This window comes from Microbispora sp. NBRC 16548 (genome assembly GCF_030268985.1).
Lineage (GTDB): Bacteria > Actinomycetota > Actinomycetes > Streptosporangiales > Streptosporangiaceae > Microbispora > Microbispora catharanthi.
In genome coordinates this window covers 511541-569211 of record NZ_BSSF01000002.1, presented here as the reverse complement: position 1 = coordinate 569211, position 57671 = coordinate 511541, and the positions used below count along the sequence as shown (strand labels likewise).

Below are 57671 nucleotides of genomic sequence, written 5' to 3'. Positions count from 1 at the left end.
GGTCAGCGGACGGCCGTTGAGCACGTCGTCGAGCGTGCCGCCGACCACCCGGGTCGGCACCTCGTCGCCGTCCACCCGCAGGGTCGGGCCATAGCCGCAGGGCAGCCGCAGCGGGATGGCGCCGAGGCCGCCGAGGGGCTTCACCCCGGGGATGGCGATCTCGGCCACCTCGATCGCGCGGGAGGCGGGCGCGGTGAACTCGATGGTGAACTTCCGCGTCTTCAGCGCGGGGAACGTGAACACCCCGTCGCGGTCCACCCAGCCCTGCACCGCCCGTGTTTCCGTGAGCGCCGCCCCCGCGCGCAGCGTGAGCTTCACCGGCGGGATGCCCTGCGCCGAGTCGGGGAACAGCACCCGGATCCGGGAGAACGTCCGGGTCCTGCCCAGGTCGATCGACAGCGTCGGATGCCGGTCGAACGGCTGGGCGAACCACAGTGTCGAAGGGTCGCCGTCCATCGCCTGGCGGCCCAGCACGGCCCCGTGCTCGGTCGCCGTGGACGACGCGCTGACGTGCGGATACTGGTTCGGCAGCGTAGTGATCAGGTCCGCCGCCTTCGGATCGGCGAGCACGGCCTGCCCGCGCACCGTGCGCACGCCGTCGCGCGCCACCGGGATGAGCCGGTCGAACCCGTAGCCGTCCTCCCCGATGATCTGCAGCCGCGAGGAGCAGGTCCAGGTGACCGAGCCCCGCATGCACGCGTCGGCGTCTCCCCGCTTGGTGAGCAGCACGGTGCCCGGGTCGCCCGTGCCGGTGTCCGGCACCGAGATCGTCCGCACCGCCCGCACGCCCGGGATGCGCAGGTCGGTGATGCCGGCCCGGCTGCCGAGCGCGGTCCTCGGCTCGTACGCGAGCCTGGTCACCTTGATCCGCAGCCACGAGCTCTTCCCGGGCACCGGGCGCAGCGGCTGGAGCGCGTCGGTGCGCGCCACCGCCACTCGGCGGGCGCCGCGCTCGGTCTCCAGCGCGACCTCGGCCACCGGCGGGCCGATCGCCCCCTGCTCGAAGGCCGCCGCGATCTCGGTCAGGTCCACCCGGCCGGTGAAGCGGACCTCCAGCCACTCCCCGACCGCGCCGTGCCAGCCGTCCGACCGCCATCCCGTGCGGGGATCCTCGTCGAGCGCGGCGTACGGCTGCCGCCCCGGGTCGCGCTGGCCCACGGCGGCCGTGACGGCGGAGTCCGCCGACGAGGCGGTGACGTCCTTCACGTCGAGGTAGCGGGCGGTCGACGTGGCCGCCGACCAGGCCGGATCGGTGAGGTCGGTCGAGACCGGCGCCTGGTTGCCCGTCAGCGTCGCCGACGCGATGCGCCGTACGTCGCCGAACACGATGTCCCGTTTGCGCAGGGTGTCGGTGAGGATGGTGTCGCGGGCGGGGATCGCCGCCGCGCCCGGCTCGTCGCCCACGAGCACCGGGCGGTCGCCGGTGAGCAGTCCCTCCTCGGCCATGTCGAGCACGGCCTCGGGGGCGCCCTCCACGTGCAGCGTGCCCGCACGGGGCACCGTCGAGGCGAGCGGGGCCGTTCCGGCGATCTTGTAGACCTCCAGCGCCGGGTAGGGCTGGTCGAGCCAGCCCGAGGCGGTGCCGTTCGCCGTCAGGCCGACCAGCGGCCCGAACTCGGCGGTCCTGGACAGCCCGGAGTCCTGAAGGGTCTGGTGCACCCGGGCGGGCCAGGCGGTCCCGAGCGTCTCCCTGACCAGGTCGTTGCGGATGAGCAGGTAGGTCACCCCGGCCCGGCGCAGGGCCTCGGTCAGGCCGGGCGAGCCGTGCCCGGTGGCGAAGCGCTCGTCCACCGCCTGCACGAGCCGGGCCAGGCCGGGCGACCCCCACGGCACGTTGGCGTGGGTGGCCCAGCGGACGGTCAGCAGCGACTGCATGGGCTCGTCGAGCGGGCGGCCCCACAGATACTCGCCCCGCGCCGAGCCGGGCATGGCGAGCACCATGCCGTCGCCCGCGTTGCGGTTCAGCCAGGCCGCCGCCTCGCGCCAGTAGGTGGGAAGGTCCGCGAAGGACCCGCGGGCGGTCACCCCGGCCGTCGCGACCGGCACGATCGTGAGCGCGAGCAGCCCGGCCGCCAGCGCGGTGACCGGCCTGCGCAGGCGCACCGGCCCCGCGACGGGAAGCGCGGCCAGGCCGAGCGCGAGCGGCAGCCGGATCAGCGCGTCGAACTTGTGCAGGTTGCGGAAGGGCGCGAGCGGCCCGTCGAGCAGGTCCCTGACCTGGCCGGTCCAGGGGTGGGCGAGGTCGCCCGCGTGGCCCGCGGTGACGAGGAGCAGGCCGGCGATCACGCACAGGACCAGGAACGTCCGCTCGGGGGTCGCCCTGCGGACGACGCCGGTCAGCCCGAGCCCGGCCACCAGCGCCGTGGCGGCGACCAGCCACGGCACGGTGGCCTGGTCGTAGGCCGCAGGGAGCCACGGCTGCCCGTCCACCGGGAGGAACGAGATCCAGCTCGACGTGCCGCGCAGCGCGTTCACCAGTGAGGTGACGCTGGTGGTCGCCGACGCCGTCTCGATGAACGGCAGGAACGAGAAGATGTAGCGCCCGAGCAGCAGCAGCGGGACGAGCCACCACATCGACACGAGGCCGACGAACAGCAGCCACCAGCCGAGCAGGGCCCACGTGCGCCCGCCCTGGCGGCGGCTGAGCAGGTAGACGAGCGGGACGACGAGCACGGCCAGCTCCGCCGCCGCGTTGACGCCGCCCGCGAACAGGAACGCGGCGGCCGACAGCGCGGCGGCCCGGCGCGGGCTCGCGCCCTCCCGCGTCCCATGGACCAGCGGGAGCAGCACCCACGGCAGCACGGCGCTCGGCTGGAACTCCGAGGAGTTGATCCCGATCAGGGCCAGCGCGTGCGGGGCCAGGGCGTAGGCGAGCGCGCCGAGGATCCGGGTGCCGGGCGAGCCGATCCCCATGGCCCGGGCCAGCCGCTCGGTCCCGAGGAACGCCGCGCACAGCACGAGCGACATCCACAGGCGCTGGATGTCCCAGGCGGGCATGTCCATGGCCCGGAAGAGCACGTAGAACGGGCCCATCGGGAAGAGGTAGCCGTACGCCTGGTTCTGCAGGTGGCCGAAGTAGGCCGGATCCCACAGGTGCAGCGCGCGCGAGAGGAACCCCAGGGGGTTCACCGCCATGTCGAGCTTGGTCTCGGAGATCACCGCGCCGGGCGCGGTGTTGAAGGCGACGGCCGCGAGCAGCAGGCAGCCCGCCAGCAGCCGGAGCCGGTGCCGCAGCGCCCGGCCCGGCGGCCCGGGGCGGTCTGCGGGGGCCGGCTCGGAGGCCCCGGCCATCTCCTCCGGCGCGGGGGTCGCCTCCCGGGCGGGACCGGGCTCCTGCGGCTGGACCGAGACGTCAACGGACACGGGCGCGCTCAGGACTTCTCACGGAGGCTCTCGGCACACCTCTCCGACCGCGCGGGGAGCCGGCCGAGCTCGCCTGCGACCAGCCTGGTCATGGCCGCCCCCGTCTTCCCCCAGGTGAACTCGCCCGCCCAGCGACGGCACGCCCGGGCCATCCGCGCCCTCGTCAGGGGATCGTCCAGCTCCCGCAGCGCCTGGTCGACCACGTCGGCGAGCCGCTCGCCGTCGCGCACCAGCCACCCCGTCACGCCGTGCCGTACGGAGTCGCGCAGGCCGGCCACGTCGTAGGCGACGGTGGGCACGCCGAGCGCCGCCGCCTCGATCACGGTCAGCCCCCATCCCTCGAACTCCGAGGCCGTGACGTTGAGCCTGGCGCCGCTCAGCACCGCGTTCTTCTCCGCCTCCGGCAGGAATCCGTGCAGGTGGACGCGGCCGGCCACGTCGGGCCTGGCCGCCCGCTCGGCCAGCCGGTCGTGCTCGGGGCCCCGTCCGACGACGTGCACGTGCAGGCCGGGACGGCCGGGCGCCAGGTCGGCGGCGAGCTCGACCACCCGCTCGACGCGCTTGTGGCCGACCAGGCGGCCGAGGTAGACGACGGCCGGGTCGCCCGGCACCGGCTCCCTCGCGACGGGCCTGGCGGTCGGGCTGCCGTTGGGCACCACCTCGATCGGGGCCAGCCAGCGGAGGCGCTCACGCAGCTCGTCGCGGGAGGAGTCGGAGACCGTCACCGTCGTGCACCGCCGATACAGCAGCCGCGCCACCGGCCCCTCGATGAAACAGCCGATCCGCGCCAGCCACCGGGGGAAGAACGCGTAGAACTGCCGGTCGTGCACGTGGTGGACCACGCAGATCACCCGCGTACGGCGCCGTGCCACGACCGGCGAGAAGAACGGGATGCCGTTCATGCAGTCGACGACCACGTCGAACCGGCGGCGGTGCAGCAGCAGCCAGAACGGGACGAGGAGGTAGACCAGATACTTGTTGCCCATCCTGCGCAGTTCGATGCCGTCACGCGACTCGCCGCGGGTCTGGTAGCGCTCCCGGCTGGTGACGAAGTGGACGCGCGCCCCTTGGCCGACGAGGTAGGCGGAGACCCGCCAGGCGTACTCCTCCGCGCCGCCCGCGACGGTCTGGCCCGGTTCGCGGAAGTTCAGCACGGCCACGCGCACGCCTTCGAGCGGGGGAACGGCGGCCGGAGCCGCACCTGCGCCGGTGGCCGCCAGATGCGGCCTGTCGGGCGGCTCGGGAAGGGGGGCCGGGCGCCCCGAGGACTTCGCCTTCGCACCCTGTGCGACCACGACCACTCCTTCGGGTGACGCGTCTTCGCGGCGAGTTCGGGGCACCGCGGGACGCGGCCCCCGGTACAGGTGGTCCCGGGGCGCGGCGGGTGGGCGGTGCGGCGAATCGGGGCACGGACGCATGAGGGCATGGCGAAACCACGCCCCTGACGAACTGGGCCTTCGCGGGGAGTCCTTTTCGAGGGAGTCCTTATGGAACGGGTGTCAGGTCTGGTGCGCTCACCTGTCGCCGTAGTTGTAGAGCGGCTTGTTGGGCGGCTCAGCGGTGGGCGCGGCCACGTTGACGACCGCCACGGAGGCGACGCCGGCGAGCACGGCCCCGACCGCGAGAGCAGCCAGCACCTTCAACACGGATGCTTCCTCCTCGTCGAAACGCGCGGTGCGCCGAGATTAGAACGTGATACAGCTCCTACACCATAGCCTTGGTCAAACCGTGATAAAAAGACTTACCGTCCAGTATGCCGCGAGTCGCGGATCTTGGCTGATCACAGGCGCACCAGCAGTAGTTCCGGGCCCCTGTAGACGGGGGTCGCCCCCGGCAATCGGGACAAGAACGTGTTCTCGTCAACTCCTCCGGCGAGCACATACCGCACCCCCTCCCGCTTGAGCGCCCCAGTGAGGGGCACCGCCGCCGGCCCGGCCAGCAGCGCGCCGATCCGCCGCGCGCGGGGGCTCTCTGCGGCCACCCGGATCCGGCTCCCGCCGCCCGTGCCGACGACGAGCGCGTCGTTCCACACCACCGGCCGGGAGAACATCTTGGTGGCGGGGTCGAGGACCACCCGGCCGCCGTTCCAGGGGAACGCCCGGTAGGCGCTCCAGGGCAGCGACAGCAGCGCGCCGGGGGCGGGATCCCCGTTGACGACGGCCTGGACGCGGCGCCACTCCTCGGGATACTCGGCCGTCCCGAGCCTGCCGAACGCGCCCAGCGCGAACGTCGGCAGGGCCAGCACCGGCACCGCCACCGCGGCCGCCGCGACCGGCGCCGGCATGGCGGCGCGGAGGGCCGCCACCGCCACCGCGACCCCCACGGCCTGCGCCGGCGCGAACGGCGCGACGTACACCTGGCCGTCGCGCAGCGGGCCGAACCCGGCCCACCAGCCGATCAGGGCGCGCGGCACGCCCGGCGCGAACGCCCCGGCGCACGCGATCAGGACACCGGCGCACGCCGCCGCGGCGAGGCCGGGCCACCACGCGGGCCGCCGTGCGAACCCGAGCCGCACGAACCCGAGCCGTACGAACCCGGCGACCGCGACGAGGGTGAGGGCGAGGCGGACGGCGGCGAGCGCGGGCGTGTCCTGCCCGGGCACGGTGGCGTGGGAGTTCCAGATGCCGCCGAGGGTGAGCAGGCTGCCGAGCGTCCCGAACGGCCCGTCCGCCCGGGGCGCGAAGGCGGCCACCCCGGCGGGATCGGCCGCGGCGCCCGCCCCGAGCACCGAAACGAGCGCCGGGACGAGCCACGGCAGGCTGAGCACGGCGAGGACGCCCAGTGACGGCAACACCGACGACAGCACCGACGACAGCACCGCCCGCGTCCGTCCTCCCCCGCCGCCTCCCCCACCCCTACCGCGCGACGCGGCCACAGGGAGCACGGTCAGGGCGCTGACGAGCATGGCCTGGAACCCGCCCACGGCGGCGGGCAGGAGGGCCGCCGCGAGCCGCAGGGCCCCGCCGCGCGCCGCGGCGCGCACGGCCCAGGGCAGCCCGGCATATCCGAGCAGCAGCGCCCACTGCCCGATGAGCAGGCGCTGGGCCAGGTAGGCGTTCCAGGCGTAGAACGCCGCCGCGGCCAGCCGGGGCACGATCCCGCCTCCCGGCAGGGCGTCGCGCGCGAGAGCCGCGGCCCCCGAGGCGGCCAGCACGAACAGCCCGAGCAGGATCGCCTTCTGCACGATCTCGGCCGGGATCACGGCCGACAGCAGCGCCACGACCTGGTCGCTCGGCACCGCCCGGGGGAAGCCTTCGCCGAGGCGCAGCGGCGGGTCCGGGACGAACACCATGTCGTAGCGCAGGACGAACCCCGGCCCGAGGGCGGGCCCGAGCGCCAGCACCCCGAACGCCAGCCCCAGCACAGCCGGCCCGAACCGCGCGAGCACGGCACGCGGCCGGAGGGCGGGACCACCCCACACCAGGCCAAGCCGTACGAACCGGAAGGGCGGCGGCATGCCGTACAGGCTAGTGCCGGGACCGACAAGGTTTGCCCGGACGGAGCGGTGTCCGGAGTGGTGGATCGCAAGGCGGAGGAGGAGCTCGTAGCGGAGCTACGAGCGACAACGCAGCGAGGTGCCGCTCTGGGCGACGCGACGGGGCAAAGATCGGCGGGAGGGGCACAAGTGCGCCCTCGACGGGGGACGGGCAAGCGGAGATCAGGGCGACTGCAAGCGGCCGGGCGTATGACTTGGGTCACCGAAGCTCGGCACGACCCCTGGGAGAGCCAGATGCACCGCTCGATCCGCCACCTGCTCGGTCTCGCCGCCGCCTCCGCGATCGTCGCGTGCGGCCTGCCCGCCTTCACCTCGACGGCCCACGCGGCGGACGACCTGTCCGCCGACTGGGGGCCCGTCTACTCCGGCTACTACGGCAACGGCCGTGCGATGGCACGCGGCCGGGTGTGGGATAACGAGGACAACGACAGCTTCAACTTCGAGGCACGGCTGTACGACCGGAACTCCCCCGCCCGGCTGTGCGGCTACCTGCACATGAGGATCGACACCGACGGCGAGCTCTGGGAGCCCACGATCAAGAAGTGCGGCCCGGCCGGCTTCACCCCCTTCACGATCAAGGCGTGGGAGGAGGACATTCCCGACAGCATCCGGGTCAGGGTCTGCTACTGGGACACGGGCACCCGCACGGTCACCTCCTGCGGCAGCTGGAGGTACGCCTACCGGAAGGTCGGGTAACGACCTTCCGGTTCCAGGTGTCAGTGTGGGCGCCGCCGTACTCGGCGGGTCCTCACTGGTCCTCGTAAAGGCGGTAGGTGGCCAGGACGTTGAGCCGGTGCAGATCACGGCAGAGGGTGAGCATGCCCTGCTGGGCGAGTTCCCCTGGCACCGGATAAAGCGCGAGGGCGGCCGACAGCCGGGGATCGAGGCGCTCCGCCCAGGGATCGGTGCAGGCCGCGAACGTCTCCTCCAGACTGCGGCCCGCCTTCACACTCGCCTCAACCTCGGCATGGAGCCGTTCGAGGTAGCCGACGAGAGCGTCCACGGCCGCGGGCCCGTCTCCCATCGGGCCGTGCCCGGAGACGATGGTCTCCAGATCGGGCAGGGCCTCGCGCATCCTGCGCAGCGAGCCCAGATACGGTTCGGGGCCGCCCTGGAGCAGCATGTGGGCGATGCCGGCGTGGCACAGGAAGTTGCCGGTCCAGGCGGTGCGGGCGTCGGGGACGTACACGATCGTGTCTCCCGGGCCGTTGCCCGGGCCGAAGTGATGCAGCTGGACGACGCGTCCGCCCAGGTCGATCTCGGCGAAGGAGTCGAACGTCAGGTCCGGCGTGCGCCACACGGTGACCTCGTCGAGCAGTGCGACGTCGCCGTACATGTTGGCCGAGCGGGTCTGCTTCTCGTACGCCAGGTCGGTCATGTTCGCCTTGTTCGCCCCGGACGAGACGATCACGACCTCCCGGGGGAACGCGGCGTTGCCGAAGGTGTGGTCGCCGTGGTACGTCGTGTTGACCAGGTAGCGGAGCGGCCGGTCGGTGAGACGGGCGACGACGGCCTGGATCTTGTCCGAGACGCCGGGAGTGATCCCGGCGTCGACCACCAGTGCGGCGTCCCGCCCCGTGATCACGCCGTTGTTGTCCTTCGGCGGCAGGTTGGCCATGAGCGCCCACACGCCGGGCGTGAACTCGTGCGGCACCAGTTCGAGACCCACCGGCGACAGGTTCGGACCTCCGTAGCCCGTGGGCCGCTCGGCGATCTCGCGCTCCGGAATACGAGAGATGGACATGACGATTCCCTTCGGTTCAGGTTGCGGGTGAGGACGCCGCCGTCGAGAGGGCGGCGGCGTACCCGGCGATCAGACGGAGGCGGCGACCGGGCGGGCGCCGGGGGCGACGTCCGCGTGCGGGCGAGCGGAGGTCCACAGGCGGTACACGAGGATCGGGCCGATGACCCAGTAACCGAGCGAGGTGACGATGCCGGGGAAGGCGAGGTCACCGGAGACCAGGTCGTAGATGGGGTGGCCGATCGCGTTGCCCATCGCGCCCATGACGGCGAAGAACCAGGCGATGAGCATCGGCACCCGCCAGCCCCGGTAGATCGCGAGCGCGCCCAGCGCGAAGGCCGCGTAGGAGATCATGTTGATCCAGACGAACAGGGACAGGGACATGGCGTGCGCGCCGAAGACCTCGGTGGGCCAGCGCCAGTTGAACCCGTTCATGAACTCCTCCCCGAAGTGGAGGAACTGCCAGGCCAGGCCGATGAGGTAGATCGGCAGCACCCGGGAGGGGTCGGGGAGCCTGCGGTCGGTGGTCGCGAGGTGGCAGCCGTAGGCGATCACCATCGCCGGGATGAAGGTCAGCCAGAGCGCCAGCCCCGGTGACAGGTAGGCGAACAGGGCGATCAGGGCGACGGCCACGAGGCCGGCGGCGACGGTGGAACGGTGGCGGGTCATCCAGTGCTCCTCATGAGGTGGGTTGTGATGCTGTTGAGCTCGATCGGCCCGTCCTCGCCGACCACGACGGTGCCGCCGAGGCCGGCCGACCGGCGGCCGTAGGCGCAGGTGGGCGTGAGAGCGAAGGTCATTCCCGGAACGAGGGGCAGATCGGAGCCGATGGTGGGCTGCTCGGCGAGCAGCCCGTAGCGCGCGGTCTCCGGCAACACGCCGAGTCTGGCCCCGGACCCGCCGACCGCCGCGCGAGGATTGAGGGCGTGCACGAGGGGGTGCGGGTGCCGGCCGCCCGTCTCCTCCAGCGGCCGCGTCATCGCGGTCACGACCTCGCCGAACGTGCGCCCGGGGCGCAGGACCGCCAGCCCCGCCTCGTAGGAGGCGCGGGCGCTCCGCGCCGCCGCCTCCAGCTCGGGATGGATGCCGCCAACCGCGACGGCGACCCGTTGCCGGGTCTCGCGCATGCCGTACGAGCAGGAGATCTCGGCCAGGACCAGGTCACCGTCCTCGATCACGCGCGGCCTCTGCGGCCGGTAGGACCAGGCGGGCGGGCCGCAGGAGACGGGCTCCCTCCCCGAGGTGATCGACATGCCCGGAGCCGTGGCGCCCTGCCGCAGGCACTCGGCCACGCCCGCCGCGTACACCGACGCCTCGCTGACGCCGGGTCGCACCGCCCGCAGCATGGCTTGCGCCATGGCCTCTCCGACGGCGGCGGCATGGCCGACGACCGCGAGTTCCTCGGCGGACTGGGGCAGGGTTCGTGTGACGAAACCGCGCTCCACCGACCTGAAGGTCAGCTGGGGAAGCTGCTGGAGCACCGACGACCACAACGTGTACGGCATGGGCGGGTCGGTGTGGGAAGGCGCGCAGGCCTCCAGGCCGAGCACGCCGATCGGCGACCTGTCGAGCCCGTGTGCGCGCAGCACCTCCGCCACGCCGTACGCGTGCCCGGCGACCAGCATGTTCTCCGGCCTTATCCACACCGCGTCGCCGCGCGCGCTCGCCGCGAGGTGGTCACCGATGCGCGCGGGAGACCGGACAAGCGCGATGGGCTCGCCGACCCGGGGGAAGACGACGATCGCGCCGGGACAGTCGTTGGTGAAGAACACGTCGGGCGCCCACTCCGCCGGCCCGCCGCTCCCGCGCCCGCCGTAGACGACGAGCGCGTCGACGCCCTCGGCGTCCATGAGCTCGCGGGCGAGATCCCAGCGCCGGTCCCGTTCCGCCGGGGAGAACGTCGGGAGATCCATGCCGACGACGCTAGGGCGGCGGCGCCCGCCCGTAATCTGTCACGTGACCGGTCATGCCGAAGCGGACATACGTCACGTCCTCAATAGGATCGTCCCGTGCTGTACGGGCGTAGCGCCGAAACCGATCGCATCGATCACTTGCTGGCCGAGGCCAGGGACGGCCGAAGCGGCGCTCTGGTGGTTCGCGGACCGGCGGGGATCGGCAAGTCGGCGCTACTCGACCACGCGGCACGCAATGCCTCCGCCACACGGATGCGGACCTTGCGCGGGGTGGGCATCGAGAGCGAGACCGAGCTGGCGTTCGCCGCACTCCACCTGTTGCTGCGTTCCGGGCTCGACCGGCTCGACCGGCTGCCGGTCCCGCAGGCGGACGCCCTCAGAGGAGCCCTGGGGCTGGCCGCATCCACCGCGACCGACCGCTTCCTGGTCGGTCTCGGCGCGCTGACCCTGCTGTCCGAGCTCGCCGGCGACGGGCCCCTGCTGTGCCTGGTCGACGACGCCCAGTGGCTGGATCGATCCTCGGCCGACGCTCTGCTCTTCGCCGCGCGGCGGCTGGAGGCGGAAGGGGTGGCGCTGATCCTGTCCATCCGCGACGGCAGCCACGGATTCGGGCCGACCGGCCTGCCCGAGATGAGGCTCGGCGGCCTCGGCCCGGCGGACGCGGCCACGCTGCTGAGTGAGACCACCGGCACGCTGGCGCCGCACGTCAGGGACCGCATCCTCGCCGAGAGCGAGGGGAACCCGCTCGCGCTCATCGAGCTTCCCGCGGCGCTCACGCCCGAACAGCGGGCCGGCCACGTCGATCCGCTCGCCCACCACCTCGGCCCGCTCCCGCTCACCGGACGGATGCAGGAGGCCTTCCAGACGCAGATCCACGCCCTGCCCGAACCCGCCCGGACCCTGCTGCTCGTGGCGGCCGCGGAGAGCACCGGCGACCTCACCGTCATCCTCGCGGCCGCGCGGCGGCTGGGCGTCGGCGCCGACGCGGCCGAACCGGGTGAGCGTGCCGGGCTCATCCGCGTCGACGGGGAGCTCGCCTTCCGCCACCCGTTGATCAGGGCCGCCGCCTACCAGGGAGCGCCGTTCACCAGGCGCGTGGCCGCGCACCGGGCACTGGCCGCCGCGCTTGAGGGAGCCGCCGACGGCGGCCGGTACGCCGACGCGCGGGCCTGGCATCTCGCCGCCGCGTGCACCGAACCCGACGAAGCCGTCGCCGCCGAGCTGGAGCACGCGGCCGAGCGGGCCAGGCGCAGAAGCGGCCACGCCGCCACGACCGCGGCCTACCAGCGCGCGGCGCAGCTGTCCCCGAACCCGCGCGAGCGGGTGCGCCGGCTCATCAGCTCCGCCGAGGCGGCGATGGACGCCGGTCAGCTCCTGCGGTCCCGCGCGCTGGCCGACCGGGCGGCCCTGCTCACCGACGATCCGCGCGAGCAGGCCAAGCTCGCGGGAGTCCGCGCCGCCGTCGAGTTCGAGCAGGGCTCACCGCGGGTCGCGCACGGCATCCTCATGACGGCCGCCGCCCCCATCGCAGCCGCGGACCCGGCCATGGCCGCGTCCATGCTGGTGGAAGCCGTACGCGACGCCTGGTTCGCCGGCGCGCCCGAACTGGCCGGGCAGGCCGTCGACCGCCTCCACGCCCTGGAGCTGCCGGCCGGGCATCCCCTCCACCCGGTCATCGCCGCGATGACCGGCCTGGCCGCCCTGCTGGCGGGCGACCCCGCACGCGGGCTGGTGCCCATCCACGCGGCACTCGCCGACGCCAGGCGATCCCAGCCGGCAGGCCCCGGAGAACGGCTCATCATCGCGTCGATGGCCTTCATGGTGGGCGACGACGAGACGTCCCTGGACCTGTCCGCCGGCCTGGCCGACGACTGCCGGGCCCAGGCGATGATCGGCTGGCTGCCGCACGCGCTGCAGAACCTCGCCAGCAGCCAGCTCTACCTGGGCCGGTTCCAGGACGCGAAGGCGTCGGCCACCGAAGCCGTGCGCATCGCCGAGGACACCGGGCAGCACCACCGCGTCGACCACCTGCAGGGTGTGCTCGCGTGGCTCGCCGCGGTCTCCGGCGACGACCGGACCTGCGAACATCTCACGAGCCGCGTTCGCGCCCACGCCATCGGCCACGGCAACGTGTCGAGCCTGGCCTGGGCGGTCTGGGCGCAGAGCCTGCTCGCCCTCGGACAGGGCAGGGCGCAGGCCGCACTGGACCATCTGGAGACGGGTATCACCGGCACCGTCCGCCACCAGCTCACGACCACCTTGTTCGTGCCGGACCTGGTGGAGGCGGCGGTCCGGTGCGAGCAGCCCGAACGGGCCAGGGCACCGCTCGCGAGGTTCGACGAATGGGCCACCGCCACCGGGCAGCCCTGGGCGCGCGCCGTCGCCCTGCGCTGTAAAGCGCTGACCGCCGCGCGGGACGAGGAGACGGAGAGCGACTACGTCCAGGCCGTCAGCCTGCACCTCAACGGAGGGCGGCCGTTCGAGGAGGCCCGCACCAGACTCCTGTTCGGAGAATGGCTGCGCAGAAACCGGCGCAAGGCCGACGCCAGAATCCACCTCAGACAGGCGCTGGACATGTTCGAACGCGCCGGCGCCGGCCCTTGGGCCACGCGTGCCCGAGCCGAGCTGCGTGCCACAGGAGAGGTGTCCAGCGACGTCCGCGCGGTGGGCGTGGCCGGCCTGTTGACCCCGCAGGAGCTGCAGATCGTCCGCCTGGCCGCGCGGGGCGCCACGAACCGTGACATCGGCGCCCGGCTCTTCCTGAGCCCGCGTACGGTGGGCTATCACCTGCACAAGGCCTTTCCCAAGCTCGGCGTCGCCTCAAGAACCGAACTGGGCCGGCTCGACCTCGGCGATCCCGTCCCTGGGACGAGCCCGCGCCACGTCGGCGGCTGACCCCGGCCCGCGCCCACGGCTGTCGCGCCGCCCGCGCGTACGTCCGCGCCGGCGGCAGGTCGCGCGGGCGCCCGAGGGGCCCGCGCGACCTGCCGCGGCCGGAGCTACTTGCCCGGCTCCGGGTCGCGGGGCAGGCCGAGCATGCGCTCGGCGATGATGTTGAGCTGCACCTCCGTGGTGCCGCCGTAGATCGTCATCGCGCGGGTGGCGAGCACGGCGCGGTTCCAGTAGCCGGCGTCGCCGAGCTTCCAGTCGGCGGCGGTGACGGCGGCCGGGCCCAGCAGCGAGACCGCCACCTCGGAGACGTGCTGCGCGTGCGCGGTGGACAGCAGCTTGCGCACCGACGCGTCGGCGCCCGGCTCGCTGCCGGCGAGCTGCTTGAGGGTCACCCGCAGCGACAGCGCGTTGATCGAGTGCGCCTCGCAGACCACGCGGGCCAGGTCCTGCCGCTCGGCGGCGGTGAGCTCGCGGCCCAGCCGGCCGGTCAGGCCGAGCAGGTCGGGCGCCGAGGCGCCGGTGCCGCCCGAGCCGGACGACAGCGAGACCCGCTCGTTCGACAGCGTGTTCCTGGCGACCCGCCAGCCCTCGTCGACCTCGCCGACGACCAGCTCGTCCGGCACGAAGACGTCGTCGAGGAACACCTCGTTGAACAGGTTCTCCCCGGTCATCTCGGTCAGCGGCCGCACGGTGACGCCGGGCCCCTTCATGTCCACCAGGAAGTAGGTGATGCCGTCGTGCTTCGGCTTGGAGGTGTCGGACCGGGCGATGCAGATGGCCCACTCGGCGACGTGCGCCACCGACGTCCAGATCTTCTGGCCGTTGAGCTTCCAGCCGCCCTCGACCTTCTCCGCCTTCATCTGCAGCGACGCGAGGTCGGAGCCTGCCCCCGGCTCGGAGAAGAGCTGGCACCAGATCAGCTCGCCGCTCAGCGTCGGCGGCAGGAACCGCTCCTGCTGCTCCGGCGTGCCGTACGTGACCACCGACGGCACCACCCACGCACCGATGATCATCTGCGGCGGCTTGATCTTGGCCGCCCTGACCTCCTGGTGGATGAGCACCTGCTCCAGCGGGGAGGCCGCGCGGCCCCAGGGCTTGGGCAGGTGCGGCATGACGAAGCCCGCCTTGGCCAGGGCACGCTTCTGCTCGACGCCCTCCAGGGCGGCTATCTCGGCGAGCTCCGCCCGGATGGACTCGCGCAGCGGCTCCGACTCCTCCGGCAGGTCGATCTCCATCTCCCGGGCGACGCCCTGGAGCGCGAGCGCGGCCACCCGGTCTGACCACTCGGAGGAGGAGCCGAGCAGCGCGCGGACGGTCAGCGCCCGGCGGTAGTACAGGTGGGCGTCGTGCTCGAAGGTGTAACCGATGCCGCCGAACGTCTGGATCGCGTCCTTGGCGCACTGCACGGCCGCGTCGGGCGCCATGACGGCGGCGATCGCGGCGGCGTAGTCGCGCTCGGCGCCCTCCGCCCGGGTGGCGTCCCAGACCGTGGCCCGGGCCTGCTCCAGCGCCACGAGCATCCGCGAGATCTTGTGCTTGATGCCCTGGAACTGGCCGATCGGGCGGCCGAACTGCACCCGGACCTTCGCGTAGTCGGCGGCGGCGGACACGCACCAGGCGGCCACCCCGGCCGCGTCCGCGCCGAGGACGATCGCGGCGATGTTGCGCACCTCGGCGCCGGTCAGGCCGGTCAGCACCCGCTCGGCGGGCACCCCTACGCCGTCCAGCTCGACCTTGGCCACGCCGCGGGTGAGGTCGAGCGACTTGACCGCGGTGACCGTCGCCTGGGCGGCGTCGACGGCCACCCACTCCTCGCCGCCGTCCGTCGCCACCGGCAGGACCAGCACGTCGGCGACCGTCGCGCCGAGGACGAACCCGGCCGCGCCGCTGATCGTCAGGACGTCGCCGTCGCGGACACCGGTGATCTCGCCGCCGAGCGCCACCGCGCCGGTCAGCGATCCGTCCGCGAGCCCGGGCAGCAGCTCGGCCTGCGCCTTGCCCTCGGAGGCGAGGATCGCGGCGCTGGCGAGGACGGTCGGCACCATCGGACCGGGCGCCACCCGCTCCGACAGCGCCTCGATCGCCACGGCCGCCTCCAGGAGGCCGTAGCCGGAGCCGCCGAACTCCTCCGGGACGTGCAGCCCGAGCAGCCCCTGTCCGGCGAGAGCGGGCCAGAAGGCCGGGCGCTCCTCCGTTCCCGGATCGGCGAGGACACCCACCGTGCCTCGCACGACGTCGGCGGGCACGGCCCGCTCGGCCCATCCGGTCACCGACTCGCGAAGCGCCTCGTGCTCCTCGCTCAGCCCGATCGCCATTAGATCCTCCAGCACTAGGTCCTTGTAGAACCATATTCTAGAGGAATATTCGCTGGCTAGGCCGTGGCCGTGCGCTCGGATTACTCGGAGCGCGGGTACTCGGAGCGCCCGGGTATCGGCTGTCCCGGGCACCCGTCATGACCTGCGCCGGGTCCGGCGTGCCGCCTTGCGGCGACCGTTCCCGCAGGTAGACAGGGGGCTATGCAGCTCTCACGGAAGGTCCTCCGTACGGTCGCCGCCCCGGCCGTGGCCGCGCTGGTCGCGGGGGGATGCGCGCCGGGAACCGCCCCGGGCCAGACCTCCCCTCCGGCGACGCCCCCGAAGACGGGGACGGCCGCGCCCGTCCCGACCCGCCCTATCGAGCTCGAGACGGCCTACGAGCAGGTCATCAAGAGGGTCCTTCCGTCGATCGTGCAGATCACCACAGGACAGGCGCTGGGCTCGGGCATCGTCTACGACACCGACGGCCACATCCTGACGAACGCCCACGTCGTGGGCGCCGCCAAGGAGTTCCAGGTCACGCTGGCGACCGGCGGCAAGCCGAGGAAGGCCAGGCTGGTGAGCTCCTATCCCCCCGGCGACCTGGCGATCATCCAGGTCGAGAACAAGAACGGGCTGACCCCCGCGACCTTCGGCCGCTCGGCGAACCTCAAGGTCGGGCAGATCGTGCTCGCGATGGGCAACCCGCTCGGCTTCTCCGGCAGCGTGACCCAGGGCATCGTGTCGGCCCTGGGCCGCACCGTGACGGGCGAAAGGCACGCCGGCGGCGGGGCCGCGACCATCGCCAACGCCGTCCAAACCTCCGCGCCCATCAACCCCGGCAACAGCGGCGGCGCACTGGTGGACCTGTCCGGCCAGGTCATCGGCATCCCGACACTGGCCGCCGTCGACCCCAACCTGGGCGCCGCGCCCGGCCTCGGCTTCGCGATCCCGAGCGACACCGCGACCGACATCGCCCGGCAGATCATCCAGTACGGGCGGGTCGTCAACAGCCATCGGGCGGCCCTCGGCGTACGGGTCGGCACGGCGGTCGACGCGGACGGCAACCCGATCGGCGTGGCCGTCGGCTCGGTGTCCCCCGGCGGCGGCGCGGACAAGGCGGGCATCCGCCCCGGCGACGTGATCGTGAAGGTCAACGGCACGCCCACGCCCACCGCCAGCGCCCTGTCGCAGGTCCTGGTGACGCTGAAGCCGGGCGACAAGGCCCGGGTCGAGCTGAGGCAACCGGACGGCACCAGGAGCACGGTCACCGTCGTGCTCAGCGAGCTGCCAGCCGGGGGATGAGCCCGATCCTGACAAAGTGGTGTGAGATACCGCGAATTCTCTTGGAGGGGGCTCCTACCTGGTTGTTACGGTCGGTCCGTGATCTCCCCGGAACTCAGCCGGTTCATCGCCGGGCTGCCCAAGGCCGAACTGCACGTGCACCACGTGGGCGCGGCGTCTCCGCGCATCGTCGCCGAACTCGCCGCGCGGCACGAAGGATTCACGCCCGTGCCCGCCGATCCCGCGCTGGTCGAGGCGTTCTACGACTTCCGCGATTTCCCGCACTTCCTGCAGGTCTACCTGCAGGTCGTGGACCTGGTGAGGACGCCCGACGACCTGTGGACGCTGATCCACGGCGTGGGCCGCGACATGGCCGCCCAGCAGGTGCGGTACGCCGAGCTCACCATCACGCCGCAGCCCCATCTGGTGCGGGGCTTCGCCCCGCAGGAGTTCTGCGAGGTGATCGAGGACGCCCGTCACAGGGTCGAGGCGGACTACGGCACCGTCCTGCGCTGGTGCTTCGACATCCCCGGCGACTTCGGTGTCCCGGCCGCCGATCAGACGCTCTCCCTCGCGCTCGACCAGCGGCCGGACGGGCTCGTCAGCCTCGGGCTCGGCGGCGGGGAGCACGGGGTGCCCCGGTCGCTGTTCGCCCCGCACTTCGCCGCGGCCCGCGCCGCCGGGCTCCACTCGGTGCCGCACGCCGGCGAGGTGACCGGCGCGCAGTGCGTCTGGGACGCCGTACGCGAGCTCGGCGCGGAGCGGATCGCGCACGGCATCCACAGCGTGGAGGACCCGGCGCTGCTGGAGCACCTGGCCGAGCACGAGATCACGCTGGAGGTCTGCCCCACCTCGAACGTGTGCACGCGGGCCGTGCCCAGCCTGGCCGAGCACCCGCTGCCCGCGCTGGTCGCGGCCGGGGTGCCGATCACGGTGAACACCGACGACCCGCCGATGTTCGGCACCGACCTGAACCGGGAGTACGCCGTGGCGGCCGAACTGCTCTCCCTCGACGAGAAGGGCGTCGCCGACCTGGCCCGCGCCGCGGTGAAGGCGTCCTTCCTCGGCGCGGAGGGCACGTCGGCCCTGCTCGCGGAGATCGACGCCTACGTCGCTCAGAACTCGTCGGCGCCGCTCACCTGAACGATGTCGAAGACGTGCCGGGAGGCAACGCAGACCGTCTTCGCCCCTCAGGGGTGGGTCAGGCCGTCGCGCCCGGAGGCCGCGAGACGGCCACGACTTCCACCATGCCGTCGAGGCCGGCGAAGTCCTTCGGATTGGCGGTGTAGAGAGGCAGCTCGTTACTGGCGGCGATCGCGGCGATCATCAAGTCAGCCACCCTGCCGCGTGGCTGCCGACCGGAGATACGAACGGCAGCGCATATCTGGCCATATATCCGGGCTGCCTCTGCGTCGTAGGGCAGCGCGTCGAAAGTGGCCTCGACATGCTGCAGGACGGCTATCCTCCGAGCACGCTTGATCGGGTCAGCGGTGGCATGCGGCGCGTCCGACAACTCGCCAAGCGTCACAGCGGTGATCAGGGACGCTTCCGGGAGTTCGGCGGCATCGAACAGGGACAGCACGGCCACGATGTTGGTGTCGAGCACACCTTCCGCATGTCTCACAGGCCGGTCCCCTCGAGCGGATCGGCGGGCAACTCCTGATCGATCACGGCGTCCAGGTCGGCGCGGAGCTCGTCGGGATCGAGAACAGGCGCGGTAGCGAAAACGGCCAGCACCTCTGCGGTTGGAACGGCCCGGCGGCGCTTGATCGGGATGACCTCGGCAAGCGGTTCACCGTTGATCGTCAACACATACTGCTGTCCCTGCCGCAGCCCCCGGGTGATGCTGCCGGAGTCGCTGACGAACTGCCGCACACTGACATCGACAGGTCTGGGTCTGGCGCTCATCTTCCCATCCTAACGACCCGTACTACGCCGTACCACAGTACATGTCGGTCAGAACTCGTCGGCGCCGCTCACCTGAACGATGTCGAAGACGTGCCGGGAGGCGGCGCAGACCGTCTCCAGCACGTGAATCGGCAAATCGTCGGCCGAGTAGGAGGCCCGCACGATCTGGACCACCCACTCGCCGGGGTCTACTTCGAGCGTGGCCGCCTCGTCGCCCCCGGGCGGCCGGGCGACCAGGTGCTCCTCCGCCCGCCCGAACCGGTGGCCCAGCTCCTCGATGCGCGCCTGCAGGCTCGGCGCGAGGAAGCCCGGCTCGCACAGCGGCGTGTCCGCGAAGAGGTCGAGCCGCAGGAAGCTCGTGGCGACCCGCACCGGCACGTCACCGGCGAGCAGCAGCTTGCGCCGGGCCAGCACCGGCGTGCCCGGCTCGACCCGCAGCCCGGCGGCCACATGCTCGGACGCGGGCTCCGGGCCGACGTACAGCATCCTGCGCCCGGCCCGCACCCCCTGCCGCTCCGCCTCCGTCAGGAACAACGAGGCCGATCCCCGTACGGCAGGCTCCGACGGCAACGATCGCCGCACCATGATTCCCGGCTCCCCCACGGCAGACCCCTCCCTCGTACCGTCCCCGACAGTACTCGTCATACCTGAGAGCCACGCCGGAGCTGGGCTCCACGGGGTGACGGGGATCACGGACGCCGATCCATGGCTTCCTGCCCAGATGCATCGCCACGGCCTGTCGGACCGCGGTGACCTCGGAAAACAGCGGAAGGGCGGGGAGGAAGCGTTCGCTTCCTCCCCGCCCTTCCGCGGAGATGTGGAGGTGGCGGGAATCGAACCCGCGTCCTTCAACACCAAGACAGGGCTTCTCCGGGTGCAGCCTGTTACGCTTTTCTCGGCCCCGGCAATCTCACAGGCGAGTCGCCGACGGGCCCAGTCACTGTTTGGTTTCCCGTACGGTCCCGTGACCGGGCCGGACGGTTGAGCCTTCTAGCGATGTCAGTTCCGGGCCGAAGGCACTCCCGGGCTGACAGAGGTTTCTCGCTGCTTAGGCGGCGAGAGCCAGGGAAGCCTGGCTCACCTCAGTGCTCTTCTTATTGGCACTTATTTGTTTGCGGTCACAGTGTTGACGGGGTTATGTCCGCAGTCCCCGACCCGCTTCCCCTGACTTGCAATGCCGAAGTCGAAACCGGTCACCCCCTGTGCAGTTGTCAATCCAGACCCGAGGGCCTGGCATCACAAGCTTACTCATGACAACACCGGCGACGCGACTCGAATTCCTTCCCCCCGGTGGGCCGGTGGGCCGGTGAGACGCCGAAGCCCCCGGGAACGCGGCCTCTGGCGCGCGCCCCCGGGGGCCGACCGGCAGGGTCGAGCCGGTCCGGACGGGCAGGGCTCCCCCCGAGATGGAGCCCTGTCCTCATCACGGCGACTGGGCCCGCAACCCCCCAAGCGGGTCCCAGTCACCTAGAAAGACGCCGGTCGCCGCCCTGATGGTTGCTCGCCTCCGAGCATTTTTCAGGTCTGGGGCTGGGCGTCGCGGAAGAAGCTTCCGGCGATCGCCGAAGCGGCCGCCGTATCGCCGCTCTGCGCGAGCACGGCGACCGCGACGTCCCCCTGCCAGCCCACGAACCACGAGAGCTTGGTGCGCTCCTTCTTCTCCGTCTGCGTGACCTCGGCGGCCACGCCGTACACGGGGTCGCCGGGGGCGGAGGCGGCGGAGGCCGCGCCGGACGTCACACCGGCCCGCATGAGCGTGCGCAGCTTCGCGATGATCGCGGGATCGAGCGTCACGGGCTGCGCGGCGGCCTGCGTGACGCCGTCCCCGGCCGCCGGGTCGGGAGCGACGGGCGAGGTCACCAGCACCGGCGGCCGCCACGTGCCGGACTTGACGGCCGCGGCGACGAGGGCCATCGCCAGCGGGCTCACGCGGGCGCCCTGCCCGGCCATGATCTTCGCGATGGCGGCGTCGCCGTCGGGGGCGTCCATCGATCCGCTGAACGTCTTCAGCGGCAGCTTCCAGTCGCCGCCGATGCCGAACTGGCTCGCGCTGGCGGACAGCCGCTGCCCGCTGATCCGCCGCGCCAGCGACGCCAGGGCGGTCACGCAGCCCTGCGCGAAGTCGGTCTGGAAGGTGGGCGTCATCACGCCGTCGACGCCGGGCTGCTGGAATCGGGCTCCGCCCACGGTGCGATCGGCGCTGCACGGCACCTTCTGCTTCGGGTCGAGGCCCGACTGGAGCAGTCCTTCCGCGGCGACGACCGAGAAGGCGGTGCCGGCCGCGAACTTGCCGGCCAGTGCGTCCTTCTCCTGGTGCAACTGGTTGGTGGAGACGGCCAGCAACTGGCCGGTGGATGCCTGCACCGCGACGAGCGCGGCCGGGCGGGGCCCCGCCACCGCGGCGTCCCCCACGCTCTGCAGGCGGCTGTCGATCGTGGTCTGGACCGACGAGTTCTCCCGCCCCGGCCACGCCTTGAGCTCCTTGACCAGTCGCCCGGTGGCGTTGTCGAGGATGACGACCCGGGTCTCGGTCGAGCCGGTGAGCTGGTCCTGGTAGGCCTTCTGCAGGCCGTCCCGGCCGAGCGTGTCGCCGGCCCGCTGCGGCCCGCCGAGCCGCTGCTCCGCCTCCGGGGTGATGGCCGTGACCACCCCGACGATCTGGGTGGGCGACTTGGGGGCGACCGGCGGGTTGTCGATCTGGAACTCCAGACCTTGGATGGCCTCCAGCTTGGATCTGATCTGGGCGAACTTCGTCCGCCCGAACGTCGCGAGGGGGACGAAGTCCTGCGGGGGCGACGACAGGATGCGGCTCAGCAGGCGGTCCTGGGCGAAGCCGGTGACCTTCGACAGCTGGTCGCAGAGCCGGCCGGGGTCCTTGACCTTGGCGGGGTAGACCCCGGCGACGTGCAGGACGGTCTCGTCCTGCAACGGGCTGCCGTTCCGGTCGAGGACCGGCCTGCGGCCCTTGGGGACGGTGGCGACCGCGAGCCGCTGCCCGGGATGCAGGTCGGGGTGGACGACGCTCGGCGACCACCGCACCTTCCACTGGCTGCCGACCAGGTGCAGGGGCAGGTTCCCGTCGTACTGCCAGAGGGGGTTGTTCTCGCCGAGGTCCACCTCGGCGTGGTAGCCGGCCTGCGCGGCGTCGCCGTCCTGGCTGATGCCGCGCAGGGAGAAGCGGATCGAGGCGGCGTCCAGTTGCAGCCGGGCGTCCTCAAGCGCCTTGCGCACCGCCGCCTGATCGCCGTCGGCCCGCCGCGCGGCGGCCGCGTAGTCCCCCGTCTGCCAGCCGACGAGGAAGTCGCGCACCGCCTCGTGCGGCGACGGCTCCTCGAAGCAGCCGGTCAGCAGGGGCGCGGTCAGCCCCAGCGCAAGCGCGGCCCGTACGGCTCTCGCCCGGACGACCCCGAATGATCGGAAGGACACGGCCTAACGGCCCCCCCGGCGGCGGACCGCGTTCGACATGGCCCGCGCCATCTCCCGGCCGGCCTGCTTCTCCATGAGCGTCTGCCGCTTGTCGTAGTCCTTCTTGCCTCGGGCGATACCGATCTCGATCTTCGCCCGGCCGTCCTTGAAGTACATCGACAGCGGGATCAGCGTGAGGCCCTTCTCCTTCAGCGTCGCGTCGAGCTTGCCGATCTCCTTGCGGTTCAGCAGCAGCTTGCGCGTGCGCCGGGCGGCGTGGTTGGTCCAGGTGCCCTGGCTGTACTCAGGGATGTACACGTTGATCAGCCAGACCTCGCCGCCCTCGACCGAGGCGTAGCCGTCGGTCAGGTTGGCCTTTCCCGCCCGCAGGGACTTGACCTCGGTGCCGGTCAGGACGAGCCCGGCCTCGTAGGTGTCCTCGATGAAGAAGTCGTGCCTGGCACGCTTGTTCTGGGCGATCAGCTTGCGCCCGGTCTCACGTGGCATAAGGGGAGCCTACCGTCGCCGCGAAGGGCGGAAACGAGCTGCGCGGCCGGTGCGGGATCACACCCGCAGGTAGCGGCGCAGGGTGACGAACGAGGCGAGCACACAGATCAGCACGCCGACGGCCATGGTGCCGGTGATCACGCCGGCGACCGTGTCCCAGCCGAGGGGCGCGGCCATGTAGGTCTGGATCGACTCGAAGATGAAGACCTTGACGATGATCAGGATCACACCGGACAGGACGCCGCCGATGAGGCCGGCGATCAGGCCCTCCAGCACGAACGGAAGCTGGATGTAGATGTTGGAGGCGCCGACCAGCCGCATGATGCCGGTCTCCCTTCGGCGGTTGTACGCCGACAGCCGGACCGTGTTGCCGATCAGCAGGGTGGCCGCGATCACCATGAGGATCGCGATGCCGAGCGCCACGTTGCGCAGCGTGTCCATGAAGCCGAAGACCGACTGGAGCAGGTCGCGCTCGTTGACGACGTTGGAGACGCCGGGCTGCCCCTTGAGGCTGCTCGCGACGGCCGCCGCCTTCTCCGGGTCCTTCAACTTGACCCGGAACGACTCCGGCATGTCCTCGGGCTTGGTCACCGAAAGCAGCAGCGTGTTGCTCTCGGTGCTCTGGAAGTTCTTGAACGCCTGGGCCTGGTTCTCGAACTGCACCCGCTCGACGTCCGGGAGCGCCTTGATCGTCTGCTCCAGGGTGCCCTTCTCCTCCTGGGTGACCGCGCCCCGGTTCTTACAGGGTTCGAAGGGAGAGCCCTTGGTGCACAGGTAGACCGACAGCTCGACCTTGTCGCTCCAGAAGCCGGTCAGCTTCGAGACCTGGGAGTTGATCATCAGTCCGACGCCGAGCAGCGCCATGCCGACCGCCACTGTCACGATCACCGCGATGGTCATCGTGAGGTTGCGCCGAAGGCCGATCCAGACCTCGGAGAAGATGAAGTTGGCCCGCATGGTCCCAGTTACTCCTAATACGCCTGGCCGTACACGCCGCGCGACTGGTCGCGGACGATCTTGCCGTCCTCGAGCTCGACCACGCGCTTGCGCATGGAGTCGACGATCGCGGCGTCGTGTGTCGCCATGAGGACGGTCGTGCCGGTCCTGTTGATTCGGTCGAGCACCTTCATGATGCCGATGCTCGTGGCGGGGTCGATGTTTCCCGTGGGCTCGTCGGCGAGCAGAATCATCGGCCGGTTGACGAACGCGCGGGCCATGGCGACCCGCTGCTGCTCGCCACCGGACAGCTCCTCCGGCATGCGGTGCGCCTTGCCCTCGAGGCCGACGAGCTCGATGACCTCGGGCACGACCTTGCGGATGAAGCGGCGCGGCTTGCCGATGACCTCCAGGGCGAACGCCACGTTCTCGTAGACGTTCTTGTTCGGCAGCAGCCGGAAGTCCTGGAACACGCAGCCGATGCGGCGGCGCAGGTGCGGCACCTTGAAGTTGGACAGCTTCGACAGGTCCTTGCCGGCCACGTGGATGGAGCCGCTGTTGGGCCGCTCCTCCTTCAGGACTAACCGGAGGAAGGTGGACTTCCCCGACCCTGACGGACCGACCAGGAACACGAACTCGCCCTTGTCGACATCCACGCTCACGTGGTCGAGGGCGGGCCGGTTTTGGTTCGCGTAGACCTTGGTGACATTATCGAAATGGATCACGGGCGCATCACGGCTAGCCAGTCTAGGGGGTGGGACGGCCGGTACGGGGGTCGCCGGTCACTTTGCTCTGGATCGACGTTCCGTTTGGCCAGAGGCCAGTCTAGGGGTAACACTGGCATGGAACGTCCATAACGGAAACAAAACGATTAGCCCTTGGGCGATGGGGCGGTAAAGCTGCTATGAGCTGCGAACATCTGATCTGCGCCGCGTGCGCGGGCCCCGTGGTGGAGGGGCGCTGCCCCGTCTGCCGTGAGGGCCGCGCCAAGGTTCACCACCACGGATTCATGGGGCTGTCGCCCCTGGTCATCGCGCTTGTCGTGCTACTGGTCGTGGCGCTTGTCGCGCTCACGCACGTCAGCGGTTACTGACCGTCACCGGACTCCTGGCGGCGCGTCCAGCGGATCTCGCCCTCGATGAACTCGTCGAGGTCGCCGTCCAGCACGGCGGTGGGGTTGCCCGCCTCCACACCCGTACGCAGGTCCTTGACGATCTGGTAGGGGTGCAGCACGTAGTTGCGGATCTGCGTGCCCCATGACGTCGTCGTCTCGCCGCGCAGCTCGTTCATCGCCGCGGCCTCCTCCTGGCGCTTGCGCTCCAGCAGCTTGGCCTGGAGGACGGCCATCGCCGTCGCGCGGTTCTGCAGCTGCGACCGCTCGTTCTGGCAGGAGACCACGATCCCGGTCGGGAGGTGGGTGATCCGCACGGCCGAGTCGGTCGTGTTCACGCCCTGGCCGCCCGGCCCGGACGACCGGTAGACGTCGATGCGCAGGTCGTCCTCGTTGATGTCGATGTGGTCGGTCTGCTCGACCACGGGCACCACGTCCACGCCCGCGAACGAGGTCTGCCGGCGGCCCTGGTTGTCGAACGGGCTGATCCGTACCAGCCGGTGGGTGCCGTGCTCGCCCCTGAGCGTGCCGTACGCGTAGGGGGCCTTCACGGCGAAGGTGGCGGACTTGATGCCGGCCTCCTCGGCGTAGGAGGTCTCGTAGACCTCCGCCGGGTAGCCCTTGCGCTCGGCCCACCGCAGGTACATGCGCAGCAGCATCTGGGCCCAGTCGGCCGCGTCGACGCCGCCCGCCTGCGCGTTGATGGTCACCAGGGCCTCGCGGGCGTCGTACTCGCCCGACAGGAGCGTGCGGACCTCGAGCGCGCCGACCTCGGACCTGAGCGCGGCGAGCTCCCTTTCCGCCTCGGCCAGCGCGTCCTCGTCGCCCTCCTCGGACGCCAGCTCGAACAGGACCGGCAGGTCCTCCAGGCGACGGCCCAGGCCGTCCACCCGGTTGACCTCGGCCTGCAGGTGGGAGAGCCGGCTGGTGACGCGCTGCGCCTGATCGGGGTCGTTCCACAGGTCGGGCGCGGCAGCCTGGTCCTCCAACTCGGCGATCTGCTTGCGCAGGGCGTCGAGGTCGAGCACGTCCTGAATGCCCTTCAGCGTGCCGCTAAGCTCGTTGATCTCTTCGGCTGGATCGATGACTGCCACGTCTGTAAAGGGTACGCGAATCGGAGACCCGGTCAGGCAGCACACGTCGGTACCATGTGGATCGATTGCATGGGGAGGCTGGCGTGAACGGGGTCGTTCGGAGTGCGCTGGCTCTTGCCCTCGTCACCTGTACGGCCGTCGCCTGCTCCGGCGGGGAGCCCGCCCGGCCGACGGCCAGCCCGGCGGCCGCCACCTCCGCCCTGCCGAGTCCCGCCGACAGCCCGTCGCCGTCGCCCAGCCCCCCCGCGGTGACGCTTGAGGAGGCGTCCCGGGCGCTCGACGCGTTCCTCGACACCGACGACGTGCTGCGGCTGGCCGGGGCCGACCGGTGGGAGCTCCTGCTCACCCAGGACGGCCAGCGGCCCATCACGATCGCCGACATCCACTCGCAGGAGGGCAAGCCCGCCCGCTACACCTGGGATCGCCGTACGGTGCTCGTGCCCCGGCAGAGCGGCCGCTCGACCGTCTGGTTCGCGGCCACCGCCAGGCGGCGCGACGCGTCCGGCGAGGTCCGCACGGGCGTGTTCACGTTCGTACGGCAGGGCCGGGACGAGCGGTGGCTCAACAGCTTCGCGTCCCTGCTCTACCCCGGCGAGAAACCGCCCTCGGTCGCCCTCGACGCGGACGGGTACGCCACGGCGCTGGAGTCGCGCGACGCCTCGGTGGCCATCAGCCCCAATCTGATGGGCCCGCTGCACGCCACGGTCGCCGAGGAGGGCCCCAAGGGCTACGCCTCCGGGCTGATCGCCCCCGGCCCGCAGACGACGGGCTTCTACGACGAGATCAGCAAGACCAAGGAGACGGCGAAGGCCGACGACTGCATGAACTACGAGTCGATCTTCGCCTCGGCCCCCAACTACCCGATCTTCGCGCTGCGCACGCGTGACGGCGGCGCGATGATGCTGTACACGCTGATCCGCACGTCCTCGTGGACCCCCAATCCCCAGGGGCTCAAGTGCGGCGAGGGGCGCCCGGTGACGCTCCCCGCGGCGGCCCGCTGGCTGCTGAGCCACACCAAGGACCTGTTCATCCGGCAGAAGCGGCAGATCGTCGAGACCCAGCAGTACGTGAGCGCGGTGCCGCCCAAGGCGTCCACCGCGCCCGCGCACGTCGTCGGCTACGAGGGCATCGTCACCGGCGGCTCGAACCGCTGATCGCCGAGCACGGTCACGCCTCCGCGTGCGGGAGGTTGCTGGTGGAGACCAGCGTCCGCACCGCGCGCAGCGCGACCGACAGCGTCGCCAGGTCGAAGGTGTCGCTCTCCCAGATCTCGGACAGCGTCTGCCGCGACCGCGTCACCGCGGCCTGGTTGGCCTCCGTCCAGCTCGCCAGCCGCTCCTCCGGCGACAGGCCCGGCCGGCTGTGGATCAGCACGTCCCTGGTGAGCGTCGCGTGGGCGGCGTACAGGTCGTCGCGCAGCGCCGCCCTGGCCATCGAGTTCCACCGGCTGTCGCGCGGCAGCGCGATCACCCGCTCGCGCAGCCGGGCGAGCTGGAGCCGGTCGGCCAGGTCGAAGTAGACCTCGGCCACCTCGCTCACCGGCCGGCCGGTGTACGCCGCGATCTCCACGAGGTCGAAGGTGGAGTAGGCCGGCACCATCGCGGCGACCCGCTCGGCCAGCTCGCCGGGCACGCCCCTGGCCACGAAGGAGTCCCTGCGCTCCTCGTACGCCGCCAGGTCGGGGCCGGTCAGCAGCTTGGGCAGGTGGGGCAGCAGGCCCCCGGCGCCCTCGATGAAGTAGCGGGCCGTGGAGGCGAGGTCGAGCGGGGGGCGGCGGTTGCCGAGCAGCCAGCGGGTGCCGCGCTCGGACAGCTTGCGGCCCTCCAGCAGCATGGCGAGCTGGGTCGCGGTGTCCACCTCGTTGTCCAGCTCCTCGATCTGGCGCGTGAACGAGGGCAGGTCGAAGACCTCCCGCGTCACGAGGTAGGCCCGCACGATGTCGGGCGTCGAGGCGCCGGTCTCCTCGCCGAACCGGTAGACCAGGCTCGTCCCGCCGAAGTTCACCACGTCGTTGACGATCCGGGTCGTGATGATCTCCCGGCGCAGCGGGTGGGAGTCCATGTACGCCCGGAAGCGGTCGCGCAGGGCCGAGGGGAAGTACGACACCAGCCACGAGGCCAGCGACGGGTCGTCGGGGATTTCCGACTGCAGCAGCTCCGCGTCCACCACGAGCTTGGTGTAGGCGAGCAGCACCGCGAACTCGGGGTTGGTGAGCCCGAGCCCGGCCTGACGCCGCTCGGCGAGCACCTTGTCCGACGGCAGGAACTCCAGCTCCCGGTTGACCAGGCCCTCGCGCTCCAGCCTCCGCAGGTAGCGGGCGTGGATGTGCAGCATCTCCGGCGCCTGCGCCCGGGCCGCCGCGAGCACGACGTTCTGGGCGTAGTTGTCCTCCAGCACCAGCCTGCCCACCTCGTCGGTCATGTCGAGGAAGAGCTGGTTGCGCTGCTTGTCGGTCATATCGCCGTCACGGACGACCTGGTCGAGCAGGATCTTGATGTTCACCTCGTGGTCGGAGGTGTCCACACCGGCCGAGTTGTCGATGAAGTCGGTGTTGATCAGCCCGCCGTTCAGCGCGAACTCGATCCGGGCGCGCTGGGTGAAGCCGAGGTTGCCGCCCTCGCCGACGACCTTGCAGCGCAGGTCGGCCGCGTTGATCCGCAGCCCGTCGTTGGCCTTGTCCCCCACGTCGGCGTGGGTCTCCGACGACGCCTTGACGTACGTGCCGATGCCGCCGTTCCACAGCAGGTCGACGGGGCCCCGCAGGATCGCGCTGATCAGGTCGTTCGGCGCGAGCGCGGTGACGTTGTGCGGCAGGCCGAGCGCGGCGCGCGTCTGCGGCGAGACCGGGATCGACTTCGCGGTGCGCGGCCACACGCCGCCGCCCGCCGAGATGAGCGACCTGTCGTAGTCGTCCCAGGAGCTTCTGGGCAGCTCGAACAGCCGTCGCCGCTCGGCGAAGCTCCGCGCGGCGTCCGGGTCGGGGTCGACGAACACGTGCCGGTGGTCGAAGGCCGCCACGAGCCGGATGTGCTCCGACAGGAGCATGCCGTTGCCGAACACGTCGCCCGACATGTCGCCGACGCCGGCCACGGTGAAGTCGGTGCTCTGCACGTCCACCCCGAGCGTGCGGAAGTGGTACTTGACCGACTCCCAGGCGCCCCTGGCGGTGATGCCCATGGCCTTGTGGTCGTAGCCCACCGACCCGCCGGAGGCGAAGGCGTCGCCGAGCCAGTAGCCGTACTCCTTGGCCACCTCGTTGGCGATGTCGGAGAAGGTCGCGGTGCCCTTGTCGGCGGCCACCACGAGGTAGGTGTCGTCGCCGTCGTGCCGCACGACGTCGGGCGGCGGCACGACCTCCCCCGCGACCAGGTTGTCGGTCAGGTCGAGCAGGCCGGAGATGAACTGGCGGTAGCAGGCCACGCCCTCGGCCAGGAACTCGTCGCGCCCTCCCGCGCCGTTTTTGAGCTGGGGTGGCCGCTTGACGACGAAGCCGCCCTTGGAACCGGTCGGCACGATGACGGTGTTCTTGACCATCTGCGCCTTGACCAGGCCGAGGATCTCCGTGCGGAAGTCCTCCATGCGATCCGACCAGCGCAGGCCGCCGCGGGCGACCTTGCCGAAGCGCAGGTGCACGCCCTCGACCCGCGGCGAGTACACGAAGATCTCGTACTTCGGCCGGGGCAGCGGCAGCACGCTGATCGACTGGGGATCGACCTTCAGCGAGATGTACGGCTTGCGCCTGCCGGTGACGAACTGGCTGCCCGCGTCCCCGGCGTCGCGCCCGTCGTCGCGCGCGGCCTGGAAGACGTTGGTGCGCAACGTCGCCTGGATCATCTCCAGGTAGGCCCGCAGGATGCGGTCCTCGTCGAGCGAGGCCACCTCGTCCAGCGAGGCGAGGATCTCCTCGGTCAGCGCGTCGCAGACCTCCGGCCTGCCGTCGTCCGGCCGCCGCGGGTCGAGCCTGGCCTCGAACAGCCGCACCAGCAGCCGGGCCAGCCGCACGTTGCCGCGCAGCACCCTCTCGATGTACGACTGGCTGAACGTGGTCCCGGCCTGCCGCAGATACTTGGCGTACGCCCGGAGGATCTCGGCCTGCTCCCAGGTGAGCCCGCCGGCCAGAACGAGCGCGTTGAAGCCGTCGTTCTCCACCTCGCCGCGCCACAGCACGGCGAACGCGTCCTGGAAGAGCCGCTTGAACTCGTCGCGGTGCACCTCCTCCGAGGGGGTGTACCGCAGGCCGAAGTCGTAGATCCAGGCGTCCCTGGTGTCGGGGTCGTGGTCGCGGTCGATCTCGTACGGCCGCTCGTCCACCACCTCGACGCCCATCCGCTGCAGCAGCGGGAGCACCCGCGACAGAGAGATCGGCGCGCCCAGCCGGTAGAGCTTGAAGCGCCGCTCCCCCTCCGCCGCGCCGTACGGCTCGTAGAGGTTCATGCCGATGGCGTTCGGGTCCTCGCCGAGCGATTCCAGCCGCTTGAGGTCGGCGACGGCCGTACGCGCGGGGAAGTCGGCCTTGTAGCCCTCGGGGAAGGCGGTGCCGTAGCGGCGCAGCAGCCGGGGCGCGTCCTCCTCCGGGCACAGCTCGCCGATCGCGGCGGCGAGGTCGTCCTCCCAGGTGCGGGTGGTGGCGGCCAGCCGCGCCTCCAGCTCCTCGACGTCGACCGGCGTCTCGCCGAGCGGTTTTCCGCGCTCGCCGCGGATCACGACGTACAGCCGGGCCAGCGCCGACTCGCCGATCATCGTGCTGTAGTCGAGCGAGGAGCCGCCGAGCGCCTTCATCAGGATCCGCTGCATGTGCAGGCGGACCTTGGTGGTGTAGCGGTCGCGCGGCAGGAAGATCAGGCAGGAGATGTAGCGGCCGTAGTCGTCGCGGCGCAGGAACAGCTTGACCTGTTTGCGCTCGCGCAGCCGCAGCACGCCGAGCGCGATGGGCAGCAGCTCGCCAACGGAGATCTGGAAGAGCTCGGTGCGCGGGTAGGTCTCCAGGATCTCCATCAGATCCTTGCCGTCGTGGCTGTCGGGCGACAGCCCGGCACGCTCCAGCACCTCGGCGAGCTTGCGCCGCAGGACCGGGATCCGGGAGATCGACTCGTTGTACGCCACGTGGGTGAACAGCCCGAGGAACCGCCGCTCGCCGATCACCTCGCCCTCCGGCGAGAAGACCTTGATCCCGACGTAGTCGAGGTAGTGGGGCTTGTAGACGGTGGCCCGGCTGTTGGCCTTGGTGACGATCAGCAGCTGCTTCTCCCGCGCCTTCGCCCGCACCTTCGGCGGCAGGGCGGCGAAGCTGGCCGATCCGGCCTTGTCGGCCCGCAGGATGCCGAGCCCGGTGCCGGGCAGGCCGCGCAGCGCGGCGCCGCCGTCGGTGTCCTCGAGCCGGTATTCGCGGTAGCCGAGGAACGTGAAGTGGCCGTCGGCCAGCCAGCGCAGCAGCTCCATGCCGTCCTCGACCTGCGCGGGGTCGAGCGGCGGCGGGTTGACCGCCAGGTCCTCGGCGGTCTGCACGGCCAGCGCCCGCATCTTGGCGAAGTCCTCGACCGCGCAGCGCACGTCGAGCAGCACCCGCTGCAGGTCGCTCTCCAGCTCCTTGAGCACGCCGTGATCGGCCTGCCGGTCGATCTCGATGTGCATCCACGACTCGCGGACGACCTGCCCGGTCACGTTCTCCCTGTCGGGGCCGAGCAGCTCACCCGTCATGTCCCTGCGCACCCGCATCTGGGGGTGGACGATCAGGTGGGTGCCGATCTCGTGCCGGTCCAGCTCGGTCGTCACCGAGTCGACGAGGAACGGCATGTCGTCGGTGACGATCTGGACCACCGTGCGGCCCGGGTCCCAGCCGCACTCCTCAAGCGTGGGGGTGTAGACGCGGACCAGCGCGCGTCCCTGCGGCCGGTGCTGGGCCAGGTGGCGGTGGGCCATCGCGGGGCCGTACACGTTCACCGGGTCGCGGTCGGCCAGGTCCTCGACCGGGACGTTGCGGTAGTACCGCCTCAGGAAGGCCAGGGGGTCCTCGCCCTCCACGTGCAGCGCTCCCGGCGCGTGCGCGCACCTCTCGGCGGCGATGCGGAGAAGCTCGTCCAGCGCTTCATCCGATTCCTGCCGATTCAGCGCCATTTCGAGCGGCATGTCGCTACTCACTCCCTTGTGAGGATTCAAAGCCAGGCCCGGAGTTCCCAGAGCAGGGGAAAGAAGTGCAAACGCGTCCTTCCCCTCAAGTACGGTGCCCCGGAGGAGCCTCCCGTACCGGATTTCGTGCCGATCTGGCGCTCCACCATCTGCATGTGCCTCATCCGCCAGAGCGCGGTCGTCTCGTCGTGGGTGAGGAGATCTTCGGCCAGGTCCCACAGATCGTCGTACGACCCCCGGTCACGGGCCACGGCCAGCAGGGATTCCATGATCTCCTCGTCGGAGACCGGCAGGCCGCGCTGGGAGAGGGCGGTGAGGAAAGCATCCCACAGCGTCGGCTCGGCGAGCCGCCGCCGGAGCCTGGCGAGTTCCGCCTCGCTCGCGTCCCTCAGCCGGCCGAGGTACGCCGGATCCTTGGCGCCCGAGAGGAACTCGAGCTCGCGGAACTGCACCGACTGGAAACCGCTCGCGGGGGCGAGCACCGACCGGAACTCCAGGAAGTCCTGCGGCGTCATGGTCTCCAGCACCTGGACCTGGTCGACCATGACCTTCTCCACCGCGTGGACCCGGCGGAACAGATGCCGGGCGCGCCACAGCGCGCCCTCGACCATCGCGTCCCTGATCCGCTCCAGCTCGTGCAGGAGGAGCTTGAACCACAGCTCGTAGACCTGGTGGACGGTGATGAACAGCAGTTCGTCGCTGGCACCCGAGCGCTGCTCCTGCTGGCCGAGCAGCTCGGACAGGCGGAGATAGCCGCCATAGGACAGGCGCCCGCCCTCCTCACCGAAGCTGCGGGGCGGGGGAAGCACGTCCCCGGACCCGGCCCGGCCGTACGGCGTCGCAGGCATGCGCCACTCCTCCACGATGGGCGCGTCCCTTCCGGTCCCCATTGACCGAAAGCCCGGCACCACCGCCCCCGATACCACCCCATAACGGCACAAACGTCAACTTCGTCGCGCGCTCGCAATCAGGGGATTGACCTTGCCCCATTTAACCAGCCGCACCTCCGCCGAGGGGTCTCATGCGCATACAGCCGCCGGAGATGACCGCCCGCCGACGGGAGGCCCTCGCACCGGGCATCGGGAAATCGCGAATGCCTGATCACAAAACGGCTTGAACTTATCGAAGCTGCTTTCGATTCACGTACGATCATGCGCTGTGAAAGATCATCGTCCGGAGCGTGCGGCCGTCTTCGTGGACCAGAGCGGGCGCCGGGCCAAGATCTTGACAGCCGCCGCGGTCGGCGGGGCGATCGTCGTCCTCGCGCTGACTCTCACTCTGGTGAGCGGAGCACTCGCCGGCCCCGAGCTGCCCCCGATGGGATGGCTCGGCACGCAGGGGCAGCAGGTCGTGGAACGCTCCCCCACGGGTTCCCCCACCCCGTCCCAGGGGGCCGAGCACAGGCGTGTCCCCCGGGCGAGCGGCACGCCGCGCGCGACGGCGGCTCCCGCGCCGCGGACTCCCTCCGCGCGCAGGCCGCCGAGCAGGGTGCCCTCCGCCGCTCCTTCCAACCGGAGGAGCCCGAGGCCGAGCACGACGCCTTCTGCGAGTCCGGGGCCGGATGTGGAGATCTCCGCGTCCGCTGAGTCCACGCCCGCGCCGTCGGCTCCCGAGGTCGAGCAGACCACGGCGCCGGCGGAGGAGGCGACGCGGACCCCGGCAGCGGAGCCCAGCACCGTCCAGACACCTCCCCAGCAGCCGGGGGCCTCCCAGTGATGCGTCGATGAGACGACAGCGCAGACCGGCCGAGCGGAGACCCGCCGAGCCGCGCGGCCACTGGTTCCTCGCCGCGATCGCCGCGCTGCTCATGGCCGGAGCGCTGCTGCTCAACGCGTACGCGCACAACGTGGTCGGCGAGACCCAGCCGCCCCCGGCGGACTTCGGCGACTCCGCCGAGCTGGAACGGATTCGCTCCGGCGGCCCCCTGGTCAACGTCTCGGGATCCCGGCCGCTCAGCGCGCGGCCCAAGCCTCGCCGGGTGGCGCTCACCTTCGACGACGGACCCGATCCGCGGTGGACGCCCCGGCTGCTCGACCTGCTCCGCGAGCACCACGCGAAGGCGACCTTCTTCGTCCTGGGAGCCCACGTCGCCGACCACCCCGAGCTCACCCGCCGCGTGGTCGCCGAAGGGCACGAGATCGGCAACCACACCTACACCCATGCCGACCTGGGCGCGGTGCCGGCCTGGCGGGTCCGCGTGGAGATGTCCCTGACGCAGAAGACGCTGGCCGCGGCGGCCGGGATCCACACCCGCCTCGCCCGCATCCCGTACTCCTCGGCCCCGGGAGCGGTCGGGTACCGGCAGCTCGCCACCATGCGGCTGCTCGGCGACGAGGGATACCTCGTGACGTTCACCGACGTGGACACCCAGGACTGGAGCCGCCCGCCCGCGGACGAGATGGTCCTCGCGTCACTCGCGCGCACGGTCGAGGGCGAGGGCGCAGTGATCATGTTCCACGACTCGGGCGGCGACCGCGCCCGGACGCTGGCCGCCGTCGACCGGCTGCTCACCCGGCTGGAGAAGAAGGGATACACCGCCACCACCCTCACGGACGCCGTCGGGCTCCCCACGGCGCACACCGCCGCCTCCCCCGACGAGCGCGTCCTCGGCACGGTCCTGGGGTTCGCCCAGCGCGCCTCCTTCACCTTCGTCGAGGCGCTCGGCTGGTTCCTCGCCGCTGCCGGCGTGCTCACGCTGCTCCGGCTGGCCCTCTTCGTCGCGCTGGCGTGGGCGCACGCCCGCAGGACGCGCGGGAGATCCGCGAACGCCGGCGTTCCCCACTGGGCGGCCACGCCGCCGGTCTCGGTGATCGTGCCCGCCTACAACGAGGCGGCGGGGATCGAGGCGACGGTCCGGTCCCTGGTCAGGACCGACTATCCCGGCCCGGTCGAGGTCGTCGTCGTGGACGACGGCTCGGCCGACGAGACCGGGCGGATCGCCGCCTCGCTCGGCCTGCCCGGAGTCCGGGTGATCCGGCAGCCGAACGCCGGGAAGCCCGCCGCGCTCACCACCGGCATCGCCCACGCCGCCCACGACATCCTGGTCATGGTGGACGGCGACACCGTCTTCGAACCCTCGACCATCGGGACCCTCGTACGGCCGCTCGCCGACCGAACCGTCGGCGCGGTCAGCGGCAACACCAAGGTCGGCAACCGGCGCGGGATGATCGGCCGCTGGCAGCACATCGAGTACGTCGTCGGGTTCAACCTGGACCGCCGCGCGTTCGACCTGCTCGGCTGCATGGCGACGGTGCCGGGGGCGATCGGCGCGTTCCGCCGCGAGGCGATCGCGTCGGCCGGCGGCGTCAGCGCGGACACGCTCGCCGAGGACACCGACCTGACCATGGCGATCAGCCGCAGGGGCTGGCGGGTGGTCTACGAGGAGCGGGCGCGCGCGTGGACCGAGGCGCCCGCCTCGCTCGGCCAGCTGTGGCGGCAGCGGTACCGGTGGTGCTACGGCACGCTGCAGGCGATCTGGAAGCATCGCGGCGCGGTGACGGAGCGCCGTCCCTTCGGCCGGCGATGCCTCGGTTATCTCACGCTGTTCCAGGTGATCCTGCCGTTGCTGGCCCCCGTCGTCGACGTCATGGCCCTCTACGGACTGTTCGTCGGCGATCCCCTGCCCGTGGTCGCGGTGTGGGCCGGCTTCGTCGCGGTGCAGGCGCTCACCGGCTGGTACGCGCTGCGCCTGGACGGCGAACGGGCCTCGGTGCTGTGGGTGCTGCCGCTGCAGCAGTTCGTCTACCGGCAGCTGATGTATCTGGTCGTCATCCAGTCGGTGGCCACCGCGGTCCTGGGGGCCCGGCTGCGCTGGCACACGGTCCGCAGGGAGGGCACGTTCACCCTGGCGGGGCCCTCCGTCCCGAGACCGTCCGTCCCGAGACCGTCCGTCGCGGGCCGCCGGCGCGGGCCGGTCAGGGGTGGGAACGCTCCGAGGAGGAGACGGAGCCGTCCTTGACGGCGTCGAGCATGCCGGGCAGCTCCTGGGCCTCCAGCAGTTCCGCCCGGCATGGCGCGCATTCGTCGAGGTGCCGCTCGAATGCCTCGGCGTCGTCGTCGTCCAGCACTCCCAGGGCGTACGCTGCCACGTCGAAGTGCGGCGACGACGCGGACATCAGCTGGCCACCCCCCTCTCCTTCAGGGCCGTGCGAAGCGCGCGCAGGGCGTAAAAGAGCCTCGATTTCACGGTACCCGGTGGGATGCCCAGAACCTCGGCCGCTTGGCTTACCGTCCGGTCGCGTAAGTATGTCTCTTCGATAACTTCCCGGTGCTGACTCGACAGGTGCCGCAGCGCGTCCGCGACCACGATGGCCGCCAGCGTCCGGTCCGAGCCGTCCGGTACGGCGATGCTGTCCTCTTCGGGAGCCTCCACCTCCCTCGGCCGTACGCCGCGCCTGCGGCGCCCGTCGATCACGATGCGGCGGGCGACGGTGAGGAGCCACGCCCACAGCAGGGGCGGCTCCCACGTCAGCTTCGCCGAGTTACGCCAGGCACGCACGAGCGTCTCCTGGACGACGTCCTCAGCCCATTGCAGGTCGTTGCCGGTCGTCTTGCGCACGTGACGCAGCAGCGGACCGCCGAACTCGCGGTACAGCTCCCGGATCAGGCGTTCGTCCCGATCGGGGTCGTCGTTGTCAGCGTCGTAGTCAGGGGGGTCAAGACGCACGAACCGGCTGTCGAGTTGTCGACGCACGGCCACATATTTGCACCAGGGTTACTGGTTCGTACACCACATCCGTAACTCCAGTCATTTCTGACTATTTCCTGAACCGCGCCTGAGGGGACCGCGTACCTCCGACCGAAGGTCACGAAAGGAGGCACGATGCGGTTCCGGTTTGGGGAACTCCTGGTGCTCGGCGTCTTCCTCTTCGCGGCGGCCGTCACGGTCGTCGTGGTCGTCCCCCGGAGCGCCTCGTCCCAGTCGGATTGGACGCGGTCGGGCTGGACGCAGACCCCCTACGGCCCGCTGGGCCCGGCCGACCGCGACCTGCTGGTCCGGGTGCGCTGGGCGGGGCTCTGGGAGATCCCCGCCGGCCGCTGGGCCCAGGACCGGGCCGGCAGCGACAAGGTCAAGGACGTCGGCAGGCACCTCGTGGAGGACCACACCAAGCTCGACGCGGCGGTCAGGGAACTCGCCGCCAAGCTCGCCGTCCCGCTGCCTGACCAGCCGAACCCGGACCAGCGCGGGTGGCTGGACGAGATGGCCGCCGCGCGCGGCGCCGCCTTCGACCGCGTCTTCGCCGCCCGCCTGCGCGACGCGCACGGCAAGGTGTTCACCTTCGTCTCCGCCGTACGCGCGGGCACCCGCAACAGCCTGATCCGCGACTTCGCCGGGCAGGCGGTCGACGTCGTGATGAAGCACATGACGCTGCTCGAAGGCACGGGTCTCGTCGACTACTCCACGCTGCCCACTCCCACGGTTTAGAAGACACGGTCTAGAAGGCACTGTCTAAGGAGCATCCATGCGAAAACGGCTCGTGCTCGCGATGGCGGGCGTACTGCTCGCAGGCTCGCTGACCGGTGTGGGCCGGCCCGCGTTCGCCGACCACTGCGACCCCTCCGTCCAGGGCGCGGAGTGCGAGGACGTCGGCCCGGCCCTGGAGGACTTCGTCGACATCCGGCAGGTCCCGCCGGGCGACACCGGCGTACGGGCCGGGCGCGGCTCGTTCACCTCGCGCTGCGGACGCAACGAGAACGGCCACCGCAACTCCGACAACCACATCGTCACTCCCGGGGTGTCGAACGGCGCGCACCACGTGCACGACTACGTCGGCAACCTCACCACCAACGGCTTCTCCACCGACGAGAGCCTCGCCGCGGGCGGCACCACCTGCCGGTTCGGCGACCGGTCGGCGTACTTCTGGCCCGTGCTGCGCGGCCGGACCGGCGTCGGCGCCCAGACGGCCGCCTCTCCTTCCCCCTCACCGGACGAGCCCGGCGGCGCGTCCGAGGGCAACGTCGGCAGGATCCTCCTGGCCCGGTCGGTCACGCTGCAGTTCCGCGGCAACCCGGTCAGCAGGGTCGTCGCGATGCCCCGCTTCCTTCGAATGATCACCGGCGACGCGAAGGCGGCCACCAACGGCGGCGCCAACGCCCGGGCGCAGTGGACCTGCACCGGCTTCACCAACCGGCTGACGAGCAGATATCCGCTCTGCCCCCGGGGCGGCCTGGTCCTGCGCGTGCTCGACTTCCCCAGCTGCTGGGACGGCCAGAACACCGACAGCGCCACCCACAGGACCCACGTCGTGTTCCCCGGCGCGAACGGCGCCTGCCCCGCGGGCACTCGGGCGATCCCGCAGCTGCGCATGACCCTGGCCTATTCGGTGCCGAGCGGGCCGTCGTTCGCGGTGGACAGCTTCCCCGAGCAGCAGCACAACCCGGTCACCGACCACGCCGACTTCGAGAACGTCATGCCCGACCGGCTGATGAGCACGGTCGTCTCCTGCGTGAACCGCGGCCTGCGCTGCTGAGCCCTGCACCACTGAACCCGCCCCGCTCGTGCCGTTCCCCGTCCGGTCCTTCGCAGACCACCCCCGCCTGAGGACGGGAACGGCGCCCCCCACTTCGAGCCCGCATTGATCAGACGGAGGAATCATTGCCCAACAGACGGGCTCCCCGGCACACCCGGCCGGATCCCGGCCTCGACCTCGAAAGGCGCGGCGTACGGATCGGCCTCGGCGCCGTGGTCACCCTGGCCCTCACCGGGGGGCTCGCCGCCACCCGGACCAGCGGCGGCGCGGCGTTCCTGGCCGACGCCCAGGCGTTCCTCACGTTCTACGCCGGGGTCTTCTCGCTCGTCGGCCTCACGACGACGGTCGCCCTCGGCCTGGCGGCGACCGACCGCGTCGTCCTGCCCATCTCCCAGCGGGTGCGCGTCCAGCTCGTGCACCGCGCCATGGCGCTGCTCGGCATCGGCTTCCTGATCGTCCACATCGGCATGAAGATCGCCGCCGGGCTGGTGCCGCCGTACGGGTCGGTGATCCCCTCCACCGACGTCTACGTGTCGCTGGGGGCCGTGGCCTCGGACCTGTTCGTCGTCATCGTCGCGACCGGCGTGATGCGCGGCAGGTTCGCCCAGGCGGAGCGGCCCTGGCTGTGGCGCGGACTGCACGACCTGGCCTACCTCGCCTGGCCGGTGGCGATCCTGCACGGCCTGACCGCCGGCCGGGCCGCCGCGCCCTGGGTGACCTTCAGCTACGTGGCCTGCCTGGCGGCGGTCGGCGCCGCCCTGCTGATCCGGCTCGCCGCCGCCACCCGGCCCGCCCGGCAGGCGGCGACCGGCGACTGGAACGCCGAGTGGAGCGCCGGCCGTGCGTCCCGGGAGGACCTCGCGGCGCCCGCTGCCGCCGTACGGCGGCAGCGGGCGCCGCGTGAGGCCGCCGTCCTCGGGCGCACCGGCACCGATCCCCTCGACGTCCTCGACACACCTCCCACCCCCCAGGAACCCCGCCTCCGGAGGATCGTTTGATTCCCTACCGTGTCTCCCACGTCCGGCGGCTCGGCCCGGCCCGGCTCACCGCCGGATTGGACGACCACCGCAGGCTCGACCTGAACGCGCACTACAAGTTCCACGACCGGCTCCCGAGCCACACCGTGGACGCGCTGATCTCCATGGCCGAGGAGGTGGACCTGCGGGGCAGGGGCGGCGCCGCGTTCCCGTTCGCGCGCAAGCTGCGCGCCGTGGCCTCCCGCGCCCGCGACAGCGAGACGGTCGTGCTGGTGAACGCCGCCGAGGGTGAGCCCGCCAGCCTCAAGGACAAGACCCTGCTCACCCGGGCGCCCCACCTCGTTCTGGAAGGCGCCCTGCTCGCGGCCAGCGCGCTCGGCTCCCGGGAGGTGGTGATCGCGGTCGGCGCCGGCGAGCTGGCCGAGGCCTCGGTCACCGCCGCCGTGGCCGAGCGCGGCCTGACCGGCCTGGTCCGGGTCGCGGGCATCCAGGAGCGGTTCATCGCGGGCGAGGGCGGCGCGCTCGTCCGTGCGGTCAACGGCGAGGCGGGCCTGCCCCCGGGCCGGAAGGTCCGCTCCAGCGACAACGGGGTGCGCGGGCTGCCCACGCTGCTGTCGAACGCCGAGACCTTCGCGCAGCTCGCCGTGCTCGCCGAGCTGGGGCCGGAGGAGTACGCCTCGGTGGGCACCGTCCAGGAGCCGGGGACGATCCTGCTGACGGTCGGCGGCTCGGTGACCACCCCCGCGGTCGTGGAGGTCGCGCCGGGCGTGCCGCTGGCCGACGTGCTCAACCTGTGCGAGGCGAAGATCGGCGATGGGCTGCTGCTCGGCGGCTACCACGGCACGTGGATGTCGGCCGAGGACGCGTACGGCGCGATCCTGTCCCGCCGCGGCGCGAAGGAGGCGGGCGGCGAGCTGGGCGCGGGCATCGTGGTGGTGCTGGGCGAGGACACCTGCCCGCTCGGCGAGACGGCGCGGGTGGCGAACTACCTGACGGCGCAGTCGGCCGGGCAGTGCGGGCCGTGCCGCCTCGGCCTGCCGGACCTCGCGCGTGCCTGCCGCCGGCTCCAGGACGGCGACCCGGACGGCCCCGACCTCGTCCGCCGGGCCGCCGCCGCCGTGAAGGGCCGGGGCGCCTGCTTCCACCCGGACGGCTCGGCCAGGTTCGTGCTGTCGGCGCTGGACGCGTTCGCCGACGACGTGGAGGAGCACCGCTTCCACGGCGGTTGCGGGCGGGCGACGAAGGGCGTGCTGCCACTGCCGATCGAGGACGCGCAGGACGCCAGGCTCGTCGTCGACTGGACCCGCTGCCAGGGCCACGGCCTGTGCGCGCACCTCGTGCCCGAGCTGGTCAAGCTCGACCGCCACGGCTTTCCGGTGTTCATGGACACCGGGGTGCCCTCCTGGCTGCTGGGCGAGGCGCAGAAGGCCGTGGAGATGTGCCCCGCGCTGGCCCTCCGCATAGGGATGAAGTGATGGGCTTGTAACCAACCGGACCGGTTCCATGAGCGTCTCAACGAGGTAGATCACCACCTCGGGAGTACGACCATGATCGACAGACGGAGTTTCCTTCGCGTCTCGGCCCTGGCCGGGGCCGCCGCCTTTTCCGGCACGGCTTTCGCCGCCGCGGGTCCCCGTCCCGCCGACTGGTCCGCGCTCGGGCGGGGGCTGGACGGCAAACTGATCCGTCCCGGCGACGCGTCGTACGACAACGCGCGCCGCGTCTTCAACTCGGCCTTCGACTCCGTACGCCCGGCCGGGGTGGCCTACTGCACGACGGCGGCGGACGTGTCGGAGTGCCTGGCGTTCGCCCGGCGATACGCCGTGCCGGTGACCTCCCGGTCCGGCGGGCACAGCTACGCGGGCTGGTCCACGGGCAGCGGGCTCGTCATCGACGTGTCGCCGATGAGCGGCGTGTCCTACTCGGGCGGCCACGCCACGGTCGGCGCCGGGGCGCGCCTGGTCGACGTGTACGCCAAGCTCGCCGCGCACGGCGTCAGCATCCCGGCGGGTTCCTGCCCGACCGTCGGGGTGGCCGGGCTCACGCTGGGCGGCGGCATCGGCGTGGTGTCACGGCAGTACGGCCTGACCTGCGACGTGCTGGAGTCCCTGAAGGTCGTCACGGCGGACGGCAAGGTGGTGACCTGCTCGCCGAGCTCGCACCCGGACCTCTTCTGGGCCTCCCGGGGAGGCGGCGGCGGCAACTTCGGCGTGGCGACGTCGTTCACGTTCCGGACTCATCCGACGCGTTCCGTGACCCTGTTCTTCCTGCACTGGCCCTGGTCGAAGGCCGCGGCCGTGCTGAAGGCATGGCAGGCGTGGGCGCCCTCAGCGCCCGACGCGATGTGGTCCAACTGCCACCTCAACCACGACCCGTCGCTCGACGTGATGGTCGGCGGGCTGTACCTCGGTGGCAAGACGGCGTGCGAGAACCTGCTGCAGAAGCTCGTCGACCGCGTCGGCTCGGGCCCTTCGACCCGCTACGTCGCGACGTCCGCCTACGACCACGCGATGATGGTGGAGGCGGGCTGCGCGTCGATGTCCGTGGCCCAGTGCCACCGTCCCGGCACGCTTCCCGGGCAGAACGCGAGCGGCAAGCTCGTCCGCGACTCGTTCTCGGCCAAGTCGCATTTCGCCTACACGCCGCTGTCGTCCGCCGGGATCAAGGCGCTGCTGGCCCAGGTCGCCGCGCCGGGACGGCACTCGGTGCTGATCGACGCGCTCGGCGGCGCCGTCGCCAGGGTCCGCCCCGACGCCACCGCCTTCCCGCACCGCAAGGCGCTCTTCAGCGTGCAGTACTACTCCCACTTCTCCGGCGCCGCCGGCTGGGCCCGGACCGCCCACGCCGCCATGCGGCCGTACTTCGGGGACCACGCGTACGTGAACTACATCGATCCGGAGCTCAAGGACTGGCGGCAGCAGTACTACGGCGCCAACGCCGCCCGGCTGGCCCAGGTCAAGGCCACGTACGACCCCGGCCGCCTGTTCCGCCTCCCCCAGGGTGTGTGAACGGTTGCCGATCGGGCCTGGCTGCGCGAACCTCACGATATGAGCGAGGAGCGGCGGACGATGATCGGCGCCGACGGCGCCCCGGTGTTCAGTTACCTGGAAGGCGTCCGCGACGGCAGCCCCTGGGCCTACGCGATCGAGGACATCGGTCCGGGAGCCGCCGGCGCGATCACGTCGCGGATGCCCGGCTGGGCGGTCTCCGCGCCGGTCGAGCTCGGTCAGTCCCTGCTCGGCCGAGGCGCGCGGCTGCTGCGGCACATGCACATGATGCGGTGCGACCTGCCGATCACCCGGCCGGTCACCCGGCCGGTCGCGGACGTCGCTCCGGACGGCTTACGCATAGTGCCCTGTGACCGGTCGCCCGTCGAGATCTTCCCCGCGTGGTTCGCGGCCTATCCGCCCGGCCATCCCGACTACCGCCCGCGGGACCGCGAGAAGGCATTGCAGGAGGAACTCGTTCCGCTCCTCGGCGGCGAGGAGATCGGCCCCCTGCTTCCCTGCAGCGTCCTCGCCGTACGGGACGACTCTCCAGGAACGGACGAGGTGGTGGGCGGCGTCTTCGCGACCGACTCGAACCGGGGACCGTGGATCGCGGACGTGTTCCGGCACCCTGACCGGTCGCCGCGAGGTCTCGGCGCGCTCATGCTGTCGGCCACCCTGGCCCGGGCCGGCGCGGACGGGCTGACCGGCGTCGGCCTGGTGGTCACCGAGGGCAACCCCGCCCGCCGCGTGTACGAGAGGGTCGGTTTCCGCATGATCGACAGTGCGATGACGGTCATGATCTGACAGCAGTCCCCTCGGCCACCATTGACGTGATCTCGTCGTTGGTGACCGGCTCGCCACTGCCCTCGCATTGCAGTCCTCTTCCACGTGAGCCATGCCGAGCCGCCGACCCTCCCGTTACTCAATGTGATAAATAGATTGCCGTCAGCAATCATTCGGGGGGAAGTCCATGAACGTATCTCGATCTCGCGCGTACCTGACCTGCGGTCTCGGCGCCGCCGCGGCGGGTGTGCTGGGCCTGGCCCTGACGGTCGTCCCGTCGGTCGCCGAGGGCGCGTCGAGCGGCAGCGGCCAGAGCACCAGGCCGGTCGCCGACCCCTCGCCGAAGCAGCCGGGCGGCCACACCGTGCTGACGTGCGCGGTGAGCACCAACGGCCAGCCGATCACCGCCGACCCCGCGGTGGGCAAGGAGGCCCGCGCGGTGACCGCCAAGGGCACCGTGACGCTCACCGGCTGTTCCTCTCCCGACGGGAGCTTCCCCAACATCCGCTCGGGGACGGCCACCTTCAAGGGCACCGGGCAGGCGTCCTGCACGGGCGTCCAGGACGTCGCCGGCACGGGCACCGTCACCTGGAAGGACGCCCAGGGCCAGACGCTGGGCACCTCCACGGTCCGCCCCAACCTCAACGGGATCGCCTCGTACAACCCCGGCGACATGATGCTGGTCGGCGAGGTCACCGAAGGGAAGCTGAAGGGCAAGCGGATCGCCGGCAAGGCCGCTCCCACCTCCGACATCAGCCAGTGCTCCAGCAAGGGCGTGAGCAGCGCCCAGGGCAGCGGCACGGTCGCCTTCATCGCCGTCGACACATCGAAGTAGCCGACGCGGGACCGGGTGGGGAAGGGTGCTGAATGCCGTCGGATGAGCCCGTGCTGCGGGTGCGGGACGTACGGAAGAGCTACCGGGGTCGCCCGGTCCTGCGTGGAGTGGATCTCGATCTGCCGCCCGGCCGGGTGGTGGGGATCGTCGGGGAGAACGGCGCGGGCAAGACCACGCTGCTGCGCGTCCTCGCGGGCGACCTGCGGCCGGACGGCGGGTCGGTGCGCCACGGCGGGCGCATCGGTCACTGTCCGCAGGAGACGGTGCTGCACGACGCGTTCACGGTCGAGCAGCACCTGCGGTTCTTCCAGGTCGCCTACGGCCTGCGGAGCCTGTGCAGGGCCGAGAAGCTGATGGAGGCGCTGCGGTTCTCCGGCTCCGGCCGGGCCCGCCCCGCCACGCTGAGCGGCGGCACGCGGCAGAAGCTCAACCTCGTCGTGGCCCTGATGCACGACCCGGACGTGCTCCTGCTCGACGAGCCCTACCAGGGCTTCGACTGGGAGACGTACGTACGGTTCTGGGACCTGGCCGAGGAACTGCGCGCGCGTGGCCGCTCGGTGCTGGTGGTCTCCCATCTCGCCTACGACGCGGCCCGGCTCGACACGCTCCATCGCCTGGAGGGCGGCCTGCTACATGTCGCGGACAGGACCGGTGCCGTGTGAGACGCCATTGGGCCTGCTACGCCACCGCCGTGCGCATGACGTTCGTGGAGCACCTGCGCAACCGGCTGGCATTGGTGATCATCGTGGTCTTCATCCCGGTGTGGGCGATCCTCATCTACGCCCTGTCCCTGGAGATCCCGCTCCCGTTCTACGTCCGGGCCGCCGACCGAACCGTCACGGTGCCGGCCAATGTCCTCAACCAGCTCGGCGGGGCGCTGCAGATCCTGGCATTGATCACCGGGTTCATGATGTTCGTGACCACGATGAACTCGGCGTCCTTCGACCGCCGGCTGGTGCGATCCGGTTTCCCCCAGCTGTGCCTGATCGCCGCGAAGCTCACCGCCCTGGCGGTGGTCGCGCTCTGCGTCGCGCTCTACGCGACCGGCCTGATCTGCCTGACCCATCCGACCGCGCAGCCCCTGCTGCTCGCCGCCGCCCTCGCCGGCGGGGCGCTGATCTACGGAGGGATCGGCATCGCGCTCGCCGCGGTGCTGACCAGCGACCTGGCCGGTCTGGTCCTCGTCACCGTGATCTGCTCGATCGACCTGGCCCTGCAGAGCCCCCTCGCCACCCCCGCCGCGGCCGGCGCCCTGGTGCGTTACCTGCCCGACTACGGACCGATGCAGGCGGCGGTCGCTGCCGTGGCCATGGACACGGTGCCCTGGAACGCCGTCGGCCCGGCCGTGTGCTGGGCGCTAGGCACGGTGATCCTCGGCATCTCCGCTTTCGCCGGCCGCACGCGCGCGCACCAGCCGGTGGGCGGGCCGGTGACGGCGCATTCATGAGTCCCCGTCTGGAGTATCCGTGACATCTGAGAGCGTTTCTCGTGCCTTCCCCGCCCTGGAGTCCGACCTGGATCGGGTGCGGGAGATCGTCGGCATGGCGGATGTGCCGAGCCGCTCCGAGCTGGCCCCGCTGACCAGGCAGCCGGCCGGTCACCGTCACCTGATCCGGCCCACCCTGGCACTGCTGTCGTACTACGTGCTCGCCGGGCCGGAGCGGGCCGCCGACGTCCGCGCCGTCAAGGCCGCGGCGGCCGTCGAACTGCTGCACATGGCATCGCTCTACCACGACGACGTCATCGACGACGCGCGCCAGCGCAGGGGCAGGCCGAGCGTCAACATCGTGTGGGGCGCGCGCCTGGCGGTCCTGGCCGGGGACCTCCTGTTCATCAGCGCCAGCCGGATCCTGTCCGAGCTGGGCCGGCGTGAGGCTTTGATGGTCGCCGAGACCGCCCAGCGCACCTGCTCGGGAATGATCGCCGAGACGGCCGACCGCTTCCTGCTCTCCCGCACCGAGGAGGCCTATCTGGAGGTGACCGGCGCCAAGACGGCCGAGTTACTGTCCCTGGCCTGCAGGCTGGGCGCCATGCAGGCCGGGCGGGACCCCGAGGCTGAGGAGGACCTGGCGCGGTTCGGCTGGCATCTCGGCCTGGCCTACCAGGTGCGCGACGACATCCTCGACCTGACCGCGACGACCGGGGAGCTCGGAAAGCCGGCCAACTCCGACATCACGGAAGGCGTCTACACGCTCCCCGTGATCAGGGCCCTGGGCCGCGAACCCGCGCTCGCCCGGCTGCTGCGCCGCGGCCTGACCTCGGCCGACGCCGAGCGCGCGCGGCAACTGGTCCTGTCCTGCGGAGCCGTGGAGGAAGCCCGGCAGGTCGTCGACTCCCACATGGAGACGGCTCTCCGGCGACTCGATCTCCTGCAGCTCCGGGGCCTCGGCGATCCGCGATCACGTGAGGGGCTCGCCGGCTACGTGCGGTCGGTCATGGGTTCCGGTGGAAAGGCCGCCCCGGCATCCGTCACCGTGCCCGCCCCCTTTCCCGTTCCCTCTCTCGTTCCGGCTTCCGCTCGGGCCGGCGTCCCGGCCGGGGAAAAGGAGCGCGTACAGGAGCGGTTGGACGCCTGGTTGCTGCACACCGGGCTGGCGGCCACGCCTGAGGAGGCCCGCCACCCGCGATGGAACGCCATGGCCTCGACCGCCGCGCGGTTCTGGCCGGACGCCGACGCCGAGCAGGCCGAGACGCTGGCCCGGTGGATGCTGGTGATCGCCGTCGTCGACGACCTCTTCGACGAGCCGGGTCTCGCCGACCCTGGCGAGATCGTCCGGCTGCGACACCGGCTCACCCGCCTCGTCCGCGGGCTCGACGACACCCCGCCGACCGGTGGAGCGGTCGCCACGGCCATGGTCCAGGCATGGGAGCGGATCCGCCTGATCCAGCCGCCCTCATGGCGGACGCGCGCCCTCGGCCACTTCGAGGAATGGCTGGAGGCGGCCGAGCGCGAGGCATGCCACCGGCTCAGCGGGTTCATCCCCAGCCTGCGGGACCAGTTCGCGCTGCGCCTGGGGAGCTCCGGGGCGCCCGTCTTCCTGGACAGTGTCGAGATCACGTACGGCAGGGAGTTCGAGCCGGCGGTACGCGACCATCCGCTCTTCCGGCGACTGCTGGACGTCGCCACGGCCGCGGCTCTCGCGGAGAACGACCTGCGGACCCTGGACGAGGACGAGGCCGTCGGCGCGCCCTACAACCTGGTCAGGGTGCTCCGCCACGAGACCGGCTGCACCAGGCAGGAGGCGATCGACGAGGTGACCCGCCAGGTCGAGGACGGCTTCGCCCAGGTGGACGCCATACTCGCCTCCGCACCCGCCATCCTGCGCTCCGCCGACGGCGGCGCCGGCTCCGTGGCCGGGATGGGTCTCCTGCGTCTTACCCAGAAGCGGCTGCCGGGCTGGCGCACCCTCCACGACATCGACCGCTACAGCCGCTCGTCCGCAGGCAGCGAGACGTACCTGACCCGGCTGCGCCGGGAACTCCTGCTCGAGTACGCCGAGACCGGCGCGGCACGCTGACCCCGGTCCCCTACGCGGAGATGTCAGGCGGATCCGTCCGCGGCGAGGCGGTCGAGCCATTCGCCGAGCACGTGGCGTTCGCCGTCGGTGAGAGCCGTTGCGTCCGGCAGCGCGGCGCTCAGCGCCATCGCCGCCGCGGCGGGTCCGGGGGCTTCGACCGCGGGGGCGTCGGTGGTGATGGCGGCTATCGCCGCATCGCGGGCCACCTCTGACAGGCGCGGGTCACGCCGTTCCTCTGGCAGGGCGAGCAGCGTGAAGACCGTGCCGCAGCCCGCGGCGTGCACGAGGTCCGCCGCCAGGCGCTCGCCGACCTTCAGCCGGCCGGCGGCGGCGATGGCGCGGATGCGCTCCCCCAGCATGCGGAAGGCGGCGACGGCGGCGGGCGACTGCCGTCCCGGCGTGGGATCGCCGTACATGAGCGAGAACAACGCGGGGTTCGCCAGCCCGAAGCCGACGTGCAGGTCCCATCCGGAGCGCAACGCCTCGACCGGGTCGTCGGCAGGCGGGCTCGCCTTCTTGTCCCGCAGATATGAGCTGAAGCCATACTCGGCGACCGCGTCGAGCAGGCCCTCCTTGTCGCCGAACAGCCGGTAGATCGTCGGGGCCTGCGTCCCCGCCGCGGCGGCCACCGCTCTGGTGGAGAGGGCGTCGCGCCCACCGCTCGCGAGCAGCCGGGCCGCGACCGACACGATGTGGGCCCGCGTCCTGTCGCGGCCGCTCGCCGCCTCGCTCTCCGGATCGCTCATGCTTCCAACGATATCAGCATGTTGCTATCGCCGATTTTCCAGTGTTAGCGTTCAGCCGATATCAGCGATAGCAAGGAGTGCATCGTGATCGTCATCACCGGAGCGACCGGTCAGCTCGGCCGCGGCGTCGTCGAGCGCCTGCTCGCGCGTCTCCCCGCCGACCGGATCGGCGTCAGCGTCCGCGACCCCCTCAAGGCCCAGGACCTCGTGGACCTCGGCGTACGAGTCCGGCAGGGCGACTTCGACGACCCCGCGAGCCTGGAGCACGCGTTCGAGGGCGCGTCGCAGGTGTTGATCGTCTCCGGCCCGGCGGACGCCCGCCCGCACCGTACGGCGATCGAGGCCGCCAGGGCCGTGGGCGCCGAGCGGATCCTCTACACGAGCCACATGGGCGCGAACCCGGCCTCCCCTTTCGCCCCGATGCCGTCCCACGCCGAAACCGAGCAGGACCTGCGCGCATCCGGGGTCGCGTTCACCGCGCTGCGCAACGGCTTCTACGCGACCACCGCGGTCCATTTCGTGAGTCAGGCGCTGCGGAGCGGCACGCTCGTCGCCCCCGAGGACGGCCCGGTCTCCTGGACCGCCCACGCCGACCTCGCCGAGGTGGCCGCCGTCGCGCTGACGGAGGAGGGCAAGCTCGGCGGGATCACCCCGCCGCTGACCGGTCCCGAGTCACTCGACCTCGCGGACGTCGCCGCGATCGCCTCCGACCTGACGGGACGCGTGATCACCCGCGTCACCGTGCCGGACGACGAGTGGGTCGCGGGCATGGTGTCGCGCGGCGCGCCCGAGCAGCAGGCCCGCTTCTTGCTGGGCATGTTCGAGGCCAGCCGCCGGGGAGAGTTCGCCGAGGCCGGCCCCGCCCTCGGGGAGCTGCTCGGTCGTAAGCCGATCGCGATGCGCGAGCTGCTGGCGGCCACGCTGACGAACTGACCTGCGCGGCGTCCGGCCCTTTTGCGCCTGATTCCGCCCGTTCGATTCGCGTGATCGTTACAGTACGTCGGACGGGGCGTTCCCAGGGAGTGCAGGCATGGGCAGGCGCAAGTACCGGAACGAACGTCGTCACTACAGATACATCGAGGCCGTGGTGCTCGGCCGTGTTCTCGACGAGAAAACGCAGTCGGTGCTGCGGATGCTGCCCGGGCAGCCGATGGTGACGGCCGACCATTTCTCCGCATCCGTGGATTGGGACGACTACACGCGAGAGATGGAGGAATTCGTCGAGCAGACGTTTGACGCCTGGCTGTTCTTCGACAACGACGGTCCCCGTACGGTCGCCTTCCGGATCCCCAGCGAGGCGCTGCCGGCGCAGGCCGTCGCCCCGCACCTGCACGGCGACGTGCTTCAAGGCCTGCGCATGGAAACGAGCGAAGACGACCTGCTCCTGCGGTTCAGCATGTACGCCGAGGACTCCGAGCTGTTCAACCTGCACGAGTCGGGCACGGGATGGCTTCGGGACATCCTTCCGGTCCGCGAGGAACTGATGTCGGGCAGGCTGGACGCGCTGGAGCTGGGGCGGGTGGTCGGCACCCACTGGGACGAGGTCGACCGCGACCTGTCCGCCGAATATGGGCTGTCGAAGGCGTCACGCGTCCTGGCGGCGTACCTGCTGGTCGCTCCACAGGAACTGGCACGCTTGGCGGGCGAGCGGGCGGAAGCAGGGAGCGGGGACCTGCCCCCGGGGTGGCTGTCCACCTGTTCCGGTCTCGAACCGGTGGCCCGATGGGAGTTCGCCGCCGCCGATCCGCGCAAGTCCTTCCAGATCACCCTGGGGCGGTTGCCGAGCGGCTGCGAGTACGGCGACTGGTACGTGACGTCGTCGGAGCCCCGCGGCAGGCCCCTGGCCTTCCACACGGAGGACGACGCCCGGCGTGGTTACCACGACGAGGCGCTACGGCTGCAACGGCTCAACGACCCCGGCCGATGGCGGCAGCTGGACTCCACCGTGTGAGCCAATACGGGCTCGGGACGAGGGCGCGGAAATTTCATCGGCCGACGTGACCGTGTCCGCTCTCTGCGTGCGGTAACACCTCTCGGTGTCGATCGCGGGGCGCGGTCAGCCGAATTAGGCGGCCTCGTTTTCCGGGCCGACTTTCATGTCGGGACATCCGGCGACCTCACCATGGCCAGATATAAAGTGTCATGAAAACATGTGAGGAGGCCGAAAATGCTGGTCGAATGGCTGGCAGCGGTGGCCGCGGCGGGTGGAACCGCGGTGGTGCAGGCCGCGGGCACGGACGTGTGGGTGAGCGTGCGGCAGCGGGTGGCGCATGTGCTCGGCCGCGACGATCCCGAACGTGAGCAGGCGGAATTGATGCGGCTGGATCAGACCGCGACGGATCTCGCCTCGCTCGCCCCGGGGGAGGCGGCGCTGATGCGGGCCCGGCAGGAGGCGTCCTGGACGGCCCGATTCGAGATGCTGCTGGAGAGTCTCGGCGAGGCCGAACGCGAACGGATCGCCCACGAACTGAACGACATCGCCGACGAGGCTCGTCACGCATCCGTGGGAGGAGTGTCGGGGAACGTTTTCCATGGACCGACCGCGTTTCAGGTCGGGAACCGCAACCGTCAGGACAACCACTTCGGGCCGAGGGCATGACCCGCGACTCCGAATCAGGAAGAGACGGAGTATCGGGAAACGTCTTCCACGGCCCGGCCCCCTTCCAACTCGGCGATCGCAACGTCCAGATCAATCACATCCACCAGCCGGCGCCACAGCGCCGCCCGCTGGTCCTCGCAGGTGTGGCGGTCACGACAAGAGAGGAACTGGCCGCCGCCATCCGCGGCGACTGGACTGCCGCGAGGCGTCAGTTCTTCGAGGGCGTGGCCACGACCGGCGCACCCTCCGACGGTTGGCTCAGCCTTCTCGCCTGGCTGCACGAGCTCGACGGTCTCACCGCCGATGACCTGACCGCTCAGATCGAACTCATCGACCATCGGCTCCGAGACGACGGACTCCCGGCTGACCTGAAACTGCTTCACCTGCTGGGCTGGCTCGATCCGGAGGGAGAAGCCGTCTGGCGGGGAACGGTCGTGACCCCGGAGTCGCTTTCCGAGGCGCTCAGGATCGGTCGTCTGCGTGAAAGCGGCCCCGAATGGGGGCTCTACCGCGACCTCTGCGAGGGCGGCTTGTTGGACGCCCTCTCCAGGTTCACCGTGCTGAGCGCGCTCCGCGGAACGCAACGGACCTGGGACGAGGTCTGGGATTCGTGGCGGCGGCTGGCCGCTCGGGTGCCCGACCTGCCACCCGAAGCCCGGGAATGGGCCGGGAGCGGGGCGCGCGGGCTGCTGTTGGCGGCCCTTCTGCCCTCCTCGGAGAGCAAGACGTGGTTGCGCGCCGCCTGCGAGAGCGTGGCGCCACCCCCCACTGGTGAGATCACCTGGTACGACTGGTTGCGCGCGCGGGATGGCGGCTCCGATACCCCTATCGGATGGCTCGTGCGCACCGACTTCACCGCCTTCGCCGCGGCTCAGGCGGAACAGCGGCGTCGGCAGGCGGCGGTCGACCGGCAGAACCAGCAGGCGATGACCGCGCTGGACGCCGCCTCCACTCTGCGAGACCGGCAGTGGGCCGACTATGAGAGCCGGCGGCTCTCGCCCACCGCCCGATCGGGAGCGGTCATCCGCGCGGCGCTGTGGCTCGGGACCTGGGGCGTGGCCACGATCCCGGTGGCCTGGATCATGTGGGGCTGGGCTCGGCCGGACATCGCCGCGACGATGTCCTGGTATCTCGTCGCGCTGACCCTGGCGGCGTACGCAGGCTGGCTACCAAGAGTCATACGGCTCGGCGCGGCGTACCAGCCTCCGCTGCGGCGCATGCGCGAATGGGCAGAGGAGGCCCGGGCCGACCCCGGAAGCGTTCGCAGGGGTCTGATCAGAGCCGGCGCCGTGGTCGGAGCCCTCCTGATCCTTGGCGTGCTCCTTCACGACATCGGCGTCATAGCGACAACGGTTCTCGTCACTCCCTTGCTGGCCGCGGCGTTTTATTTCGCCCGCATCGGGGCGCTTCACGACTGGGCGGACGAGCATAAGGAACGACTGCGGGACTACCAGTCCAGGCGGCCCGGTCCCGGCGGCATTCCTCAGAGCATCGCCCGAGGCGTCCAATCGCCGTCGGCCAGAGTCCGGGCCGACGCCTACCAGGCGTACATACGACAGTTCATCGGCCTCGACCACGGTGGGAAGGACGACGGCGACCGCAAGAACGACCGCCGCAGCCGCTGAACGGTCGACAGCGGCCCCAGTGCCGGGCGATGCCGCGCCCGGCGGCGGTCAATAGGATCTTTGTCGATCTGTCGAAAAGCATTCCAGCGGGGGCGATGTGAACGGCGGCAGCGGGGCGGGGGGCTTACGCGGTTTCGGTGACGGGCATGAGTCCGGCCCCGGGTGGCCGTCCGGCCCACAGCATCCGGCCGACCTGCGTACCGGCGACCCGCACCAGGTGGGGCCTTACCGGCTGGTGCGCAGGCTGGGCGAGGGCGGGATGGGCACCGTCTACCTGGGCGAGGCACCGGACGGCACGCGCGCGGCGGTCAAGCTGCTCCACCACACGATCGCCGCCGACCCCGACTTCCGCCGCCGGTTCCGCCGCGAGGTGGAAGCGGCCAAGCGAGTCGCCCGCTTCTGCACCGCCGCCGTCCTCGATGCCGAAGTGGACGGCGAAACCGTCTATCTGGTCACCGAGTACGTCCCCGGACCGACCCTCCGGGAGGCCGTCGAACGGGACGGACCGCTACGCGGCTCAAGCCTGGACGGACTCGCCGTCAGCATCGCGACCGCCCTGCGCGCCATCCACGCCGCCGGCATCATCCACCGCGACCTCAAACCCGGCAACGTCCTGCTCTCCCCCATCGGCCCCAAAGTCATCGACTTCGGCGTGGCCCACTTGTCGGACACCGCCACGCACAGCAGCGCGGTCGTCGGCACGCCGTCGTTCATGTCTCCCGAGCAGTTCGACGGCGGCCCTCTCACACCCGCCTCCGACGTCTTCGCCTGGGCCGGCACGGTCGCGTACGCCGGCACGGGCCGCGCCCCCTTCGGCAACGGACCGCTGCCGGTCGTCATCAACCGGGTCATCAACGGGGCGCCCGACCTGACCGGCCTCGACGGACCGCTGGGCACGCTCGTCGCCCGCGCCCTGGCCAAGAACCCGGCACAACGGCCGACCGTGCAGGACATCCTGGACACCCTCACCGGATCACCCCCGGTTGAAGAGTCGTGGGTCACGACACTGCCGGGGGGCGGCAGACGCCGCCGCAGGCTGCTGACCGGGGCCGCGGCCGGAGTAGCCGGGCTGGCGCTGATCGCGACGGTGGTCGCCGTATGGCCCTCCGGCGGCAACCCGCACGCCTCGGCGTCCGCGACCTCCTCCGCCACCTCCACGCGCTCTGCGGTGGTGATCCCCGAGGGGCCTACGCCCATCGCCTCCACCGCGTCGAAGGCTCCGACGGGCAGCGGCGGCAACCCGCTTCGCGAGCCCGGCGTACGGTTCGCGTACAAGCAGGAGCCCGACCCGCAGCGCCAGGCGGGCGTCTGGAGCGGGCAGGGCAGGAAGGCCGACGCCGCGCTGATGCGCGCCCTGGCCGCAGTGCCGCATCCCGTGAACCTGAACATGCCGGCCGCCGAGGCCGGGCGCACGGTCGCGTCCACCGTACGGGTGGCCTCCGCCCGTCACGCCGTTCCCGTGTTCGTGACCGATCACGTGCCGATGAAGGACTGCTCCCAATGGGGGGAGCCGGACGAGCGGTCCTACCGGGACTGGATCGACCGGGTGGCGAAGGCCATCGGCAAGGCGCGGACGGTGGTCGTGCTGGAGCCGAACAGCCTGACCAGGCTCCCCGGCTCGAACAGTTGCTCGCAGGGGAGCAAGGCGGGCGCGGCCGAGCGCTACCGCGAGCTCTCGTACGCCGTGAACCGTCTGGGGAAGCTCCCGCACACGGCCGTTTACCTCGACGGCGGCATCAAGGGCTGGCCCAGCCTCGTCGAGATCGCCGACCGGCTCGTGAAGGCCGGGGTGAAGCGAGCCGACGGCTTCTACCTGAACACGGCGGACTTCCAGGAGACCGACGAGCTTCTCCGGTATGGGGAGAGCCTGTCCCGTTGCCTCTACCTGAAGATGAACAGCGGAGGGAGCACCTGCACCGGCGCCGAGATCGACGCGGTGCCGGCCGGGACGCCCCTGACCCACTTCGTCATCGACACCAGCCGCAACGGCAAGGGCGTGTGGCAGCCGCCGGAGGGCAAATACGCCGACCCCCAGATCTGGTGCAACCCTCCGGGCCGGGGCGTCGGCATCCGGCCGACCACCGACACGGGCAGCGAGCTGGCCGACGCGTTCCTGTGGCTCCGCTCCCCCGAGCAGTCCAACGGCCAGTGCACGCGAGGCGGCCACGGTCCCCAGGACCCCGTCTACCACCAGGTCGACCCCCAAGGCGGCACCTGGTGGTCGGTGCTCGCCCTCGACCGCGCCCGCAACGCCGTCCCCCCGCTGCGCTGAACTACGGCCATCGTGGGAGACGACGGCGGACGAGGAGATCGACAACTCAGGAGGATTCTGTCCAATGGCGACTTACGTGTTGATCCACGCTGCGGCGGTCGATTCCTGGTATTGGGGACCGCTCTCGGCCGCCCTGCGCGACCGGGGCCACGACGTGGTGGCGCCGGACCTGCCGTGTGATCAGGAGTCGGCCGGGCTCGTGGAGTACGCGGACACGGTGGTCGAGGCGATCGGCGGGCGCACCGGTCTGGTCGTCGTCGCCCACTCGTTCGGCGGGTTCACCGGCCCGCTGGTGTGCGACCGGGTGCCTGCCGACCTGCTCGTGATGCTCCAGGCCCAGATCCCGGCTCCCGCCGAATCACCCGGCGAATGGTGGGGCAACACCGGCTACTGGGCGGCACGGGAGGAAGCCGACCGGCGCCGAGGCGTCCCGGGCGGAATGGAGGAGGACACGTCCTCCCTCGTGCTGCACGACACCCCGACCGACCTGGCCGCCGAGTTCGTCACCCGACACCAGCGGCACCAGGCGCCTACCCCGTTCGGCACGCCGTGGCCGCTGGCCTCCTGGCCGGACGTGCCGACCAGGTTCCTGATGGCTGCCGGCGACCGCTTCTTCCCGGCCGAGTTCATGCGCGGGATCGTCACCGAGCGTCTCGGTTTCCAGCCGGACGAAATGCCTGGTGATCACTGTCCGATGCTCGGCCACCCGAAGGAGCTGGCCGACCGCCTTGAGGCGTACCGCATCGGGCTCTGAACAGTGCTGACTCGTCAATCGCCGTTGGCCTTGCGGAGGCGGGCGCGGACCGTACGGCGGACCAGCGGGCCCATGTCCTCCAGGACGGCGACCAGGCCGGCGAGCTGCTCCACGCTGTCGAAGGCGCGCTCCGCGCCGTCCTTGTCGACGCCCTCGTACAGTTCGAGACCGACGAAGGCCGCCGCGGTGGCGCGGGCCAGCCCGGCGACGTCCACGAACTCCGCCAGCGGGGTGCCGGCCAGCACTCGGTGGAGGACGTCCTCGACCTCGGCGACCCACATGCCGAGGCCGGCCGCGGTGGCGGGGGCGAGTTTGTCGTCCATCTGGCTGCCCGCGAGCATCTGGGCGAGCACGGCCAGGCTCCCCGCCTCGCGCTCGTCGGCGTGCAGGGAACGGCCGAGGTCGAGCAGTTCCTTCAGGGAGTTCACAGCCGCGAACCGAGCCCGATAGACCGCCACCCGCTGTTCCGACCCGTGCCGCAGGGCCGCGGCGAGGAGGTCGTCGACGCTGCCGAAGTGGTAGAAGACGAGCGCCTGGTTCACCCCGGCCGTGGAGGCGATCGCCCGCGCAGAGGCCCCCGCGATGCCCTGGGTGCGCAAGGTCTCCAGAGCGCCTTCGAGCAGCCGCGTACGGGTGTCGCCCATCGTCTCCCCCTTCGTTCCTCTTCGCGGCTTCACCGTAGCGGCACGTGTTCGGCCATGGCCCGGCCCGGCGGCGGTCAATAAGATCCGTAGTGACCTGACCTTCCGGACATCCCAGCGGGGGCGATGTGAACGGCGGCAGCGAGGCGGGGGGCTTACCCGGGCAGCATGAGTCCGGCCTGCGTACCGGTGACCCGCACCAGGTGGGGCCTTACCGGCTGGTGCGCAGGCTGGGCGAGGGCGGGATGGGCACCGTCTACCTGGGCGAGACGCCGGACGGCACGCGCGTGGCGGTCAAGCTGCTCCACCACACGATCGCCGCCGACCCCGACTTCCGCCGCCGGTTCCGCCGCGAGGTCGAGGCGGCCAAGCGAGTCGCCCGCTTCTGCACCGCCGCCGTCCTGGACGCCGAAGTGGACGGCGAAACCGTCTATCTGGTCACCGAGTACGTCCCCGGACCGACCCTCCGGGAGGCCGTCGAACGGGACGGACCGCTACGCGGCTCAAGCCTGGACGGACTCGCCGTCAGCATCGCGACCGCCCTACGCGCCATCCACGCCGCCGGCATCATCCACCGCGACCTCAAACCCGGCAACGTCCTGCTCTCCCCCATCGGCCCCAAAGTCATCGACTTCGGCGTCGCCCACCTGACCGACATGGCCGGACACATGAGCACCGCGGTCGTCGGGACACCCTCGTTCATGTCTCCCGAGCAGTTCGACGGCGGCCCCCTCACACCCGCCTCCGACGTCTTCGCCTGGGCGAGCACGATCACCTATGCGGGCACGGGCCACGCCCCCTTCGGTCACGGATCGCTCCCCGTCGTGCTCAACCGAGTCGTCAACGGGGAACCCGACCTGACCGGCCTCGACGGACCGCTGGGCACGCTCGTCGCCCGCGCCCTGGCCAAGAACCCGGCACAACGACCGGCCGTACAGGACATCCTCGACACGCTCACCGGTTCTGCGGCACCTTCCGTCGCCACTCTTCCCGGGGGTGGTGGGAGACGCCGCCGCAGCCTGATGATCGGGACCGGGGCGGGCGCGCTGGCCCTGGTAGCGGCGGTGACCGCCACTTGGCTCGGCACCTCGTCGGGCTCGCCCTCGTCCGGCTCGTCCGCCACCTCATCCGCCACCTCGGCTGCCTCCGTGGCCGCCGCGCTCCCGTCCGCTTCCGTCGCCGGCACCAGTGGCAATCCGCTGCGGGAGCCCGGCGTACGGTTCGCGTACAAGCAGGAGCCCGACCCACAGCGCCAGGCGGACGCCTGGGACGCCCAAGGTAGGAAGGCCGACGCCGCGCTGATGCGCGCCCTCGCCGCGGTGCCGCACTCGGTGAACCTGAGCGGACCGGCCACTGAGGCCGAGGACACCGTCAGGTCCACGATGCGGCTC

The 57671-nt window shown here is 71.5% G+C and carries 47 protein-coding genes and 1 other RNA gene (2 of these 48 running past the window's edge); 25 read left to right on the top strand and 23 right to left on the bottom strand.

Annotated elements, in window-relative coordinates; all coding sequences use genetic code 11:
* From QSK36_RS07025 to QSK36_RS07010, 4 genes are all read right to left on the bottom strand, one after another.
* A protein-coding gene (locus QSK36_RS07025) for an alpha-(1->3)-arabinofuranosyltransferase domain-containing protein (RefSeq protein ID WP_285781735.1) crosses the window boundary here: on the bottom strand, positions 1–3363 show its 5' portion. It extends 777 nt beyond the left edge of the window; the window shows 3363 of its 4140 coding nt (coding positions 1–3363); it begins with the start codon at positions 3361–3363; its stop codon lies off the left edge, out of view.
* Positions 3364–3371: 8 nt separating this feature from the next.
* Positions 3372–4658, bottom strand: a complete 1287-nt coding sequence (locus tag QSK36_RS07020; RefSeq protein ID WP_285781734.1) for a glycosyltransferase family 4 protein — start codon at positions 4656–4658, stop codon at positions 3372–3374.
* A gap of 219 nt (positions 4659–4877) precedes the next feature.
* A complete protein-coding gene (locus QSK36_RS07015) occupies positions 4878–5009 on the bottom strand; it encodes a hypothetical protein (RefSeq protein WP_256862666.1) in 132 nt (43 codons plus the stop codon).
* A 134-nt stretch (positions 5010–5143) separates the two neighbouring features.
* Positions 5144–6820: an MmpA family trehalose lipid delivery protein gene (locus tag QSK36_RS07010; protein ID WP_285781733.1), complete on the bottom strand. Its 1677-nt coding sequence runs from the start codon at positions 6818–6820 to the stop codon at positions 5144–5146.
* Between the two features lie 273 nt (positions 6821–7093).
* Between QSK36_RS07010 and QSK36_RS07005 the strand changes: the two genes are divergently transcribed.
* Positions 7094–7555 carry a hypothetical protein gene (locus QSK36_RS07005; protein ID WP_285781732.1) on the top strand — a complete coding sequence of 154 codons (462 nt, stop codon included), beginning with the start codon at positions 7094–7096 and terminating at the stop codon, positions 7553–7555.
* 52 nt (positions 7556–7607) lie between these two features.
* Here the strand turns inward: QSK36_RS07005 and QSK36_RS07000 are convergent, their stop codons facing one another.
* The 3 genes from QSK36_RS07000 to QSK36_RS06990 all read right to left on the bottom strand — a co-directional run bounded on the left by QSK36_RS07000 (position 7608) and on the right by QSK36_RS06990 (position 10513).
* Positions 7608–8603 (bottom strand): MBL fold metallo-hydrolase, encoded by a 996-nt coding sequence (locus QSK36_RS07000; protein ID WP_285781731.1) that lies wholly within the window; start codon positions 8601–8603, stop codon positions 7608–7610.
* A gap of 69 nt (positions 8604–8672) precedes the next feature.
* On the bottom strand, positions 8673–9269 hold the full coding sequence (locus QSK36_RS06995; RefSeq protein WP_285781730.1) for a hypothetical protein: 597 nt from the start codon (positions 9267–9269) through the stop codon (positions 8673–8675).
* A complete protein-coding gene (locus QSK36_RS06990) occupies positions 9266–10513 on the bottom strand; it encodes a M24 family metallopeptidase (RefSeq protein ID WP_183534872.1) in 1248 nt (415 codons plus the stop codon). Before QSK36_RS06990 ends, QSK36_RS06995 begins: the two co-directional genes overlap by 4 nt.
* A gap of 96 nt (positions 10514–10609) precedes the next feature.
* Here QSK36_RS06990 and QSK36_RS06985 point away from each other — a divergent pair, with 96 nt between their 5' ends.
* Positions 10610–13408, top strand: a complete 2799-nt coding sequence (locus QSK36_RS06985; RefSeq protein ID WP_285781729.1) for an ATP-binding protein — start codon at positions 10610–10612, stop codon at positions 13406–13408.
* Positions 13409–13512: 104 nt separating this feature from the next.
* Here the strand turns inward: QSK36_RS06985 and QSK36_RS06980 are convergent, their stop codons facing one another.
* Positions 13513–15720 carry an acyl-CoA dehydrogenase family protein gene (locus QSK36_RS06980; RefSeq protein WP_285781854.1) on the bottom strand — a complete coding sequence of 736 codons (2208 nt, stop codon included), beginning with the start codon at positions 15718–15720 and terminating at the stop codon, positions 13513–13515.
* Between the two features lie 201 nt (positions 15721–15921).
* Here QSK36_RS06980 and QSK36_RS06975 point away from each other — a divergent pair, with 201 nt between their 5' ends.
* Both QSK36_RS06975 and QSK36_RS06970 read left to right on the top strand, forming a co-directional pair.
* Positions 15922–17004 (top strand): S1C family serine protease, encoded by a 1083-nt coding sequence (locus tag QSK36_RS06975; RefSeq protein WP_285781728.1) that lies wholly within the window; start codon positions 15922–15924, stop codon positions 17002–17004.
* Between the two features lie 78 nt (positions 17005–17082).
* Positions 17083–18126: an adenosine deaminase gene (locus QSK36_RS06970; RefSeq protein WP_285781727.1), complete on the top strand. Its 1044-nt coding sequence runs from the start codon at positions 17083–17085 to the stop codon at positions 18124–18126.
* Positions 18127–18184: 58 nt separating this feature from the next.
* Here QSK36_RS06970 and QSK36_RS06965 read toward each other — a convergent pair whose 3' ends face one another.
* From QSK36_RS06965 to ftsE, 8 genes are all read right to left on the bottom strand, one after another.
* Entirely contained in the window at positions 18185–18589 is a 405-nt protein-coding gene (locus tag QSK36_RS06965; RefSeq protein WP_260615627.1) for a type II toxin-antitoxin system VapC family toxin, read from the bottom strand.
* A 14-nt stretch (positions 18590–18603) separates the two neighbouring features.
* Positions 18604–18891, bottom strand: coding sequence for a prevent-host-death protein (locus tag QSK36_RS06960; RefSeq protein WP_183534866.1), 288 nt, complete (start codon positions 18889–18891; stop codon positions 18604–18606).
* A 48-nt stretch (positions 18892–18939) separates the two neighbouring features.
* Positions 18940–19476 (bottom strand): UTRA domain-containing protein, encoded by a 537-nt coding sequence (locus QSK36_RS06955; RefSeq protein ID WP_225897819.1) that lies wholly within the window; start codon positions 19474–19476, stop codon positions 18940–18942.
* Positions 19477–19706: 230 nt separating this feature from the next.
* Positions 19707–20092, bottom strand: a transfer-messenger RNA (tmRNA) gene (gene ssrA, locus QSK36_RS06950).
* 317 nt (positions 20093–20409) lie between these two features.
* On the bottom strand, positions 20410–22317 hold the full coding sequence (locus tag QSK36_RS06945; protein WP_182898830.1) for a penicillin-binding transpeptidase domain-containing protein: 1908 nt from the start codon (positions 22315–22317) through the stop codon (positions 20410–20412).
* 3 nt (positions 22318–22320) lie between these two features.
* Positions 22321–22803 (bottom strand): SsrA-binding protein SmpB, encoded by a 483-nt coding sequence (gene smpB / locus QSK36_RS06940; RefSeq protein WP_139573262.1) that lies wholly within the window; start codon positions 22801–22803, stop codon positions 22321–22323.
* Between the two features lie 57 nt (positions 22804–22860).
* Positions 22861–23760: a permease-like cell division protein FtsX gene (gene ftsX / locus QSK36_RS06935; protein WP_182898829.1), complete on the bottom strand. Its 900-nt coding sequence runs from the start codon at positions 23758–23760 to the stop codon at positions 22861–22863.
* A gap of 14 nt (positions 23761–23774) precedes the next feature.
* Positions 23775–24464 (bottom strand): cell division ATP-binding protein FtsE, encoded by a 690-nt coding sequence (gene ftsE / locus QSK36_RS06930; protein WP_079315626.1) that lies wholly within the window; start codon positions 24462–24464, stop codon positions 23775–23777.
* Between the two features lie 179 nt (positions 24465–24643).
* Here ftsE and QSK36_RS06925 point away from each other — a divergent pair, with 179 nt between their 5' ends.
* Positions 24644–24832 carry a hypothetical protein gene (locus QSK36_RS06925; RefSeq protein WP_182898828.1) on the top strand — a complete coding sequence of 63 codons (189 nt, stop codon included), beginning with the start codon at positions 24644–24646 and terminating at the stop codon, positions 24830–24832.
* Here the strand turns inward: QSK36_RS06925 and prfB are convergent.
* Positions 24826–25944, bottom strand: a complete 1119-nt coding sequence (gene prfB, locus QSK36_RS06920) for a peptide chain release factor 2 (RefSeq protein WP_183534863.1) — start codon at positions 25942–25944, stop codon at positions 24826–24828. The genes QSK36_RS06925 and prfB overlap by 7 nt on opposite strands.
* 83 nt (positions 25945–26027) lie before the next feature.
* Between prfB and QSK36_RS06915 the strand changes: the two genes are divergently transcribed.
* On the top strand, positions 26028–27098 hold the full coding sequence (locus tag QSK36_RS06915) for a DUF8094 domain-containing protein (protein ID WP_183534861.1): 1071 nt from the start codon (positions 26028–26030) through the stop codon (positions 27096–27098).
* Between the two features lie 13 nt (positions 27099–27111).
* Here the strand turns inward: QSK36_RS06915 and QSK36_RS06910 are convergent, their stop codons facing one another.
* Both QSK36_RS06910 and QSK36_RS06905 read right to left on the bottom strand, forming a co-directional pair.
* Positions 27112–32070: an NAD-glutamate dehydrogenase gene (locus tag QSK36_RS06910; protein ID WP_285781726.1), complete on the bottom strand. Its 4959-nt coding sequence runs from the start codon at positions 32068–32070 to the stop codon at positions 27112–27114.
* A 26-nt stretch (positions 32071–32096) separates the two neighbouring features.
* Entirely contained in the window at positions 32097–32918 is an 822-nt protein-coding gene (locus tag QSK36_RS06905; RefSeq protein ID WP_285781725.1) for a tryptophan 2,3-dioxygenase, read from the bottom strand.
* Positions 32919–33228: 310 nt separating this feature from the next.
* On the opposite strand from QSK36_RS06905, the gene QSK36_RS06900 reads away from it, so the two are divergent.
* Together QSK36_RS06900 and QSK36_RS06895 are read left to right on the top strand one after the other, a co-directional pair.
* The gene (locus QSK36_RS06900; protein WP_285781724.1) at positions 33229–33786 is read left to right on the top strand and encodes a hypothetical protein; all 558 of its coding nucleotides are present in this window, start codon (positions 33229–33231) and stop codon (positions 33784–33786) included.
* A 7-nt stretch (positions 33787–33793) separates the two neighbouring features.
* On the top strand, positions 33794–36028 hold the full coding sequence (locus QSK36_RS06895) for a bifunctional polysaccharide deacetylase/glycosyltransferase family 2 protein (RefSeq protein WP_285781723.1): 2235 nt from the start codon (positions 33794–33796) through the stop codon (positions 36026–36028).
* Here the strand turns inward: QSK36_RS06895 and QSK36_RS06890 are convergent.
* Entirely contained in the window at positions 35985–36185 is a 201-nt protein-coding gene (locus QSK36_RS06890; RefSeq protein ID WP_183534856.1) for a zf-HC2 domain-containing protein, read from the bottom strand. The genes QSK36_RS06895 and QSK36_RS06890 overlap by 44 nt on opposite strands.
* Entirely contained in the window at positions 36185–36763 is a 579-nt protein-coding gene (locus tag QSK36_RS06885) for a sigma-70 family RNA polymerase sigma factor (protein WP_319018409.1), read from the bottom strand. Before QSK36_RS06885 ends, QSK36_RS06890 begins: the two co-directional genes overlap by 1 nt.
* Before the next feature lie 129 nt (positions 36764–36892).
* Between QSK36_RS06885 and QSK36_RS06880 the strand changes: the two genes are divergently transcribed.
* From QSK36_RS06880 to QSK36_RS06835, 10 genes are all read left to right on the top strand, one after another.
* Positions 36893–37495 (top strand): DUF4142 domain-containing protein, encoded by a 603-nt coding sequence (locus QSK36_RS06880; protein WP_183534854.1) that lies wholly within the window; start codon positions 36893–36895, stop codon positions 37493–37495.
* Positions 37496–37532: 37 nt separating this feature from the next.
* Positions 37533–38540, top strand: coding sequence for a DUF1996 domain-containing protein (locus QSK36_RS06875; RefSeq protein WP_285781722.1), 1008 nt, complete (start codon positions 37533–37535; stop codon positions 38538–38540).
* A 125-nt stretch (positions 38541–38665) separates the two neighbouring features.
* Complete coding sequence (locus QSK36_RS06870) at positions 38666–39538, top strand: hypothetical protein (RefSeq protein WP_285781721.1); 873 nt, start codon at positions 38666–38668, stop codon at positions 39536–39538.
* Positions 39535–40992, top strand: coding sequence for an NADH-quinone oxidoreductase subunit NuoF family protein (locus QSK36_RS06865; protein WP_285781720.1), 1458 nt, complete (start codon positions 39535–39537; stop codon positions 40990–40992). The genes QSK36_RS06870 and QSK36_RS06865 overlap by 4 nt, the downstream gene beginning before the upstream one ends.
* Before the next feature lie 72 nt (positions 40993–41064).
* A complete protein-coding gene (locus tag QSK36_RS06860) occupies positions 41065–42525 on the top strand; it encodes an FAD-binding oxidoreductase (RefSeq protein WP_285781719.1) in 1461 nt (486 codons plus the stop codon).
* Between the two features lie 39 nt (positions 42526–42564).
* The gene (locus QSK36_RS06855) at positions 42565–43311 is read left to right on the top strand and encodes a GNAT family N-acetyltransferase (protein WP_285781718.1); all 747 of its coding nucleotides are present in this window, start codon (positions 42565–42567) and stop codon (positions 43309–43311) included.
* A 166-nt stretch (positions 43312–43477) separates the two neighbouring features.
* Positions 43478–44125 (top strand): hypothetical protein, encoded by a 648-nt coding sequence (locus QSK36_RS06850; protein ID WP_285781717.1) that lies wholly within the window; start codon positions 43478–43480, stop codon positions 44123–44125.
* Between the two features lie 32 nt (positions 44126–44157).
* Positions 44158–44787 carry an ABC transporter ATP-binding protein gene (locus QSK36_RS06845; RefSeq protein ID WP_285781716.1) on the top strand — a complete coding sequence of 210 codons (630 nt, stop codon included), beginning with the start codon at positions 44158–44160 and terminating at the stop codon, positions 44785–44787.
* Positions 44784–45572 carry an ABC transporter permease gene (locus QSK36_RS06840; protein ID WP_183534840.1) on the top strand — a complete coding sequence of 263 codons (789 nt, stop codon included), beginning with the start codon at positions 44784–44786 and terminating at the stop codon, positions 45570–45572. The genes QSK36_RS06845 and QSK36_RS06840 overlap by 4 nt, the downstream gene beginning before the upstream one ends.
* 19 nt (positions 45573–45591) lie before the next feature.
* Positions 45592–47643 carry a polyprenyl synthetase family protein gene (locus QSK36_RS06835; protein WP_285781715.1) on the top strand — a complete coding sequence of 684 codons (2052 nt, stop codon included), beginning with the start codon at positions 45592–45594 and terminating at the stop codon, positions 47641–47643.
* Between the two features lie 23 nt (positions 47644–47666).
* On the opposite strand, the gene QSK36_RS06830 is transcribed toward QSK36_RS06835, so the two are convergent.
* A complete protein-coding gene (locus QSK36_RS06830; RefSeq protein WP_285781714.1) occupies positions 47667–48389 on the bottom strand; it encodes a TetR/AcrR family transcriptional regulator in 723 nt (240 codons plus the stop codon).
* A gap of 84 nt (positions 48390–48473) precedes the next feature.
* On the opposite strand from QSK36_RS06830, the gene QSK36_RS06825 reads away from it, so the two are divergent.
* The 6 genes from QSK36_RS06825 (at position 48474) to QSK36_RS06800 (ending at position 55639) form a co-directional block, all read left to right on the top strand.
* Positions 48474–49322: an SDR family oxidoreductase gene (locus QSK36_RS06825; RefSeq protein ID WP_285781713.1), complete on the top strand. Its 849-nt coding sequence runs from the start codon at positions 48474–48476 to the stop codon at positions 49320–49322.
* Positions 49323–49419: 97 nt separating this feature from the next.
* A complete protein-coding gene (locus tag QSK36_RS06820; protein WP_285781712.1) occupies positions 49420–50340 on the top strand; it encodes a hypothetical protein in 921 nt (306 codons plus the stop codon).
* Between the two features lie 216 nt (positions 50341–50556).
* Complete coding sequence (locus tag QSK36_RS06815; protein WP_285781711.1) at positions 50557–50988, top strand: hypothetical protein; 432 nt, start codon at positions 50557–50559, stop codon at positions 50986–50988.
* A gap of 143 nt (positions 50989–51131) precedes the next feature.
* On the top strand, positions 51132–52613 hold the full coding sequence (locus QSK36_RS06810) for a hypothetical protein (RefSeq protein ID WP_285781710.1): 1482 nt from the start codon (positions 51132–51134) through the stop codon (positions 52611–52613).
* Positions 52614–52830: 217 nt separating this feature from the next.
* Positions 52831–54885, top strand: a complete 2055-nt coding sequence (locus tag QSK36_RS06805) for a glycoside hydrolase family 6 protein (protein WP_285781709.1) — start codon at positions 52831–52833, stop codon at positions 54883–54885.
* Positions 54886–54949: 64 nt separating this feature from the next.
* Positions 54950–55639, top strand: coding sequence for an alpha/beta hydrolase (locus QSK36_RS06800; protein WP_285781708.1), 690 nt, complete (start codon positions 54950–54952; stop codon positions 55637–55639).
* Positions 55640–55653: 14 nt separating this feature from the next.
* On the opposite strand, the gene QSK36_RS06795 is transcribed toward QSK36_RS06800, so the two are convergent.
* Positions 55654–56283: a TetR/AcrR family transcriptional regulator gene (locus QSK36_RS06795; RefSeq protein ID WP_285781707.1), complete on the bottom strand. Its 630-nt coding sequence runs from the start codon at positions 56281–56283 to the stop codon at positions 55654–55656.
* A 200-nt stretch (positions 56284–56483) separates the two neighbouring features.
* Between QSK36_RS06795 and QSK36_RS06790 the strand changes: the two genes are divergently transcribed.
* Positions 56484–57671: the 5' portion of a glycoside hydrolase family 6 protein gene (locus QSK36_RS06790; RefSeq protein WP_285781706.1), read on the top strand. 840 nt of this gene lie beyond the right edge of the window; only the first 1188 of its 2028 coding nucleotides appear in the window; it begins with the start codon at positions 56484–56486; its stop codon lies beyond the right edge, outside the window.

Bases quoted from the DNA above. Each gene is read 5' to 3' on its own strand.
- QSK36_RS07010 (WP_285781733.1), bottom strand. From the start codon at position 6,820: ATGCCGCCGCCCTTCCGGTTCGTACGGCTTGGCCTGGTGTGGGGTGGT.
- QSK36_RS07005 (WP_285781732.1), top strand. From the start codon at position 7,094: ATGCACCGCTCGATCCGCCACCTGCTCGGTCTCGCCGCCGCCTCCGCG.
- QSK36_RS07000 (WP_285781731.1), bottom strand. From the start codon at position 8,603: ATGTCCATCTCTCGTATTCCGGAGCGCGAGATCGCCGAGCGGCCCACG.
- QSK36_RS06995 (WP_285781730.1), bottom strand. From the start codon at position 9,269: ATGACCCGCCACCGTTCCACCGTCGCCGCCGGCCTCGTGGCCGTCGCC.
- QSK36_RS06990 (WP_183534872.1), bottom strand. From the start codon at position 10,513: ATGGATCTCCCGACGTTCTCCCCGGCGGAACGGGACCGGCGCTGGGAT.
- QSK36_RS06980 (WP_285781854.1), bottom strand. From the start codon at position 15,720: ATGGCGATCGGGCTGAGCGAGGAGCACGAGGCGCTTCGCGAGTCGGTG.
- QSK36_RS06975 (WP_285781728.1), top strand. From the start codon at position 15,922: ATGCAGCTCTCACGGAAGGTCCTCCGTACGGTCGCCGCCCCGGCCGTG.
- QSK36_RS06960 (WP_183534866.1), bottom strand. From the start codon at position 18,891: ATGAGCGCCAGACCCAGACCTGTCGATGTCAGTGTGCGGCAGTTCGTC.
- QSK36_RS06955 (WP_225897819.1), bottom strand. From the start codon at position 19,476: ATGGTGCGGCGATCGTTGCCGTCGGAGCCTGCCGTACGGGGATCGGCC.
- smpB (WP_139573262.1), bottom strand. From the start codon at position 22,803: ATGCCACGTGAGACCGGGCGCAAGCTGATCGCCCAGAACAAGCGTGCC.
- ftsX (WP_182898829.1), bottom strand. From the start codon at position 23,760: ATGCGGGCCAACTTCATCTTCTCCGAGGTCTGGATCGGCCTTCGGCGC.
- QSK36_RS06925 (WP_182898828.1), top strand. From the start codon at position 24,644: ATGAGCTGCGAACATCTGATCTGCGCCGCGTGCGCGGGCCCCGTGGTG.
- QSK36_RS06910 (WP_285781726.1), bottom strand. From the start codon at position 32,070: ATGCCGCTCGAAATGGCGCTGAATCGGCAGGAATCGGATGAAGCGCTG.
- QSK36_RS06905 (WP_285781725.1), bottom strand. From the start codon at position 32,918: ATGCCTGCGACGCCGTACGGCCGGGCCGGGTCCGGGGACGTGCTTCCC.
- QSK36_RS06895 (WP_285781723.1), top strand. From the start codon at position 33,794: ATGAGACGACAGCGCAGACCGGCCGAGCGGAGACCCGCCGAGCCGCGC.
- QSK36_RS06890 (WP_183534856.1), bottom strand. From the start codon at position 36,185: ATGTCCGCGTCGTCGCCGCACTTCGACGTGGCAGCGTACGCCCTGGGA.
- QSK36_RS06880 (WP_183534854.1), top strand. From the start codon at position 36,893: ATGCGGTTCCGGTTTGGGGAACTCCTGGTGCTCGGCGTCTTCCTCTTC.
- QSK36_RS06875 (WP_285781722.1), top strand. From the start codon at position 37,533: ATGCGAAAACGGCTCGTGCTCGCGATGGCGGGCGTACTGCTCGCAGGC.
- QSK36_RS06860 (WP_285781719.1), top strand. From the start codon at position 41,065: ATGATCGACAGACGGAGTTTCCTTCGCGTCTCGGCCCTGGCCGGGGCC.
- QSK36_RS06855 (WP_285781718.1), top strand. From the start codon at position 42,565: ATGAGCGAGGAGCGGCGGACGATGATCGGCGCCGACGGCGCCCCGGTG.
- QSK36_RS06850 (WP_285781717.1), top strand. From the start codon at position 43,478: ATGAACGTATCTCGATCTCGCGCGTACCTGACCTGCGGTCTCGGCGCC.
- QSK36_RS06845 (WP_285781716.1), top strand. From the start codon at position 44,158: ATGCCGTCGGATGAGCCCGTGCTGCGGGTGCGGGACGTACGGAAGAGC.
- QSK36_RS06830 (WP_285781714.1), bottom strand. From the start codon at position 48,389: ATGAGCGATCCGGAGAGCGAGGCGGCGAGCGGCCGCGACAGGACGCGG.
- QSK36_RS06820 (WP_285781712.1), top strand. From the start codon at position 49,420: ATGGGCAGGCGCAAGTACCGGAACGAACGTCGTCACTACAGATACATC.
- QSK36_RS06815 (WP_285781711.1), top strand. From the start codon at position 50,557: ATGCTGGTCGAATGGCTGGCAGCGGTGGCCGCGGCGGGTGGAACCGCG.
- QSK36_RS06800 (WP_285781708.1), top strand. From the start codon at position 54,950: ATGGCGACTTACGTGTTGATCCACGCTGCGGCGGTCGATTCCTGGTAT.
- QSK36_RS06795 (WP_285781707.1), bottom strand. From the start codon at position 56,283: ATGGGCGACACCCGTACGCGGCTGCTCGAAGGCGCTCTGGAGACCTTG.